The organism is Paracoccus sp. (in: a-proteobacteria) (assembly GCF_030538655.1).
In the GTDB taxonomy this organism is placed as follows: Bacteria; Pseudomonadota; Alphaproteobacteria; order Rhodobacterales; family Rhodobacteraceae; genus Paracoccus.
The window spans coordinates 1-43,689 of the sequence record NZ_JAUNTO010000020.1 but is presented as its reverse complement, the minus strand read 5'-3'; the positions used below and the strand labels follow the sequence as shown (position 1 = coordinate 43,689).

45 protein-coding genes and 1 pseudogene are annotated in these 43,689 nt (G+C 62.4%); 8 read left to right on the top strand and 38 right to left on the bottom strand.

The window, feature by feature from the left end; genetic code table 11:
* From Q4G22_RS12780 to ctaA, 3 genes and pseudogenes are all read right to left on the bottom strand, one after another.
* Window positions 1–681 (bottom strand): annotated as a pseudogene (locus tag Q4G22_RS12780) (IS5 family transposase); the annotation flags it as partial.
* Between the two features lie 194 nt (window positions 682–875).
* Complete coding sequence (locus tag Q4G22_RS12775; RefSeq protein WP_303386280.1) at window positions 876–2,348, bottom strand: carboxypeptidase M32; 1,473 nt, start codon at window positions 2,346–2,348, stop codon at window positions 876–878.
* Complete coding sequence (gene ctaA / locus Q4G22_RS12770) at window positions 2,345–3,484, bottom strand: heme A synthase (RefSeq protein ID WP_303386279.1); 1,140 nt, start codon at window positions 3,482–3,484, stop codon at window positions 2,345–2,347. Before ctaA ends, Q4G22_RS12775 begins: the two co-directional genes overlap by 4 nt.
* A 235-nt stretch (window positions 3,485–3,719) precedes the next feature.
* On the opposite strand from ctaA, the gene Q4G22_RS12765 reads away from it, so the two are divergent.
* Entirely contained in the window at window positions 3,720–4,034 is a 315-nt protein-coding gene (locus Q4G22_RS12765; RefSeq protein WP_303386278.1) for a multidrug efflux SMR transporter, read from the top strand.
* Window positions 4,035–4,041: 7 nt separating this feature from the next.
* On the opposite strand, the gene Q4G22_RS12760 is transcribed toward Q4G22_RS12765, so the two are convergent.
* A complete protein-coding gene (locus tag Q4G22_RS12760) occupies window positions 4,042–4,767 on the bottom strand; it encodes an RNA methyltransferase (protein ID WP_303386277.1) in 726 nt (241 codons plus the stop codon).
* A 27-nt stretch (window positions 4,768–4,794) separates the two neighbouring features.
* Entirely contained in the window at window positions 4,795–5,568 is a 774-nt protein-coding gene (locus Q4G22_RS12755) for an SPFH domain-containing protein (protein WP_303386276.1), read from the bottom strand.
* 288 nt (window positions 5,569–5,856) lie between these two features.
* Here Q4G22_RS12755 and Q4G22_RS12750 point away from each other — a divergent pair, with 288 nt between their 5' ends.
* A complete protein-coding gene (locus tag Q4G22_RS12750; protein ID WP_303386275.1) occupies window positions 5,857–6,465 on the top strand; it encodes a thiamine phosphate synthase in 609 nt (202 codons plus the stop codon).
* 127 nt (window positions 6,466–6,592) lie between these two features.
* Here Q4G22_RS12750 and Q4G22_RS12745 read toward each other — a convergent pair whose 3' ends face one another.
* From Q4G22_RS12745 to ftsY, 4 genes are read right to left on the bottom strand one after another with little or no spacing between them, the layout of a single operon-like run.
* Window positions 6,593–7,249 carry a DUF1345 domain-containing protein gene (locus tag Q4G22_RS12745; protein WP_303386274.1) on the bottom strand — a complete coding sequence of 219 codons (657 nt, stop codon included), beginning with the start codon at window positions 7,247–7,249 and terminating at the stop codon, window positions 6,593–6,595.
* Window position 7,250: 1 nt separating this feature from the next.
* Window positions 7,251–7,586 (bottom strand): nuclear transport factor 2 family protein, encoded by a 336-nt coding sequence (locus Q4G22_RS12740; protein WP_303386273.1) that lies wholly within the window; start codon window positions 7,584–7,586, stop codon window positions 7,251–7,253.
* Window positions 7,583–8,602 (bottom strand): TraB/GumN family protein, encoded by a 1,020-nt coding sequence (locus Q4G22_RS12735; protein WP_303386272.1) that lies wholly within the window; start codon window positions 8,600–8,602, stop codon window positions 7,583–7,585. The genes Q4G22_RS12740 and Q4G22_RS12735 overlap by 4 nt, the downstream gene beginning before the upstream one ends.
* On the bottom strand, window positions 8,602–9,624 hold the full coding sequence (gene ftsY / locus Q4G22_RS12730; protein WP_303386271.1) for a signal recognition particle-docking protein FtsY: 1,023 nt from the start codon (window positions 9,622–9,624) through the stop codon (window positions 8,602–8,604). The genes Q4G22_RS12735 and ftsY overlap by 1 nt, the downstream gene beginning before the upstream one ends.
* Window positions 9,625–9,759: 135 nt before the next feature.
* Here ftsY and Q4G22_RS12725 point away from each other — a divergent pair, with 135 nt between their 5' ends.
* Window positions 9,760–10,770, top strand: a complete 1,011-nt coding sequence (locus Q4G22_RS12725; RefSeq protein WP_303386270.1) for an alkane 1-monooxygenase — start codon at window positions 9,760–9,762, stop codon at window positions 10,768–10,770.
* Window positions 10,771–10,843: 73 nt separating this feature from the next.
* On the opposite strand, the gene pgi is transcribed toward Q4G22_RS12725, so the two are convergent.
* The 7 genes from pgi to trxB form a co-directional block, all read right to left on the bottom strand.
* Window positions 10,844–12,442 (bottom strand): glucose-6-phosphate isomerase, encoded by a 1,599-nt coding sequence (pgi, locus tag Q4G22_RS12720; protein WP_303386269.1) that lies wholly within the window; start codon window positions 12,440–12,442, stop codon window positions 10,844–10,846.
* The gene (gene pgl, locus Q4G22_RS12715) at window positions 12,442–13,113 is read right to left on the bottom strand and encodes a 6-phosphogluconolactonase (protein WP_303386268.1); all 672 of its coding nucleotides are present in this window, start codon (window positions 13,111–13,113) and stop codon (window positions 12,442–12,444) included. Before pgl ends, pgi begins: the two co-directional genes overlap by 1 nt.
* Window positions 13,114–13,117: 4 nt before the next feature.
* On the bottom strand, window positions 13,118–14,566 hold the full coding sequence (gene zwf, locus Q4G22_RS12710) for a glucose-6-phosphate dehydrogenase (RefSeq protein ID WP_303386267.1): 1,449 nt from the start codon (window positions 14,564–14,566) through the stop codon (window positions 13,118–13,120).
* Between the two features lie 60 nt (window positions 14,567–14,626).
* Window positions 14,627–15,148: an RSP_2648 family PIN domain-containing protein gene (locus Q4G22_RS12705; protein ID WP_303386266.1), complete on the bottom strand. Its 522-nt coding sequence runs from the start codon at window positions 15,146–15,148 to the stop codon at window positions 14,627–14,629.
* Complete coding sequence (locus tag Q4G22_RS12700) at window positions 15,145–16,341, bottom strand: RSP_2647 family RNA methyltransferase (protein WP_303386265.1); 1,197 nt, start codon at window positions 16,339–16,341, stop codon at window positions 15,145–15,147. The genes Q4G22_RS12705 and Q4G22_RS12700 overlap by 4 nt, the downstream gene beginning before the upstream one ends.
* Before the next feature lie 90 nt (window positions 16,342–16,431).
* Window positions 16,432–19,866 carry a pyruvate carboxylase gene (locus tag Q4G22_RS12695; protein WP_303386264.1) on the bottom strand — a complete coding sequence of 1,145 codons (3,435 nt, stop codon included), beginning with the start codon at window positions 19,864–19,866 and terminating at the stop codon, window positions 16,432–16,434.
* A gap of 102 nt (window positions 19,867–19,968) precedes the next feature.
* The gene (gene trxB / locus Q4G22_RS12690; RefSeq protein WP_303386263.1) at window positions 19,969–20,919 is read right to left on the bottom strand and encodes a thioredoxin-disulfide reductase; all 951 of its coding nucleotides are present in this window, start codon (window positions 20,917–20,919) and stop codon (window positions 19,969–19,971) included.
* Between the two features lie 137 nt (window positions 20,920–21,056).
* Here trxB and Q4G22_RS12685 point away from each other — a divergent pair, with 137 nt between their 5' ends.
* A complete protein-coding gene (locus Q4G22_RS12685; RefSeq protein WP_303386281.1) occupies window positions 21,057–21,557 on the top strand; it encodes an Lrp/AsnC family transcriptional regulator in 501 nt (166 codons plus the stop codon).
* A gap of 20 nt (window positions 21,558–21,577) precedes the next feature.
* Entirely contained in the window at window positions 21,578–21,763 is a 186-nt protein-coding gene (locus Q4G22_RS12680) for a hypothetical protein (RefSeq protein WP_303386262.1), read from the top strand.
* A gap of 10 nt (window positions 21,764–21,773) precedes the next feature.
* Here Q4G22_RS12680 and Q4G22_RS12675 read toward each other — a convergent pair whose 3' ends face one another.
* From Q4G22_RS12675 to Q4G22_RS12660, 4 genes are all read right to left on the bottom strand, one after another.
* On the bottom strand, window positions 21,774–22,295 hold the full coding sequence (locus Q4G22_RS12675) for a hypothetical protein (protein WP_303386261.1): 522 nt from the start codon (window positions 22,293–22,295) through the stop codon (window positions 21,774–21,776).
* Between the two features lie 67 nt (window positions 22,296–22,362).
* The gene (locus tag Q4G22_RS12670; RefSeq protein WP_303386260.1) at window positions 22,363–22,590 is read right to left on the bottom strand and encodes a hypothetical protein; all 228 of its coding nucleotides are present in this window, start codon (window positions 22,588–22,590) and stop codon (window positions 22,363–22,365) included.
* 17 nt (window positions 22,591–22,607) lie between these two features.
* Entirely contained in the window at window positions 22,608–24,407 is a 1,800-nt protein-coding gene (lepA, locus tag Q4G22_RS12665) for a translation elongation factor 4 (protein WP_303386259.1), read from the bottom strand.
* Window positions 24,408–24,449: 42 nt separating this feature from the next.
* Window positions 24,450–25,322: a DMT family transporter gene (locus Q4G22_RS12660; RefSeq protein WP_303386258.1), complete on the bottom strand. Its 873-nt coding sequence runs from the start codon at window positions 25,320–25,322 to the stop codon at window positions 24,450–24,452.
* Window positions 25,323–25,411: 89 nt separating this feature from the next.
* Here Q4G22_RS12660 and Q4G22_RS12655 point away from each other — a divergent pair, with 89 nt between their 5' ends.
* The 3 genes from Q4G22_RS12655 to Q4G22_RS12645 all read left to right on the top strand — a co-directional run bounded on the left by Q4G22_RS12655 (window position 25,412) and on the right by Q4G22_RS12645 (window position 26,757).
* On the top strand, window positions 25,412–25,597 hold the full coding sequence (locus Q4G22_RS12655) for a heavy-metal-associated domain-containing protein (protein ID WP_303386257.1): 186 nt from the start codon (window positions 25,412–25,414) through the stop codon (window positions 25,595–25,597).
* A gap of 171 nt (window positions 25,598–25,768) precedes the next feature.
* A complete protein-coding gene (locus Q4G22_RS12650; RefSeq protein WP_303386256.1) occupies window positions 25,769–26,074 on the top strand; it encodes a hypothetical protein in 306 nt (101 codons plus the stop codon).
* 5 nt (window positions 26,075–26,079) lie between these two features.
* Window positions 26,080–26,757, top strand: coding sequence for an NAD-dependent deacylase (locus tag Q4G22_RS12645; protein ID WP_303386255.1), 678 nt, complete (start codon window positions 26,080–26,082; stop codon window positions 26,755–26,757).
* 66 nt (window positions 26,758–26,823) lie between these two features.
* Here Q4G22_RS12645 and Q4G22_RS12640 read toward each other — a convergent pair whose 3' ends face one another.
* From Q4G22_RS12640 to nuoF, 18 genes are all read right to left on the bottom strand, one after another.
* Window positions 26,824–27,537 carry a tRNA (guanosine(46)-N(7))-methyltransferase TrmB gene (locus Q4G22_RS12640; protein WP_303386254.1) on the bottom strand — a complete coding sequence of 238 codons (714 nt, stop codon included), beginning with the start codon at window positions 27,535–27,537 and terminating at the stop codon, window positions 26,824–26,826.
* Window positions 27,538–27,618: 81 nt separating this feature from the next.
* On the bottom strand, window positions 27,619–29,295 hold the full coding sequence (locus tag Q4G22_RS12635; RefSeq protein ID WP_303386253.1) for a ribonuclease J: 1,677 nt from the start codon (window positions 29,293–29,295) through the stop codon (window positions 27,619–27,621).
* The gene (locus tag Q4G22_RS12630) at window positions 29,288–30,067 is read right to left on the bottom strand and encodes a type III pantothenate kinase (protein WP_303386252.1); all 780 of its coding nucleotides are present in this window, start codon (window positions 30,065–30,067) and stop codon (window positions 29,288–29,290) included. The genes Q4G22_RS12635 and Q4G22_RS12630 overlap by 8 nt, the downstream gene beginning before the upstream one ends.
* 3 nt (window positions 30,068–30,070) lie before the next feature.
* A complete protein-coding gene (locus Q4G22_RS12625) occupies window positions 30,071–30,850 on the bottom strand; it encodes a biotin--[acetyl-CoA-carboxylase] ligase (protein ID WP_303386251.1) in 780 nt (259 codons plus the stop codon).
* On the bottom strand, window positions 30,847–32,361 hold the full coding sequence (nuoN, locus tag Q4G22_RS12620) for an NADH-quinone oxidoreductase subunit NuoN (protein ID WP_303386250.1): 1,515 nt from the start codon (window positions 32,359–32,361) through the stop codon (window positions 30,847–30,849). The genes Q4G22_RS12625 and nuoN overlap by 4 nt, the downstream gene beginning before the upstream one ends.
* Window positions 32,362–32,371: 10 nt before the next feature.
* Entirely contained in the window at window positions 32,372–33,928 is a 1,557-nt protein-coding gene (locus Q4G22_RS12615) for an NADH-quinone oxidoreductase subunit M (protein WP_303386249.1), read from the bottom strand.
* Window position 33,929: 1 nt separating this feature from the next.
* Window positions 33,930–36,053 carry an NADH-quinone oxidoreductase subunit L gene (gene nuoL, locus Q4G22_RS12610; protein ID WP_303386248.1) on the bottom strand — a complete coding sequence of 708 codons (2,124 nt, stop codon included), beginning with the start codon at window positions 36,051–36,053 and terminating at the stop codon, window positions 33,930–33,932.
* 4 nt (window positions 36,054–36,057) lie between these two features.
* On the bottom strand, window positions 36,058–36,363 hold the full coding sequence (nuoK, locus tag Q4G22_RS12605; RefSeq protein ID WP_303386247.1) for an NADH-quinone oxidoreductase subunit NuoK: 306 nt from the start codon (window positions 36,361–36,363) through the stop codon (window positions 36,058–36,060).
* A 183-nt stretch (window positions 36,364–36,546) separates the two neighbouring features.
* Window positions 36,547–37,149, bottom strand: coding sequence for an NADH-quinone oxidoreductase subunit J (locus Q4G22_RS12600; RefSeq protein ID WP_303386246.1), 603 nt, complete (start codon window positions 37,147–37,149; stop codon window positions 36,547–36,549).
* Complete coding sequence (locus tag Q4G22_RS12595) at window positions 37,146–37,559, bottom strand: carboxymuconolactone decarboxylase family protein (protein ID WP_303386245.1); 414 nt, start codon at window positions 37,557–37,559, stop codon at window positions 37,146–37,148. Before Q4G22_RS12595 ends, Q4G22_RS12600 begins: the two co-directional genes overlap by 4 nt.
* Window positions 37,556–38,047 carry an NADH-quinone oxidoreductase subunit NuoI gene (nuoI, locus tag Q4G22_RS12590; protein WP_303361241.1) on the bottom strand — a complete coding sequence of 164 codons (492 nt, stop codon included), beginning with the start codon at window positions 38,045–38,047 and terminating at the stop codon, window positions 37,556–37,558. Before nuoI ends, Q4G22_RS12595 begins: the two co-directional genes overlap by 4 nt.
* Window positions 38,047–38,232, bottom strand: coding sequence for a hypothetical protein (locus Q4G22_RS12585; protein WP_303386244.1), 186 nt, complete (start codon window positions 38,230–38,232; stop codon window positions 38,047–38,049). The genes nuoI and Q4G22_RS12585 overlap by 1 nt, the downstream gene beginning before the upstream one ends.
* Window positions 38,233–38,234: 2 nt before the next feature.
* A complete protein-coding gene (nuoH, locus tag Q4G22_RS12580) occupies window positions 38,235–39,266 on the bottom strand; it encodes an NADH-quinone oxidoreductase subunit NuoH (RefSeq protein WP_303386243.1) in 1,032 nt (343 codons plus the stop codon).
* An 18-nt stretch (window positions 39,267–39,284) separates the two neighbouring features.
* Window positions 39,285–40,010: a hypothetical protein gene (locus tag Q4G22_RS12575; RefSeq protein WP_303386242.1), complete on the bottom strand. Its 726-nt coding sequence runs from the start codon at window positions 40,008–40,010 to the stop codon at window positions 39,285–39,287.
* Between the two features lie 52 nt (window positions 40,011–40,062).
* The gene (gene nuoG, locus Q4G22_RS12570) at window positions 40,063–42,084 is read right to left on the bottom strand and encodes an NADH-quinone oxidoreductase subunit NuoG (RefSeq protein ID WP_303386241.1); all 2,022 of its coding nucleotides are present in this window, start codon (window positions 42,082–42,084) and stop codon (window positions 40,063–40,065) included.
* 10 nt (window positions 42,085–42,094) lie between these two features.
* The gene (locus Q4G22_RS12565; protein ID WP_303386240.1) at window positions 42,095–42,250 is read right to left on the bottom strand and encodes a hypothetical protein; all 156 of its coding nucleotides are present in this window, start codon (window positions 42,248–42,250) and stop codon (window positions 42,095–42,097) included.
* A gap of 8 nt (window positions 42,251–42,258) precedes the next feature.
* Window positions 42,259–42,663, bottom strand: a complete 405-nt coding sequence (locus tag Q4G22_RS12560) for a DUF5333 domain-containing protein (protein WP_303386239.1) — start codon at window positions 42,661–42,663, stop codon at window positions 42,259–42,261.
* Between the two features lie 223 nt (window positions 42,664–42,886).
* A partial coding sequence (nuoF, locus tag Q4G22_RS12555; RefSeq protein WP_303386238.1) for an NADH-quinone oxidoreductase subunit NuoF occupies window positions 42,887–43,689 on the bottom strand: 803 nt, incomplete at its 5' end.

Below are 43,689 nucleotides of genomic sequence, written 5' to 3'. Positions count from 1 at the left end.
TGTGGATACGGCGCCAGTCCTTCAGTCGGCCGAACATGTTTTCGATCTTGTTACGCTCGCGGTAGAGTGCGCGATCATGGGGTATCTGGATTTTTCTGTTTGATTTCGATGGGATGCAGGATTCGATCTTGCGATCTGCAAGGGCGTCTCGCAGCCAGTCCGCGTCATAGCCCTTGTCGGCTAGCAGCACTTTGGCAGCGGGCATGGTCCCCAACAATGCGACGGCACCGGTGTAGTCGCTGACCTGGCCCGCTGTCAGGAACAGGGCTCTCGGACGTCCCTCGCTGTCGCAAACCGCATGAAGTTTTGAGTTCAACCCGCCCTTGGTGCGTCGGATATACCGGGGAAGAGCCCCTTTTTGAGCAGGCTGGCCGCAGTCCGGTGTGCCTTGAGGTGGGTCGCGTCGATCATCATCTCGGCGGTCTCGCCACCGCCTTGTGCCAGTTCCAGAAAAATGCGCCCGAACACGCCCAACTCGCTCCAGCGGATGAAACGATTGTAGATTGTCTTGTGTGGTCCATAGCTTGGCGGAACATCGCGCCACCGCAACCCATTGCGGATGACAAAGATGATACCGCTGATCACCCGCCGGTCATCCACCCGGGGGATGCCCTGCGACAAAGGAAAGAACGGCGATATCCGCGCCATCTGGTTGTCGGACAACAGGAACATATCGGTCATGGCAGCACCCCTTTGGTGCCATCAGTGAACCAATGAATTGCCGCTCCCGCAAGCAATTTAATGGGTCCAGACCCTAGTTCTCCGTTTCCCCGACTTCAGCCCGCCATGTCCCTGAACACCAACCGCCTTCCGCGCCGAATCGGCCCAAACTCCCTTGCCCTGACAATCAGGGCAAGGGACGCGCGGTCAGATCGTTACAGCCGGTAAATCTCGCCGAATTTGGCTTCCAGATAATCCAGCAGCGGGGCGGGGCTGATGGGGGCAGCAATCGCGTTCTCGATCAGCGCGCGCGGTGACAGCAGACCGCCGTGGCGCTGGACGTTTTCGCGCAGCCATTCGACGCCCGGCCCGGCCTCGCCCCGCGCCAGCGCCGCGTCCAGATCGGGGACGGCGGCGCGCATCGCGGCATTCAGGCAACCGGCATAGACATTCCCCAGCGCATAGGTCGGGAAATAGCCGAACAACCCGACCGACCAGTGAACATCCTGCAAAACGCCATTCGCGGGCCGGTCCACCGCTACGCCAAAGTCGTGCAGAAAGCGGGTGTTCCATGCCTCGGGCAGATCCTCGACATCCAGCCGCCCGGCGATCAGATCGCGTTCCAGATCAAAGCGCAGCATGATGTGCAGATTATACTGAACCTCGTCGGACTCGGTGCGGATATAGCCGGGAGTCACGCGATTCACCGTGGCATAAAAAGCATCGGCATCCGGCACGTTCAGCCCGCCAAAGGCATCGCTCATCCGCTGATACAGCCAGCCGGTAAAGGCACGACTGCGGCCCATCTGGTTTTCATAGATGCGGCTCTGGCTTTCGTGAACGCCCATCGACACGCCCCGGCCAAGCGGGGTGAAGGCATAATCATCGTCGATACCCAGTTCATAGGTCGAATGGCCGACCTCGTGAATGGTCGAATACAGGCAGTTGAACGGCTCGGCCTCGACCACGCGGGTGGTGATCCGGCTGTCCTGCCAGCCGCCAGAGCTGAACGGATGCACGGCAATATCCAGCCGCCCGCGCGACCAGTCATAGCCAAAGGCACTGGCGCAGGTGCGGGCCAGACGAATCTGCGTGTCATGCGCGAAATGGCCGGTCAGCGTGGCGGGCTGCGCATCGGCGCCCAACACATCTTCGCGCAGAGCGACAAGGCGGGGGCGCATGGCGTCGAACAGCGTGGCAATATCGTCGCCGCGCGCGCCGGGTTCGTAATCGTCCAGCAGCGCGTCATACAGATCGCCACCATCAGCCAGATGCGCGGCCTTTTCGCGCGTCAGCATCAGGATATTATCCAGCGTCGGCAGAAAATCGGCGGGCGCGTCATTGGCCCGCGCCTCGGCCCAGATACCCTGCGCCAGCGAGGTCTGCCGCGCCAGCTCCGCCGCCAGACGCGCCGGAACCCGTGCGTTGCGCTGGAAATCACGGGTGATCAGGTCAGCGATGCGGGTTTCCACCTCGGTCTGGGGCTGTGCTGCCTCCAGCCATTCACCGATGCGCGGGTCGGTGCGGCGTTCGTGCAGGACCGATTCCATCGCCGCCATTTCCTCGGCCCGCTGCTGGGTCGCGCCGCGCGGCATGACGGTTTCCTGATCCCAGCCAAGCCGCCCGGCGACGGATGCCAAAGCCTCGGTCTGGCGCTGAAAGGCCAGAAGATCGTCAAATGCGCTCATCGGATGGTTCCCCGGACAGAGGTTTCAAAAGGATAGCGGGCGTGGTGCCGCGCGCGGATAATCAGCACAAACAGCGCCACCGCCCCGATCTGATGGATCAGCGCCAGGCCCAAAGGCGAGGCGTGGATGACGTTCAGAATGCCCAACCCGATCTGCACCACGACCATCGCCAGCATCACGGTAAAGGCCCCGCGCGTCACCGGATGCGGCGATCTGCGTGCGCGCATCCAGACGACAACCGCCATGATCGCCAGCAAATAACCGACGATACGGTGGATGAACTGCACCGTGGCGGGGTTCTCGAACAGGTTACGCCAGCCCAGCGCGCTGTCCCAGATCGCCGCTGGAATCCACTCGCCCCCCATGGTCGGCCAGCCGGTATAGGTGCGGCCCGCATCAATCCCGGCGACCAGCGCGCCGATCAGGATTTGCACAAAGGTCAGGTGCATCAGCCCGGTTGCTGCGCCGAACAGTCTGCGGTCCCCGGCGCGGCGGGCGCGCATCAGGTCCGCTTCGCTGCGCGACAGGTCCAGCACATACCACGCGATCAGGCCAAGAATGGCAAAGGCCAGCCCCAGATGCACCGCAAGGCGATAAGAGGCGACGCGCACCATCCCCTCACCCAGACCGGAAGACACCATCCACCAGCCGATGACGCCTTGCAGCCCGCCCAGAACGCCAAGCCCCAGCAGGCGCGGCGTCCAGCCGGTCGGCACCTGCCGACGCACCAGAAACAGCGCAAAGCCCGCCGCCCAGATCAGCCCGACCAGCCGCCCAAGCTGGCGATGCGCCCATTCCCACCAGTAAATCTGCTTGAACCCGGCAAGGTCCATGTCGGGGTTAACCTGATGGAACTGGTCGATCTGCTGATAACGGTCAAACTCGGCCTGCCAGGCGGCGGCATCCATCGGCGGGATCGCCCCCGTCACCGGCCGCCATTCGGTGATCGACAGGCCCGAGCCGGTCAGCCGCGTCGCGCCGCCAAGCGCGATCATCGCCGCGACCAAGGCGAACAGCACGATCAGCCAGACCCGGATCGCCCGCCGCGCGCCCTTGGGGGCGGCGTCGATCATGCCGGTGGTGGCGGTCGGGCGGGGCGCCTGACTCACTTCCTGAAAAACGGGGCGCTTGGCCATGGCAGGCTCCTTTCGGTCGGGACGGAATTTGACCGCGCGGGGCGGCGATGGCAAGGGGGAACGCCCCCTTGACCCGATGCGCGCCTTGCATCACCTGTTTAGCACAGGATCATCCCGCTTGCTGTTTGGCCAAATAAGCTTGGGGCGACACCTTGCGCAAACGGGGCAACGTCCTCGCCCGATCACGGGATCATGTCCGGGACGGCCCGGCGGCATAAAATCATAGGGACACGTTATGGCGTGGATTTATCTGTTCTTTGCCGGTCTGCTGGAAATCGGCTGGGCGTTTTCAATGAAACGATCCGAGGGGTTCAGCCTTCCTGGCCCGACCATCCTGACCTTTGTGCTGATGGTCGGCAGCTTTGGCCTGCTGTCGCTGGCGATGCGCAGCCTGCCACTGGGCACGGCCTACACCATCTGGACCGGAATTGGCGCGGTCGGGGCCTTTGCGGTCGGCATCCTGATCCTGGGCGAATCCGCCAGCCCGATGCGCCTGATGGCGGCGGGGCTGATCGTGGCCGGGCTGGTGCTGATGAAAACCGCCAGTTAATCGCGGCCTATTCTTTGCGGCGCACCAATTGCCGCAAAGCCCCATGCAGGGCGCGCACATCGCCCTGCGTCAGCGGCATCCGCGACCACAGGTTCCGCATGGTCAGCTTCATCGTAGGCGCTTTTTCAGGTGGAAAGAAAAAGCCCGCGTGATCCAGCCGTTCCTCGAAATGATCGGCAAGGCGTTCAATCTCCAGCCGGTCGGCCGGGGCCTCGCCAGTCGGGCGGCGACCCGGCGGGGCGGGCTGGTCGGGCAGCAGGCCGCGCGAATATTCATAGCCCGTCAACAGCACCGCCTGCGCCAGATTGAGCGAGGCAAAGCCAGGGTTGACCGGCACGGTGATAATGGCATTAGCCCGTGCGATGTCATCGTTTTCCAAACCGGCGCGTTCGGGACCAAAGATCACCGCCGCCTGCCCCGCATACGTTCGCACCTGCGCCATGGCGGTTTCGGGGGTATGAACGGGCTTGGTCAGTTCACGCCCGCGGGCCGTGGTGGCAAAGGCCAGATCGACGCCCTCCATCGCCTCAGCCAGCGTGGGATAGACGCGCGCCCGGTCCAGCACCTGCCCCGCCGCACCCGAGGCCATGGCGACGGCGCGCGGGTTCGGCCAGCCGTCGCGGGGGGCGACCAGCCGCATCTCGGTCAGGCCAAAATTCAGCATGGCGCGCGCGGCGGCACCGATGTTTTCGCCCATCTGCGGGCGCACGAGGATGATGATGGGGGCGGTCATGCACGCGGCCCTAGCGCGAGGTAGCGCTCAGGACAAGGGGTCGCCTGCATCCGGCCCCGTTCCCGGCGCGTGCAGAACAAAGGTCTTGGCCCCGCGCGCACCTTCGGCCGCCTGAATCATCCGCAACTGCGCCAGGGCCGGGTTCGATTGCAGCGCCCGTGCCGCGTTGGCCAGCGCGCGCAAAGACGCCTGTTCGGCCCGTGCGCGTTCCAGCGCGGCCAAACCTTCACGCCGGGCTCGTTCAACCTCGGTGAACATGCGGCGGACTTCGGGGGGTGTCGTGATCTCCAGCAGCATCAGACCCGTCAGTTCCAGCCCCGGCACGGGCTGGCCCATGGCATCTGCGATCTGATCGGCCAGTGTATCGCGTCCGGCCAGTGCGGCGTCCAGCGTCATGCCCGCGATCACCCGGCTGGCGGCGGCGCGCAGATGCGGGATCAACAGCGCGGTCAGATGATGGCTGACCACCTCGTCGCGCAGATCATGCGTTTGGGTCAGTTCAGCGGCATCAGTCACACGGAGCTGTGCGGCCAGCGTCAGTCGAAACGTGAACTGATCCTGCGCGATCACATCCACTGTCTGCCCATAGTCCGCAACCGGCCCGGCCCAGACCCGGCGCAGATCAACCGTGCCCGTGAAAGGAATGCGGTGCCGCCCCGGCGGCAGCTGGCCCCGGAAAACACCGTTGTGATACAGCACCCCTTGCCAGCCCGGCCCGATCACCACATGCGCGTGGCGGTTCAGCCAGACAGCCCCGGCGGTCAGACCGGCCAGAACGACCAGTGTCAGGATCAGTGCCATCCGGCCCCCTTTGCTGAACCCGCCGCCGGCACCACAACCCTCTGGCGGAGGCCCGAAGCCTGCATGGCCAAAAGGTGGTTGCCCCAAAGGGCCAGCACCGGCAGCGGGGTTTGTGCGACCACAACCAAGACGGACAGAGTTTTCTGCGGCGCTGTCGCGCACACCCCGTCCGCCCATTCGGGGAATCGAACCCGGTGACAGGTTAGCGCGCCCTGTGCCACGGTCAATGTGAACGCAACACTTTTATGCAAGCCGCCGCTGCGCTATGGCGGGCGCAACATGAAAGGAATGGCCATGGACCAACAGCCGCAGCTTTACCTGATCTTGCCGCCTGCGGCCTCTGCCTCCGGACTGCCCGAGCGGCTGGCCGCCGTGCTGGACATCGCGCCGGTCGCCTGCATCCGCATCCCCGCCGCGGGGGACGAAGCCGAACTGGGCCGCATCGCCGATCTGGTGCGCGAGATCGCCCATGCCCGCGACATTGCGGTGGTGATCGAGGATCACATCCTGCTGGCGCAGCGGCACGGGCTGGACGGGGTGCATCTGACCGATGGCGCGCGCGGCGTGCGGACAGCGCGCAAAGAGTTGGGCGCGGATGCCATCGTCGGTGCCTTTTGCGCCGCCTCGCGACATGACGGCATCGCTGCGGGCGAGGCAGGGGCGGATTACATCTCGTTCGGGCCAGTGGGGGACACGGCGCTTGGTCGCGGCACCCCTGCCCCGCGCGATCTGTTCGAATGGTGGTCGGAAATGATCGAACTGCCCGTGGTGGCCGAAGGTGCGCTGAGCCGCGATCTGATCGCCGACCTGTCGCCGGTCTGCGATTTTCTGGCGGTTGGCACCGAGATCTGGTCGGCGGATGATCCGGCCAAGGCACTGGCGGCGCTTTGGGGCTGAGGGCATCACCGGGGGTTTTCCACCCCCCAGCCCGGCCAAGGGCCGGGCGTTCGTTGGGAAAAAGGTCCAGTGGACCTTTTTCTACCCCTCCTCACCCCCGAGGATATTTCTGGACAGAAGATGCCACTCAGCCGCCAAGCGTAACAGCGGCGTTTACCGTCAGGGCCAGAATGACGGTATTATAGAAAAACGACAGTGCGCCATGCAGGGTGACGGTGCGGCGTATCTCGCTGCGGCAGATGGCGACATCGGCGGTCTGTGCGGTCATACCAATGGTGAAGCTGAAATAGATGAAATCGCGCACACCGGGCCGGGTCGAGTCATTGGCACTAGCCGCGCTTTCCTCGGCGATGCCGGGAAAATCGAGACCCGGCGCGCGACCCTGCTGGTAATACATCCGGGCATAGTGAAACGCCATAACCGTGTGAATCGTCGCCCAGCCCAGCGGCACCGAGGCAACGGCCAGCGCGGCGCGCACCGGGCCAACCCCGCCATGCGGCACGTTCAGCAGGCTGACCACCGACCACAGCCCCACCCCGACCCCGATCACCGCAAGCGTCAGAATAAAGGTGATCCCCTCGTCCTCGGTCTGGCCATGGCGGCGCAGGTCGTCTGGGGTCAGATGGCGCCCTTTGAGCGCCATCAGGATCAGATAGCAGCCGAAGAACAGGTCGGCACCGATCAGCAGCCGGTCACCTTGAGACAGTGGCAACAGCGCAGCGGCCGCCAGCCCGATGGCGAAGGCCGCCAGAAACCGTCCATGTCGTTGCCAGAAGTTGTGCAATTCAGACCGCCGTTTGCTGATGGGCCAGCAGGCACCAGCCTTCACCTTGCCTGACCCATATGCTGGAACAAAGGGCGCGATAGGACTGCCCCTCGCGGCGGGCATCTGCCCGATAGGCAAGAACGACAGTATTACCCGCCTCGACCGTTGTCTGGTTCGTCATGCTGACAGATTGCCAGCGCGGGGCATCGCGCAGCCCTTTGGCGATGGCGGGGCGATCAAGGATACCGGCATCGGCAAAGATCATAACCGCCGCCGCATCTACGTGGGCGAGGGCCTGTTCAGCATCATCGGTCCAGAACGCCTGTTCCACGGCCCAAAGATCGCGGAGGCTCATCCATCCAGTCTTTCGATGGTCCAGCCGTCCTTGGCCAGCAGGTTCAGCACGCCCTGTTCCCCCGGCAAATGAAGGGCACCGAAACCCGCGACAATGCCTTTGCCATCGGCAGCAGCAGCTTGGGCGGCCTCGGTCAGCGGGGCGATCCAGTTCTGGTTGCGGCGGTTCATTAGCAGGTCTTCGGCAAGGGCGAATTGTTCCTCGACCTCGGCCTGCGACAAGCCGGGCTGATTTTCGGCATCCAGCCGCCCGAATTCCCACAATTGCCAGACATCGCCCGAGAAATAGGCGTTAGACAGCGTGACCGCGTAATCATCGGCATATTCCGCCTGCGGCAGCATCATGCGCAGCATTCCGATTTCCTGATCGGGCGTCAGGCCACTGAACAGAGTGAACACGGTGTCCCATGGTTCCAGCGCGCGGATGGGAATATCGTGGGACGCCGCCCCCTCGATCAGCAGATCGTCCAGCGAGCCTTTGGCCCCGGTTTCGGCAATGGTGGCCATCATGCAGGGCGATATTCCCAGCATCAGCGACACATACCACGGCCGCAGCTTGGCCGTCATGATGGCGGGCATACCGCGTTCAGCCATGGCACTGCTGAGAATGTCCCATTCATCGTCAGACAGACGCTCTGGCAATGTCGGGCCATCGGTGTTGACCATCAACGACGGGTCCGAGGCAAGAACGCTGGTCAGGCGCGCCTGTTCATCGGGTCCGGCCTCGACCATCACAAGGGCCGCGTCGCTCAACGCCGGGGCGATGGCCTGCATCGTCGCCTGATGGCGGGGGTCGGCAAAGTGATAGGTGCCGACGATGGTGATCTGGGCGTTATCGCGGCTGGCCTGCCACAGCAGCCCTTGATGATAGGGCACCTGCGCCACCGCCGCCGCGATCCGGTCGCGGTCGGCCTGCGGCAGATCAGCAATCAGATCACGCCCGACACAGCCCGTCGCGGCATGGACGCTGGTCGCGGTGATGGTCAACGCAAGGGCGGCAAGGGTCTGTTTCAGCATCATTCCAGCCCCACCAAGGCACGGGCGAAATCGCCTGCATCAAAGGCATCCAGATCGTCGATCTGTTCGCCCACTCCGATGGCATGGATCGGCAGGCCGAACTTGTCGGCCAGCGCCACCAGCACGCCGCCGCGCGCCGTGCCGTCAAGTTTGGTCATCACCAGCCCCGACACATCGGCCAGTTTCTGAAAAGTCTCGACCTGTGAAATGGCGTTCTGCCCGGTGGTCGCGTCCAGCACCAGCAGGGTGTTATGCGGTGCCTCGGGATCGCGCTTGCGGATGACGCGGACAATCTTGGCCAGTTCCTCCATCAGATCGGCACGGTTCTGCAAGCGGCCAGCGGTGTCGATCATCAGCAGATCGGCCCCCTCGGCCTCGGCCCGTGCAAGGGCGTCATAGGCCAGGCTGGCCGGGTCGCTGCCTTCGGGGGCCGTCATCACCGGCACCCCGGCCCGCTGCCCCCAGACTTGAAGCTGCTCGACCGCTGCGGCGCGAAAGGTATCGCCGGCGGCAATCACCACATTCTTGCCCGCGGCGCGGAACTGGCTGGCTAGTTTGCCAATCGTCGTCGTCTTGCCCGAGCCGTTGACGCCGACCACCAGCACCACCTGCGGTTTTTTCGGAAACAGCGGCAGCGGGCGGGCGACCGGAGTCATGATCCGCTCGATTTCCGCCGCCAGCAGTTGTTTCAGTTCCGTGGCAGAGATACGGCGCCCCATACGGCCTTCGGCGATATTGGCGGTCACCCGCAGCGCGGTATCAACACCGATGTCGGACTGGATCAGCATATCCTCCAGATCCTCCAGCATGGCATCGTCAAGGGCACGGCGCGGCTCATCTGGCGTGGCGGCACCAAACAGCCGCCCGATCAAGCCGGACTGCTGCGGCGCGGCTTCGGGTGTTGGCGCGGTGGCGGGCGGGCTGTGCGCCGGGGCATCCTCGGCCACCAGATCATCCAGTCCCTGCCCGATCTTGGTGGATGAGCGGGTCAGCCGCTCGCGCAGCTTCGAAAAAAACGACATGCAGCGATCCTTTTGTTCGCGCAGAGGGTAACGGTTGCGCAGTCAAAGGAAAAGAGCGGCGTCCGGCCCAAAGATGCGTATTCGGGCAAACAGGAAGCGGCTGACGGTCTGGATCAGCTGCGATAGGATAGCGGCATGAAACAGATACGCTATGTCCCGCCGGTTGCGGCCTTTGTTGCTGTGGGTGCCCTGCCTGCCGTGCTGATCTTGTCGGGCTGGGTCTGGGCAGCGCTGATCCTGCTGGCGGTGGCCGGGCCTGCGGCGGATACGCTGCTGGCGCGCGGCTTTGGTCAAGACGAGGACGCGCGCGGGGCCGATGCAGGGCTGGTGGTTCTGGCACTGTGCCATCTGGCGGTGATGGCGGTGGCCGTGCTGCGGCTGTCGGGCGACGATCTGGGCTGGCCGCAGCGGATGGCGCTGTTTCTGGCCGCAGGGATGTATGCCGGGCAGGTCGGCCACGCCGTTGGGCACGAACTGATCCATCGCGGCGCGCGCGGGCTGTTCCGGCTGGGGGCCGCGGTCTATGTCAGTATGTTGTTCGGACATCATGTCTCGGCACACCGATTGGTGCATCATGTGCATGTGGCGACCGAAAATGATCCAAATTCAGCACGGGCGGGGCAAGGCTTCTGGCGCTTTGCTCTGCGCGCATGGGCCGGGTCGTTCCGCACCGGGCTGACCGCCGAACGGGCACTGTCGGCGCGGCGCACGCGCCGGATGAACCCCTATGTCTGGTGGGTCGGCGGCGGGCTGGCCTGCATGCTGGTTGTGGCGGTGCTGACCGGGCCGCGCGGGCTGGCCGATTATCTGGGGCTGAGCCTTTACGCACAGATACAGATCCTGCTGTCGGATTACGTCCAGCATTACGGGCTGCGCCGCCGCACCCTGCCGGATGGCCGCACCGAACCTGTCGGCCCGCGCCATGCGTGGGACAGCCCGCATCCCATATCCTCGCTGATGCTGGTGAACGCGCCGCGCCACGCGGATCACCACATGAACCCGGCTCGCCCCTACCCGGCGCTGCGCCTGCCTGACAACCGCCCGCTGCTGCCTTATCCGATCGCCATCATGGCCGCCATCGCGCTGATCCCGCCCTTGTGGCGCAGGGTCATGGATCGCCGCGTTGATCGAATGCAGCCGCCATAACTGTCTTTCGTTTACAAATATCCTCGGGGGTCTGGGGGTGGAAAACCCCCAGCCTTTGGGGGCGACCGCGCCCCTACACGCCCCGGATCAGATCAATCAGATGCCGGGTCGAAGGGTCGGTCTGCCCCGGTTTACCCTCAAGCAGCGGCTCAAGCTGCTTGGCCAGTTCCTTGCCCAACTCGACCCCCCACTGATCAAAGCTGTTGATCCCCAGAATCACCCCCTCGACGAACACGCGGTGTTCATACAGCGCGATAATCTGGCCTAGCGTGAACGGGTCAAGCTGCCCGATCAGCAGCAGGGTTGAGGGGCGGTTGCCCGGAAAAACGCGATGGCGGGCCTGGCGTTCCAGCTCGGCCCCCGACAGCCCGGCCTTTTCCATCATTGCGCGGGCCTGATCCAGCGTGCGCCCGGTCATCAGTGCCGCCGCCTGCGCCAGACAGTTCGCCATCAGCAGGCGGTGATGATGGGTCAGGTGCCCCTCATGCCCGCGCGCGGCGAGGATGAATTCACAGGGAACCACCTGCGTGCCCTGATGGATCAGTTGATAGAACGCGTGCTGGCCATTGGTCCCCGGCTCGCCCCAGACGACCGGGCCAGAGACACGCGGCAGGTCCGATCCGTCCATCGCCACCCGCTTGCCATTCGATTCCATCTCAAGCTGTTGCAGATAGGCCGGCAGGCGCGCCAGCCGCTGGTCATAGGGCAGCACCGCGCGGGTGGGCCAGCCACAGATCTGGTTGTGCCAGATGCCGACCAGCGCCAGCATGACCGGCATGTTCTGGGTCAAGGGCGCGCGGCGGAAATGCGCGTCCATTGCCGCCCCGCCGGCCAGAAAACGGTCGAAATTATCCGGCCCGACACCGATCATCAGCGACAGCCCGATGGGCGACCAGACGGAATAGCGCCCGCCGACCCAATCTTCAAAACCGAACACACGATCCGCCGGAATGCCGAACGCCCCGGTTTTATCCAGCGCGGTAGAGACGGCGGCGAATTGCGATGCAGGGTCAGCGACCACACCCGCCATCCAGTCGCGGGCGGTTGCGGCATTGGTCATCGTCTCAATCGTGGTAAAGGTTTTCGAGGCGACGATCACCAACGTGCGGGCCGGGTCCAGCCCGGCCAGCGTGTCGGCGATGTCGGCGCCATCGACATTCGAAACAAAATGCAGACGCGGCCCGTCCAGATAGGGTGACAGCGCCCGCGCCGCCATCGCCGGGCCAAGATCAGACCCGCCGATGCCGATATTCACCACATCGGTATAGGCGCCGCCCTGCCCCGCCATAACGCCGCTGCGCACGGCATCGGCAAAGGCGCGCATCCGGGCCAGCGTGTCGCGGATGCCTGCCGATACGTCCACGCCATCGACCTGCACCGGGGTGTCAGGATTGCGCATGGCGGTATGCAGAACCGCACGCCCCTCGGTCTCGTTGATGCGGGCACCTGTGAACATCGCCTCGCGCCGCGCGGCCAGCCCGGTGGCTTCGGCCAGCGCAACCAGCAGATCACGCGCGCCCGCATCAATCAGCGTTTTGGAATAATCAAAGGCCAGCCCCTCGGCCTGAATGCAGAACTCATCGGCGCGGGCGGGGTCATCGAACAGCGCGTCAATGCGCAGATCGCCCTGCGCGGTGCGGTAATCGGCGAGACGGTTCCAAAGCTCGGTCATCATTCGGCCCAATGCACGGTTGCGTTGTCAAGAAAGGCGCGGATCGGCGCCTGTTCGGGGGGCAGGCTGGCGGCCTTGTCCAGCACCTCGCGCTTTTCAGGGCCAAGGATCATCAGATGGATCGCCAAGGCTCCGCGCAGAACCGGAGCGGTCAGGGTAATGCGCGGCTCGCCCGCGCTGTCAGCGCGGATCGCCATCACCGGCGGCGCATCCGAGGCCAGTGCCCGCGCCAGCATCGGCGCATCGGGAAACAGGCTGGCCGTGTGCATGTCGTGGCCCATCCCCAGCAAGGCCACGGTCAGCGGCAGATGCGGCGCGATCTGCGCCGCCACCATATCCGCCGCTGTTTCAGGGTCGGCATCGCCGGTATACAGCGGAATGTGGTTCGCCACCGCGGCCTTGTCCCTTAACAAGTGACGGCGCAGCAGCCGGGCATTGGACCGGGGATGTTCACCGTCAACCCAGCGTTCATCCCCCAGAATAACGCTGACACGGCCCCAATCCAGATCGGTGCCGGACAGCGTGTCAAATACCGGCGCAGGCGTCGTGCCACCCGGCACACTTAACGATGCGCGTTCAGCCGTGCGCAGATGCTGGGCCAACTGCCCGGCAATCGTCTGTGCCAGTGACAGGGCCAGAAAATCACGGTCAGGATATTCGATCAGTTGCATTGTCTTACGCCCTTATTTCACGCCAACGGCGGTTATCGCGATGCAACAGCCGCAGCGCCTCCTCCGGGCCGGATGATCCGGCGTCATAAGGCTCGGGCCGGGCTTTGCCGTTTTCCCACGCCTGAATGATCGGGTCGGTCCAGGCCCAGGCGGCCTCTACCTCGTCGCCACGCATGAACAGCGTCTGGTTGCCGCGGATCACATCCATGATAAGCCGTTCGTAAGCGTCCGGCACGTCTGCCCCATCCGCGCCAAGCGCCTCGGCAAAGGTCATGTCCAGCGGCACCTGAACCAGACGCATTCCGCCCGGCCCCGGCTCTTTAATCATTACCTTCAGATTCATACCCTCGTTCGGTTGCAGGCGGATGACAAGCTGGTCCGCCTTGGGCACCCCTTCGTCAAAGATCGAGTGCGGCGGCTCTTTGAAGGTGATGGCAATCTCGCTGGTGCGGGCACGCAGCTTTTTGCCGGTGCGCAGATAAAATGGCGTGCCCTGCCAGCGCCAGTTGGCGATGCGCACCTTCATCGCGACATAGCTTTCGGTGCGGGAATCCGGGTTTTCGGCATCCTCGATATAAGACGTGCCGTCCCCATTGGCCTGATACTGGCCGCGCACAATATCATCCGGGCCAACAGGTTCCAGCGCCCGGATCACCTTCAGCTTTTCATCGCGCACGGCGTTGGGGTCGAAATGATAGGGCGGCTCCATCGCGATCAGGCACAGCAGCTGCATCATGTGGTTCTGCACCATGTCGCGGATCGCGCCGGATTTGTCATAATAGCTGCCGCGCCCGGCCACACCCACGGTTTCGGCTACGGTGATCTGAACATGATCGACATATTCGGCCTTCCACAGCGGTTCGAACAGAATATTGGCGAACCGGACGGCCATCAGGTTCTGCACGGTTTCCTTGCCCAGATAGTGGTCAATGCGGTAAATCTGTTCCTCGGTGAAATGCTGCGCCAACGTGGCGTTCAGCGCACGGGCGGATTCCAGATCGCGGCCGAACGGCTTTTCCACCACAATCCGGCTGTTTGCATCGGCAATGCCATGCCCGGCCAGACGCTGCGCAATATCGCCAAACAGCGACGGCGCGACCGAGAAATAGAACGCGTGAACCGCACCGGGGCGCACCCGCGATTTCAGTTCCGACCAGCCGCCTTCGCCGGTGGCATCAATCGGCACATATCCGATCAGCGACAGAAACGCATCCAGTTGCGGTTCATCCGCCGCGACGCCACCAAATTCAGCCACCGCCGCGCGCACCTGTTCGCGGAATGTGGCATCGTCCTGGCGGGTGCGTGCCGCCCCGATGATCTGCGCGGTTTCGGGAATCTGACCGGCGATAAAGCGACGATAGAGGCCCGGCAAAATCTTGCGATGCGCCAGATCGCCGGTGGCGCCGAAAATGACCAGATCGAAATCTTCGACCGGAATGACACGCGAAACCATGGCAGACTCCTTTTTCCGCCTTATTCGCTTAACGATGGTTAGCGATAACGGCAACCACCATCAAGCGAGCACCTTAGCCAGACGCGGCAACCCCGACCGTTTCAGCAAGGTGCGCAACGGCAGATCGCCGCCCATTCGCACGGCACGTGCATGCACCGCTGCCACAGCCTGCGCCACGCCCCCCGGATGATCGCGGTGCAGATCCAGCAGAAAGGCATCGGGGTGCAGCGCGCGGATACCAAGCGGTGCCAGCACCCGTTGCGGAAAATCGCGCAAATTCAGCGTGACGATCAGCGGCGCATCGGCGTCAATCGCCGCAGCCAGCACATGCAGATCAGCGGCATCCGGCAGATCCACCGCCGGAATGGCGCGGGCATCCGCTGCGGGCGCGATACGCTCAGCCAGCAACGCGGCCTCGGCCCCGGCGACGTCGCGGATACCGTGCCGGGCCGCAGCGTTCAGCCATTCATCCCGCAGGCGCGGTGTCCAGACCGGCGCATAATGCGCCACCAGCGCCGGGTCGGTCAGAATTTCCCGCAGCACTGTCGGGTAAAGGACGCAGGCATCCAGAACCGCTTTCATCCGTCCAGCCGAAAAAACAGTGATTTCAGATAACCCGATTCGGCCAGTTGCGGCAAAACCGGATGATCCGGCCCGGCCTGCCCGCTGTGGATCAACTGCGCCCGCCGCCCGGCCCGTCCGATCCCGCGCGCGCTGACATTGCGGAACGCGGCCAGATCGGCGGCATGGCTGCACGAACACAATCCCAGATAACCGCCCGGCGCGACCAACGGCGCAGCCAGAAAGGCCACCCGCTCATAGGCGCGCAATCCAGTCTCAAGCGCCGGCTTGGCCGGGGCAAAGGCGGGCGGATCGCAGATAACAACGTCGAACTGCTGATCCGCTTCGCGCAGAGCGATCAGCGCGGCAAAGGCATCACTGCGCTGCGTGGTCAGCCGATCCGCCACCCCCATCGCCCGCGCCCCGCCCTGCGCCAGATCCAGCGCGGCGGCACTGCCATCGACACAGGTCGCCTGCGCGGCCCCGGCAGCCAGCGCCGCCAGACCAAAGCCGCCGACATGAGAAAACACATCCAGCACCCGCGCGCCCGCAACCAAACGCTGCGCAAAGGCGTGGTTGGGCCGTTGGTCATAAAACAGCCCGGTCTTTTGTCCGCCCACCAGATCAGCCAGGTAGACCGCCCCATTCATCGGCACCTGAACCGGCGCATCGGGGGCCACGCCAAACAGAACCTCGGTCCGTTCATCCAGCCCCTCCAACCCGCGCGCGCGCCCCTGCCCGTTCAGGATCACCGTAGCCACACCTGTCACCCCGGCCAGCGCAGCGGCAATATCCCCGGCCATCCGGTCAGCCCAGGCGGCATTGGGTTGCATCACGGCAACATCGCCGAAACGGTCGATCACCAGACCGGGCAAGCCATCCGCCTCGGCATGAACCAGCCGGTAAAACGGCGCATCATACAACCGTTCCCGCATCGCCAAGGCCCGCGCCAGCCGCGCCCGCAGCCACGCGTCATCAATCACGACCGCCGGATCGGCATCCATCACCCGCGCCACAATCCTGGACGCCGGATTCACCGTCACCAAGGCCAGCGGCACCCGCTCGGCATCCTCCAGCACCGCAAAAGATCCCGGCTCAATCGCGCGGGACCGGCGATCCAATACCAGTTCATCAGCATAAACCCAGGGAAACCCGTGCCGGATCGCCTGAGGTTTCGATTTCGGGCGCAAACGCACCACCGGCAGATCAGTCATCCGTCACCATACCAGGGCAACCCGCCCCGTCTTTCGTTTCCAAATATCCCGCGGGGGGTCCGGGGGGCGCGAAGCCCCCCGGTGACTCGCTCACTCAATTTCCACCAACAGATCCTTGGCGTCGATTTGCTGCCCCGCAGTCACATGGACGACCTTTATCACACCAGCGCAATCAGCGTGAATGCCGGTTTCCATCTTCATCGCCTCGATGGTCAGCAGCAGATCGCCCTGCGCGACCTTGGCCCCCGCTGTCGCCGCGACCGAGGCGACAACACCCGGCATCGGCGCACCGATATGGCCGGGGTTCGACGCATCCGCCTTGGGCCGCGCCGCCGCCGCGCCGGTGGCCGAACGGTCTGGCACGCGCACCACGCGCGGCTGGCCGTTCAGTTCAAAGAACACCTTGACCTCGCCGTTCTCATCCGTCTCGCCAATGGTTTGCAGGCGGATTTCCAGCGTCTTTCCGGGGTCGATCTCGGCGCTGATCTCATCGCCCGGCTGCATCCCATAGAAAAAGGTCCGCGTCGGCAGGGTGCGCACCGGACCGTAAAGGCGATGGCGGCCCATGTAATCCAAGAAAACCTTGGGGTACATCAGATAGCCGTTCAGATCCTCGTCATCGACGGCGCGGCCCTCCATCTCGGCGCTGACCTTGGCGCGGGTTTCCTCAAGATCGACGGGCGGCAGATGCGCGCCGGGGCGGCCCTTGATCGGGGTTTCGCCCTTCAACACCTTGCGCTGCAAGGCCTCGGGCCAGCCGCCGGGGGGCTGGCCCAGATTGCCGCGCATCATATCGACCACGCTGTCGGGGAAGGACACCTCGCGGCCCTCGTCCAGCACATCATCGGGAGTCAGCCCCTGCGCCACCATCATCAGCGCCATATCGCCCACGACCTTGGACGAGGGCGTGACCTTCACAATATCGCCGAACATCCGGTTCACATCGGCATAGGTCTGCGCGACCTCATGCCAGCGTTCTTCCAGCCCCATGCTGCGCGCCTGCGCCTTGAGGTTGGTAAACTGACCGCCCGGCATCTCGTGCAGATAAACCTCTGACGCGGGGGCCTGAAGGCCGGATTCAAAGGCGGCATAGCCCTCGCGCACCCGCTCCCAATAGTTGGACATCGCCCGGATCGCGCCGATGTTCAGCCCGGTGTCGCGGTCGGTGCGGGCCAGCGCCTCGACCACGGACCCCAGCGTCGGCTGACTGGTGTTGCCCGACAGTGCATCCATGGCGCAATCAACCGCATCAACGCCCGCATCTGCGGCAGCGAGGATCGAAGCGCCGCCCATGCCGCTGGTGTCATGGGTGTGAAAATGGATCGGCAGCCCGACTTCATCCTTCAGCGCGCGGATCAACGCCCCCGCAGCCGAGGGTTTCAGCAGCCCGGCCATATCTTTCAGGCCCAGAATATGCGCCCCGGCATCGCGCAATTCGCGCCCCATGGCGACGTAATATTTCAGATCATATTTCGCCCGGTCGGGGTCCAGAATATCGCCGGTATAACAGATCGCTGCCTCGCAGATCTTTCCGCTGTCAACCACCGCATCCATGGCGACCCGCATATTTTCCACCCAGTTGAGACTATCAAACACCCGGAACACGTCGATCCCGGTCTCTGCCGCCTGTTTGACAAAGGATTGGACGATATTATCGGGGTAGTTCGTATAACCAACGCCATTGCTGGCGCGCAGCAACATCTGGGTCATCAGATTGGGCATGGCCGCCCGAATATCGCGCAGCCGCTGCCACGGACATTCCTGCAAGAACCGATAAGCCACGTCAAACGTCGCCCCGCCCCAGCATTCGACGCTGAACAGCCCCGGCAGATTGGCGGCATAGCTGGGCGCAACCCGGATCATGTCAATTGACCGCATCCGCGTCGCCAGCAGCGACTGATGCCCATCGCGCATGGTGGTGTCGGTGATCAGCAGCCGCTTTTGCGCCGCCATCCAGTCGGCCACCGCCTGCGCGCCTTTTTCTTCCAAAAGTTGCCGGGTGCCGGGTGCAGGCTCAACCAAGGGCACGGGCGGCACGGGCGGGCGCACCTCGGCGGGCGGCGCGGCGCGGCCTGCGGTTTCGGGGTGCCCGTTCACTGAAATATCGGCGATATAGGTCAGGATCTTCGTGGCCCTGTCGCGCCGCTTCCGAAAGGTGAACAAATCGGGCGTCGTATCAATGAACTTTGTGGTATATTCATCGGCCAGAAACACCGGATGTTTCAGCAGATTAATCACAAAGTCGATATTGGTCGAAACCCCACGAACCCGAAATTCGCGCAAAGCCCGGTCCATCCGCTTGATCGCCTGATCCGGTGTTTGCGCCCAAGCTGTGACCTTGACCAGCAAGCTGTCGTAAAATCGCGTGATAACCCCGCCCGCATAAGCCGTGCCGCCGTCCAGACGAATACCCATGCCGGTCGCCGTGCGATAGGCCGTGATCCGACCATAATCGGGAATAAAGTTATTCTGCGGATCTTCGGTCGTTACCCGGCATTGCAGCGCGTGGCCTGACAGGGTGATCGTATCCTGCGTGGGCATTCCTGTCGCCTCGGCCAGCGTTTCACCTTCGGCAATCTTGATCTGCGCCTGAACAATATCAATTCCGGTGACTTCCTCGGTAACGGTATGCTCCACCTGAACGCGCGGGTTCACCTCGATAAAATAAAACGCGCCCGAATCCATATCCATCAGGAATTCGACCGTGCCCGCGTTCTGATACCCCACCGCGCGGCCGATCTTCAGCGCCAGTTCGCACACCTCGGTCCGCTGCGCGTCATTCAAATAAGGCGCAGGGGCACGCTCGACCACCTTTTGATTGCGGCGCTGAACGGTGCAATCACGCTCATAAAGGTGGTAAAGGCCGCCATGCGTATCGCCCAAAAGTTGCACTTCGACATGCCGGGCGCGCTGGATCATCTTTTCCAGATAACCCTCGCCATTGCCGAAAGCTGCCTCGGCCTCACGCCGCCCCTCGCGGACCTTGGTTTCCAATTCATCCGAGCCAAGAACCGGACGCATCCCGCGACCGCCGCCGCCCCAGGACGCCTTCAACATCAACGGATAGCCGATCTCGCCCGCCTCGGCCCGGATCGCGTCCCAGTCATCGCCCAGAACCCCGGTTGCAGGGATGACCGGCACGCCGGCGTCAATCGCCACCCGCCGCGCCGATGCCTTGTCGCCAAGCGCCCGCATCGTATCTGCGGCAGGCCCGATGAAGGCGATGCCCGCCGCCGCACAAGCATCGACAAAATCAGGGTTTTCCGACAAGAGGCCATAGCCGGGATGGATCGCATCCGCCCCGGATTCGCGCGCCACCCGGATGATCTCGGGGATCGACAGATAGGCCGCAACCGGGCCAAGCCCCTCGCCGATGCGATACGCCTCATCCGCCTTGAAACGGTGCAGCGACAGCTTGTCTTCTTCGGCATAGACAGCGACCGTCCGCTTGCCCAACTCATTCGCTGCCCGCATCACGCGGATCGCAATTTCGCCACGGTTGGCAATCAAGATCTTATGGAACATGCGCGCCTCCTGCCCAGTCGGTGACGCGATCCTAGCGATGCGGCAGCGCAGCGCAAGCAAGCGGATGGTCGGGGGCCGGTGACACGCGCCCCCTCACATGTCTCAGCCCACCACCGCTGCCTGTTCGGCCAGCCAGTGTTCGGCGTCCAGCGCCGCCATGCAGCCCATCCCCGCACTGGTCACGGCCTGCCGATAGACGTGATCGGTCAGATCGCCTGCCGCGAACACGCCCGGAATCGAGGTCCGCGTGCTGCCCGGCTCGACCTTGACGTAACCACCATTGTGCAGCTCCAGCTGATCCTTGACCAACTCGCTGGCGGGCGCATGGCCGATGGCAATGAACACCCCTGCCACCGCCACATCCTGCACCGAACCGTCCTTGACCGAGCGCAGCCGCGCACTGGTGACACCCAGAGGGGTATCATCGCCCAGCACTTCGTCCAATTCGTGATCCCAGATCACCTGCACCTTGGGGTTATTCAACAGCCGCTGTTGCAAAATCTTTTCCGCCCGCAGGCTGTCGCGGCGATGAACCAGGGTCACCTTGCTGGCGAATTTGGTCAGGAACAGCGCCTCCTCGACCGCGGTATTACCACCGCCGACCACCAGAACCTCGCGCCCACGATAGAAGAATCCGTCGCAGGTGGCGCAGGCGCTGACGCCGAAGCCCTTGAACTTCTCCTCGGATGGCAGACCCAGCCAGCGCGCCTGTGCTCCGGTCGCCAGAATCACCGCATCCGCCGTCACCACCGCGCCGGAATCACATGTCGCACGGAACGGACGCACCGACAGGTCCAGCGACGTCACCAGATCAGTGACGATCTCGGCCCCCATGGCGCGGGCGTGCGCCTCCATCTTGACCATCAGATCGGGGCCTTGAACCTCCACTTCGCCGGGCCAGTTTTCAACTTCTGTGGTGATGGTCAGCTGTCCGCCGGGCTGTATCCCCTGGATCAACAGCGGGTTCAGCATTGCCCGTGCACCATAGACCGCCGCCGTATAGCCCGCCGGTCCCGAACCGATAATCAAAAGTTGCGTGTGTTTGCTGGACATGATCGCCTCATCTGGTTTCGCCCTAGGTAGTGGGCGCCGCCCGGTTCTGCAATGCAGCACAATTCCGCGAAATAATATTGCGCAAGATCGCCCTACAGGATAGTTTCCGTCTGAATTTCGGGCAAGGGCAGGAAGAAATGGCAGGCACACGGCTGGACGAAATCGACCGCAGAATTCTGGCCGAGTTACAGGCCGATGGCCGTATGACCAACGTCGAACTGGCCCGCCGGGTTGGTATTTCCGCGCCGCCCTGCCTGCGCCGCGTCCGCGCGCTTGAGGAAAGTGGCCATATCCGCGGCTATCACGCCGACATCGACCCGCGCGAACTGGGGTTCGAAGTGCAGGTGTTCGCCATGGTCCGGCTGGCCAGCCAGCACGAACGCGACCTGTCCGCCTTCGAAGCACTGGCCCGCAGTTGGCCGCTGGTGCGCGAATGCCACATGCTGAACGGCGAGATCGACTTTATCCTGAAATGCACCTCGCCCGATTTACCTAGTTTTCAACGGTTCCTGACCGAACACCTGACCGCCGCCCCCAACGTCGCCAGCGTCAAGACATCGCTGGTGATCCGCTGCGCCAAGGATGAACCGGGCGTCCCGTTCGAAGTGGTCGAAGAACGCGTCCGCGAGGCGGGATAAAATCAACGAAAGGCCGGAAAATGAAAAACCCGTGGATGAGCCTGTGGCTGTCTGCCGCCAACCAGATGACCGCCGCGGCACGTGGCCAGATGATGGCCGAAATGCGTAAGACGCAGAACGCGATGATGCGGGAGTGGCAGAAAGCTTGGGTTGAGGCGTGGATGAAGGCGTGGGGGATGGGGGCGCAGAATAAGAAGCGAAAATAATGTCGCACCGTTAGTTTTGATCTAGATTTTTACTGGCGTTTGAACAGCGCGGAAAGCTGAGGTCGGCCTTTGGCTGATGCTCGATCTTATCTATAACCGCCAAGGGGCGATAGATAAGGTTGCATGCACCATCCGCAAACAGGATGAAATCACCTGATGAAAAAAACAGCCGCATAGGTCGGGCGGATGCGTCAGCCGTTGAAACCTGAACAACCGGATTATGGTCCAGCATGAATGTTGCACGGGCCAAGCCCGACCCTATTGCAACAGTGACAATTACCACAGCCACCATAGCGATCGCTAATTCAGGTTGATCTCGCCCTTTTCGTGGCTTTTCGCGCATTCTCCAGATAGCAGGAACGAGCCGGGAAATAGCAAAAAGCACACCGATAACGGGGAGCGCTATCAGCAGCGGAATACCAATTCCCTGCCAGATAAAGCCGAACAGGCCACCGACAGACGAAAGCCCCATATAAAGAATCGCCGCAACAAAAATATAAATAAACCAGACCAGAATATTTATGGCCAGCATCGCCCGTGAAGATATGTCACGATATCGGAAATCAGCAGTCAGAGCGACAACCGCAACAAAAGGAAATTTAGCCAAAATACTTATCGCGCCCGCACCAGCCAGAGCAAAAAAATTGCACAGCCAAAGCGAAACTAATTTGGCCACCGATCAATATCTTAACCGAGGATGCCAATCCCTGCATCACCGCAAAGACATGCAAGGTAACAGCCAGCAGCGCCGCCAAAAAAATGCGCAGCCAGCCAAACTGTCCAGTGACACGCGAAAGCCATCCAATGTCCGTCAAACGCCCGGTCATTTTATGACCTCCTCGCTTCAGCTATCCATCTTCAAGGCCTGAATAAACGCCGTCTGCGGGATTTCCACCTTGCCAAACTGGCGCATCTTCTTTTTCCCGGCCTTCTGCTTTTCCAGCAGCTTTTTCTTGCGGGTCGCGTCGCCGCCATAGCATTTCGCCGTCACATCCTTGCGCATCGCGGACAGGGTTTCACGGGCGATGACACGGCCACCGATGGCGGCCTGAATCGGGATCTTGAACATATGGCGGGGGATCAGCTCTTTCAACTTTTCCACCATAACCCGTCCGCGGGATTCAGCGCGGTCGCGGTGCACCATGATGGCCAGTGCGTCAACGGGTTCGTCATTCACAAGGATCGACATCTTGACCAGAAAATCTTCACGATATTCGCTGATCTGATAATCGAACGACGCATAGCCCTTGGTCACGGATTTCAGGCGGTCGTAAAAATCGAAAACAACCTCGGCCAGCGGCAGGTCGTAAACCACCATCGCGCGGGAACCGGCATAGGTCAGGTCCATCTGAATACCGCGCCGGTCCTGGCACAGCTTCAGCACGTCGCCCAGATACTCATCCGGCACCATAATGGTGGCCTTGATGCGCGGCTCCTCGATATGATCGACATAAGTCAGATCGGGCATGTCGGCGGGGTTATGCAGATCCCGCACCTCGCCGTCTTTCATATGCAGCTTGAACACAACCGAAGGTGCGGTGGTAATCAGATCAAGATCATATTCCCGTTCCAGCCGGTCGCGGATCACCTCAAGATGCAGCAGGCCAAGAAAACCACAACGGAAACCGAAACCCAGTGCCGCCGAGGTTTCCATCTCAAAGCTGAAACTGGCGTCATTCAGCGCCAGTTTCTCAATCGCGTCACGCAGCGCCTCGAAATCATTGGCATCAACGGGGAACAGACCGCAGAAAACCACCGGTTGCGCGGGTTTAAAGCCCGGCAGCGGCGTATCGGCGCCCTTGCGCTCATGCGTGATGGTGTCGCCCACACGGGTATCGCGCACCTGCTTGATCGAGGCGGTGAGCACGCCGATTTCCCCCGGCCCCAGTTCCGCGATGTCCTGCATCTGCGGGCGCAGCACGGCCAGCTTGTCGATGCCGTAGATCGCGCCGGTCTGCATCATCTTGATGCGGTCGCCCTTGCGGATCACGCCGTCCATCACCCGGATCATCACCACGACCCCCAGATAAGGGTCATACCACGAATCAACCAGCATCGCTTTCAGCGGCGCATCGCGGTCGCCCTTTGGCGCGGGCAGACGCGTGACAATGGCCTCCAACACGTCGGGGATACCAAGGCCGGTCTTGGCGGAAATCGGAATCGCGTCGGAAGCATCGATGCCGATCACATCCTCGATCTGGGCCTTCACGCGGTCAGGTTCGGCTGCGGGCAGGTCGATCTTGTTCAGCACCGGCACGATGTCGTGGTCAGCATCAATCGCCTGATAGACGTTGGCCAGCGTCTGCGCCTCGACCCCTTGCGTCGCGTCCACCACCAGCAGGCTGCCTTCGACGGCGCGCATCGAGCGGCTGACCTCATAGGCGAAATCGACGTGGCCGGGGGTGTCGATCAGGTTCAGCACATAGGTGCGCCCATCCTTCGCCGGATATTCGATACGCACGGTGTTCGCCTTGATGGTGATGCCGCGTTCGCGTTCAATATCCATGCTGTCCAGCAACTGGGCCTTCATGTCGCGTTCGGCGACAGTCCCCGTCATCTGGATCAGCCGGTCGGCCAAGGTGGATTTGCCGTGGTCGATATGGGCCACGATGGAAAAATTGCGGATGAGATCAAGGTCGGTCATGGCCCGGCTATACAAGGGCGCGCGGGGTGCGAAAAGGGGGATTTACCGTCCTCGTCGCGCCAGCCGCGCCTCGCGCCACATGGCAGCCATGCCCGCCAGCGCGATGATCGCCGCGCCCGTCAGAGTGGCGGCGTCGGGCCGTTCGCCGAACACCAAAACCGCTAGGATCAGCGCGAACAGCAGCCGGGTATAGCGGAACGGCGCGATCACCGCGATTTCCCCCAGGCGCATGGCTGCAACCATCAGCATATAGGCGCACAGGCCAAAGGCCACCGCGCACAGCAATTGCAGGGTTTCGGTCAGGTCAGGCGTCAGAACCGGCCCCGATTGCAGCGCCATCCATACCAGCCCCGACGGCACCAGCGACGCAAAAGCCGAAGCGGTCAGCGTCTTGGACGAAATCCCCGGAGGCACCCGGCGCGTGGCCAGATCGCGCATCGTCAGCATCAGAACGCCACCAACAGCCAGCGCGGATGCAGGCTGAAACGCCGCCGTCCCCGGCCGCACCACGATCAGCACACCGATCATGCCAACCACAATCGACAGCCACCGCCGCCAGCCGACCCTTTCGCGCAAAAACACCACCGCACCCAGCGTCAGCATCAGCGGCAGCGCCTGAAGAATGGCGCTGACCGTCGCCAGATCGCCCAGCACCAGCGCCGACAAAAACAGCACGCAGGCCAGCCCCTCGCCCAGATTGCGCAGCATCACCATCGGGTGCAGCAACTCGCGCGTCCACAGCCGCCCGCCCTGAAGCGCGATCAGCGCCCAGAACACCGCCGTCGCCAGCGTGCCCGTCATCACCAGCACCTGCCCCACCGACAGCCGTTCGGCCAGCAATTTCAGGAACATGTCCTCGACTGCGAACAGCGCCATCGCGCCGATCATCGACAGGGCCGCCCGCAGATTATGCATGGCGGGCTTGACGAAGCGAAGGACAGCGGGCGAAGCTCATGCCCGAGCTTTGGCCCGCCGCGTGACGGGCGTCAATCGGGGAAAACAGAATGCTGTTCAAAGTCGAGGATATGACCTGCGGCCATTGCAAGGCCGCCATCGAAAAGGCCGTGACTGCGGCGGGCGGTGATGCCGTTGTCGATCTGGATATGAAAACCGTCGATGTGCAGGGGCTGGACAGCCAAGCCGCCGAAGCAGTGATTCGCGATGCAGGCTATACGCCCCAACTGGTCTGATAACGCGGCAACACAAGATATAGGCCACAACCACCACCGCGTCGCTACCCAGGCCAAACTTTCCGTTATTGGATCATGTTTGGAATTTTGGCTATATTTTGTGGATAAGCTGACCAATCAGAGGCGGAATCACCGCCCGCCCCCCAGGCCGGAACCCGAGGAGACAGAACCATGCTCAACCGCTTTATCATCGCGGCCGCCGCCGTCGTGCTGACCACCCCGCTGGCGATGGCCGGGCCAATCGACAGCGCCTGCGTCCGCTCTGACCGCGCGCGCGGGAATGCGCCGCTGTGTGGCTGCATCCAGCAGGTCGCCAACCAAACGCTGTCGCGCGCCGATCAGCGCCGTGCCGCGCAATTCTTCCGCGAGCCGCATAAGGCACAAGAGGTGCGGATGTCGAAACGCGACGCCGACAACGCCTTCTGGGCGCGTTATCGCGCCTTTGCCTCGACCGCCGAGACATACTGCCGTCGCTGATCCGAATGCGCATCGTCGTTCTGACCGGCGCCGGAATCTCTGCCGAAAGCGGGCTTGCCACCTTTCGCGGCCCCGATGGTCTGTGGGAAGGCCACCGGGTCGAGGATGTCGCCACACCCGAAGCGTTCGAGCGTGACCCGGCACTGGTCCACGAGTTCTATAACCAGCGTCGGGCCAGGGCGGCAGAGGCCGAACCCAACGCCGCTCATCTGGCGCTGGCACAACTGGCGCGGAGCCACGACCTGACACTGGTCACACAAAACGTGGATGACCTGCACGAACGCGCAGGCAGCCGCCATGTTATTCACATGCACGGCGCATTGAATCGCGCGACCTGCACCGTCTGCCGGTGGGATTGGCAAGCGCCAACAGTGATGCACATCAGCGATCACTGCCCGCATTGCGGATCTCAGACAACACGCCCCGACATCGTCTGGTTCGGCGAAATTCCGAAACACATGCGCGAAATCTGGAACGCATTGGACGAAGCCGACCTGTTCGCCGCCATCGGCACCTCGGGCCAGGTCTATCCCGCCGCCGGCTTTGCCCAACACGCCGCCCGCGCCGGGCTGCGCTGCGTGGAACTGAACCTTGCCGACAGCGCGAACGGGCACGACTTCACACAACGCATCATTGGCCCGGCCAGCCAGACCGTGCCCGAATGGGTCGCCTCTCTGGGCTGAAGCCCCCCTGTCTTTCGTTTGCAAATATCCCGGGGGTGCGGGGGCTGGCCCCCGCGGGCTGATGCGCTAACCCTGACGCCGGAAAGTCAGGTAATGCGGCACACGACCTTCGCGCAGGGCCTTTTGCTCATAGCGCGTGGACAGCCAGTCATCCCATGGTTGATCCGTATCGGCAATCAGATCAAACCCGGCGGGCGGCACCTGCTCGCGCGATTGGCGCATATAATCCGGGATGTCACTGGCAATACGAAAGATGGCGCCGGGGCGCATGACACGGGCCAGCGGGATCAGATGTTCCGGCGTGACAAAGCGCCGCCGATGATGGCGTGCTTTGGGCCAAGGGTCTGGATACAGTAGAAAGGCCCGATCCAGCACCGCATCTGGCAGCACATCCATCAGATCACGCGCATCACCGGGATGAACGCTAAGATTCGTCACACCCGCCGCGCGAATCTTGCCCAGCAGCATAGCCACGCCATTGATGAACGGCTCGCACCCGATAATGCCGACCTGCGGATAGCAGGCGGCCATATGGACCAGATGCTCTCCTCCGCCAAAGCCAACCTCCAGCCAGACGGGACGATCATCGCCAAAGATCGCCGCCGGATTGATCGGGGTACGGTCGGGATTTTCGTCCACGGTGATCCCGCGCGGGCGCAGATCGCCCAGATCCTCGGCCAGGTAGCCCTTTTGGCTTTGCCGCAGAGTCTTGCCGTGGCGGCGGCCATAGAAGTTGCGGCGCGGCGGGTTGGGATCAAAGGTTTCGGGTTCGTCGGTCATGATCTGTTGCAGCCTTGCCCCCAAAGCCGGGGGCGCTTCGCCCCCCGGACCCCCAGAGGATATTTTCAAACGAAAGACGGGTCAGTCGGCCATCAGGCGGCTGATGATAACGGTGACTTCGGGTTTCTTGCCGATTTCCTCCATCGCGGCTTGACGCGTGGCGCGGCGGATCGCCTCGTCCATTTTTGCATCGTCGCGCACGATCCGGTCATCGGCCCTTTCCAGAAACGCGGCCAGTTCGGTTTCGATATGGCGGGCCAGTGACTGGCCATTGCGGGTGATGTCGGGCAGGCCCATCAGTTCAACCCATGCATCAGGCAGAACATTATCGTCCTCATCCACGATCACCGAGACCAGCGCGTGACCATTCAGCGCCATGCGGATACGGTCGCGCACGATGCCATCCATCGCTCCGATCAGCACCGTGCCATCCAGATACTGCCGCCCGGTTTCCACCTGATCGACGATTTTTGGCGTCGGGCCAGTCAGGTCCAGCATGGTGCCGTTGACCGCAATTTCCGAAGCAATACCTTTGGCGCGCGCCATTTTCGCATGTTCGCGCAGGTGCATATGTTCGCCGTGCATCGGAATCAGGATGTCGGGCTTTATCAGATCGTGCACCGCCTGTAGATCCGGGCGGTTGGCATGGCCCGAGACGTGGAAGGTGCCGTCATCGGCATCGAACACATCGACACCCAGTTCCGACAGAGCGTTCATGATACGGATCACACCGCGTTCGTTGCCCGGAATCGTGCGCGAGCTGAACAGGAAGCTGTCGCCCTCTTTCAGTTGCAGCCCCAGATAGCGCCCGCGCGACAGCTGCGCCGAGGCCGCCCGCCGTTCGCCCTGACTGCCGGTGACGATCAGCAGCACCTTGTTGCGCGGCAATTCGGATGCCTGTTCCGGGCCGATGGTATCCGGGAAATCGGTCAGGATTCCGGTATCCAGCGCCGTCTGCACCATCTTGCGCATCGCGCGGCCCAGCAGGCAGACTTGGCGCCCCGACGCGACCCCGGCTTCGGCCAGCGTCTTTAGCCGGGCAATGTTGCTGGCAAAGGTGGTGGCAACGACCATGTTCGGCTGTGCCATAATGAAATCCAGCAACGGGTTGGCCAAAATCGCCTCGGACCGGCCGGGTTGCGGACTGAAAACGTTGGTGGAATCGCAGGCCAGCACCTTGATGCCCTGCCCTTCACCGGCGATCTGATGCCACATGATCGGCTCGAAGGCTTCGCCCACGACCGGGGTGCCGTCCAGCTTGAAATCGCCCGAGTGCATGATCCGGCCTGCGGGGGTGTCGATTAGCAGCGCCGCGCTTTCGGGGATCGAGTGGCTGATCGGCACGAATTGCACGGTGAACGGGCCAGCTTGCACCACCTCGGGGCGGGGGCCGGTGATCTGCACCGCATCCGGAGCGATACCCGCTTCTTCCAGCTTCATGCGGGCCAGCGCGCCGGTAAAGGGACGGCAATAGACCGGCTTTTTCAGCTTGTTCCACAACAGACCAAGAGCGCCGACATGATCCTCATGACCATGCGTGATAAAGATCGCCTCAAGCCGATGCTTGTTTTGTTCCAGCCAACGCATGTCGGCCATAATCAGGTCGATCCCCGGCGCGCTGTCCATGTCGCCAAAGGTCACGCCCAGATCGACAAGGATCAGCCGCTCCTTGCCTGCCGGGCCATAGCCATAAACATAGGCGTTCATCCCGATTTCGCCCGCGCCGCCCAGCGGCAGATAGATCAGACGATCAGACATTGCCCGCCTCCTTGTTGTGGTCATAAATCAGTCGCAATCCGTGGACGGTCAGATCGTCCTCGATCGCGTCAAACAAATCGAAGCCCTGATCGAACAGCGCCGCAAGGCCGCCGGTTGCGATCACCTTCATTGGTCTGGCCCGTTCCTGACGGATTTTCTGTACGATACCTTGCACCAGACCAATATAGCCCCAGAAGATGCCGGACTGAATACAGGCCACAGTATTTCGCCCGATCACCTGTGCCGGCATCGTCACATCGACATGCGGCAGCGAGGCCGCGCCCATGTGCAGCGCCTCAAGGCTCAGATTAACGCCCGGCGCAATCACGCCCCCGATATAGGCACCATCGGTATCGGCCACGTCAAAGGTGGTGGCGGTGCCGAAATCGACCACAACCAGATCACCGCCGTGGCGTACATGCGCGGCCCAGGTGTTCACAATCCGGTCGGGACCAACCGCCGACCCCGGCTCGACCCGTGGAGCCATGGGCAACAGGCAGTCAGGTTTTCCCACCACCAGCGGGCGTGTATTAAAGTAACGGTTGCACAGCACCCGCAGGTTAAACACCACGCGCGGCACCGTAGAACTGATGATACAGGAATCAATATCCAGATCGAAGTGCGTCAGCGAGATCATGGTTTGCAGCCAGACGAAATATTCGTCCGCCGTGCGCCGATGATCGGTGCTGATGCGCCAGTGCGACACGAATTGTTCGCCATCCCAAAGGGAAAACACGCTGTTGGTGTTACCCGTATCAATACACAGCAGCATGGATCAGCTTTCGGCAAAGTATATATCGGCCGCCGGAATCGCCTGCCGCCCCTGCGTGGTCGTCAGGATCAACGCGCCATTGTCGTCGATGGTTTCAAACGTGCCGGTCAGTTCCGCCTTGCCCGTGCGGGCAGTTAAGGTGCCACCCAGATGCGCGGCGCGCGCCAGCCAAGCGGTGCGGATCGGCGCAAAGCCATAAGCGGTCATCTGCCGCAGCCAACGATCAAAGGCCGGGGCCAGCAGATCCAGAAAGTCTTCGGGCGTGACGGTCAGGCCGGTTTCCCCCGCGACGCTGACAGCAGGCATGGCACCGGGTTCCAGCGCCTCGGGCAAAGGGGCAGCGATCAAATTCACGCCGATGCCCACAGCCAGCGCATCCAGCCGCGCGCCACTGCCGCCACTTTCCAGCAGGATGCCCGCCACCTTGCCGCCGTTCAGCAGCACATCGTTAGGCCATTTGATCGACAGTCGCGCCGCAGGGCCAGCCACATCGCGCAATGCGTCATGCAAGGCCAATGCCGCGACAAAGGACAGCCGGGCGGCATCCGCAGGCCCGCCAGTGGGTCGCATCAGCAGGGTTGCGGCAAAATTTCCGGCCTGCATCGACCAGCCGCGCCCACGACGCCCGCGCCCTGATGTCTGTTCGCGCGCCATGATCCACGCTGCACCAGACAGACCGGGGGCCAGCCGCAAAGCCTCGGCATTGGTGGAATCGCAGCGCGGCAGGATATGCCGCGCTATGCCATCAGGCCAGTCATTACGGGGCGCGACGGGTTGGCTCACCCGTCGCCGCCGGGCGTGACGGCCGCACCCTGTCCCGCGACCGGCGCATCTACCGGCGCAAGGGCGGAAGCACCGACCAGCGTTTCAGCAGCCGTTGCCGCCGCGCGATCCACGCCGAACATCGTTGCCGCGCCAATCAACAGCACCGCTGCCGGAACCAGTAAGGCCACGGTCTGCACCAGCCCCATACGGCTGCTGACACCTTCGGATTCAGCGCCGAAGAACATGTAGTAAACGATGCGCAGGTAATAGAACGCACCGATGACCGAGGCGACCACACCAGCAATCGCCAGCCACGCCATATCCGCATCAACCGCAGCCGACAGCACACCCAGCTTGGCGAAAAAGCCCAGAAAAGGCGGCACACCGGCAAGGCTGAACATCAGGAACAGCACCGCCCATGCCTTCAGGGGCTCAGCACTGGCAAAGCTGTTCAGGCTGGCCAGATCCGTGACCGGGCGACCATCACGTTCCAGCGACAGGATAAAGGAGAATGCACCGACGTTCATGACCGCATAGATGGTCATATACATCAGCATCGCCTGCACACCATAAGCCGTGCCCGCCGCCAGACCGACCAGCGCAAAGCCCATATGCGCGATCGAGGAATAGGCCATCAGACGCTTGATGTCGCGCTGCCCGATCCCGGCAATCGCGCCAAGGAACATCGACATCACGGCCAGCGCGGCGATGATCTGCGTCCAGTCGGTCGTGGCCTGACCAAAGGCCCCGAACATCACCCGCGCGATCAGGGCCATCGCAGCCACCTTGGGCGCGGTGGCAAAGAATGCCGTCACCGGCGTGGGCGAGCCTTCGTAAACGTCCGGCGTCCACATATGGAAGGGCACCGCAGACACCTTGAAGGCCAGACCGACCAGCAGGAATACCAGGCCAAACAGCAGCCCGACCGACAGATGTTCGCCCCCCGACACCGCCGCCATCACGCCGACGAAATTCGTAGTGCCGGCGAAACCGTAAACCAGCGACATTCCATACAGCAGCAGCCCCGAAGACAGCGCGCCCAGAACGAAATACTTCAGCCCCGCTTCGGACGAACGGGCGCTGTCGCGGCGCATCGCGGCCACGACATACAGCGACAGCGACTGCAATTCGAGGCCCATATACAGCGTCAGCAGGTCGTTCGACGACACCATCATGCACATGCCAAGCGCGGCCAGCACGATCAGGATCGGAAACTCGAACCGCAGCAAATTACGGCGCTGCATATAGTCGGCGCTCATCGCCAGAACAGCGGCAGCCGAAATCAGCACGACCACCTTGGCAAAGCGCGCAAAGGCATCGTCGATGAACATGCCAAAGAATGCCGTCTGGTCAGCACGCCCGCCAAAGCCGATCAACAGTGCCACCAGCAGCAGCACCGCCACCGTCACCCACAGGATCGGGCGCGCGATGGCATCCTTGCCCAGATAAGCCCCCGCCAGCAGCGCAGCCATCGCATAGACGGCCAGCAGAAACTCGGGCAGGACGATTGAGAAATCCAGCGCGGTCATGTCGGCCCCCTTAATGCCCGGTCTCGGCGGCGGCCTCGGCCACCGGCTCGGCCGGGATGGATGCGTGGTAATTGGTCAGCAGGTTGGAAACCGCCGGTCCGGTGATGTCGGTCACAAGGCGCGGATAGACGCCAAGGATCAGGGTCATGGCAATCAGCGGCGCAAAGATCCACTTTTCGCGGCTGGTCATGTCGGTGATGGTTTTCAGGCTTTCCTTGATCAGCGCACCCAAGGTGACGCGGCGATAGAGCCACAGCGCATAGGCCGCCGACAGGATCACGCCCGAGGTAGCAACGAGGCCGACCCAAGTGTTTTCGCGGAAGACGCCGAGCAGGGTCAGGAACTCACCCACAAAGCCCGAGGTGCCGGGCAGGCCGACGTTCGCCATGGTGAAGAACATGAACACCAGCGCATAGACCGGCATCCGGTTCACCAACCCGCCATAGGCGTCTATTTCCCGCGTATGCATCCGGTCATAGATCACGCCGACGCACAGAAACAGCGCGCCCGAGATAAAGCCGTGGCTCAGCATCTGGAAGATAGCGCCATCAACGCCGACCTGATTGGCGGTGAAAATCCCCATCGTCACATAGCCCATATGGGCAACCGACGAATAAGCGATCAGCTTTTTCATGTCCGACTGCGCCAGCGCCACCAGCGAGGTATAGACGATGGCAATCGCCGACATCCAGAACACCAGCGGCTGGAAGATGTCAGAGGCGACCGGGAACATCGGCAGGCTGAACCGCAAAAAGCCATAGCCGCCCATCTTCAGCAGCACGGCGGCCAGCACGACTGAACCGGCGGTCGGGGCCTGAACGTGCGCGTCGGGCAGCCAAGTATGCACCGGCCACATCGGCATCTTGACCGCAAAGCTGGCAAAAAAGGCCAGGAACAGCAGCGTCTGCACACCGCCGATCACGCTAATCCCCAGAATGCGCATGGTTTCCGACGGAAACGCCGTGCGCGCCGGGTCCAGCAGCGCGGCGATGTCAGTGGTGCCCGACATGCGATACATCGACACCATCGCCACCAGCATCAGAACCGAGCCGAGGAAGGTATAAAGAAAGAACTTGAACGCGGCATAAATCCGGTTCTGACCGCCCCAGATCCCGATAATCAGGAACATCGGGATCAGCCCTGCCTCGAAGAACAGATAGAACAGCACCAGATCCAGCGCCACGAACACGCCGATCATCAGACCTTCCAGCAGCAGGAAGGCGATCATGTATTCCTTGACGCGCTTGCTGACATCCCAGGTGGACAGGATCGTCAGCGGCATCAGGAAGGTGGTCAGCATCACGAACAGAACCGAGATGCCGTCCACGCCCAGCTTATAGCGCAGCCCCATGATCCATTCGCGGTCTTCCACAAACTGAAAGCCGGTGTTCGAACGGTCAAACCCGAACAGCACGAACAGCGAGATCAGGAAGGTGGCGCTGGTCGCGATCAGCGCCAGCCACTTGGCGTTGCGCTGTGCGGCGGCATCATCGCCGCGCAAGAACAGCGCCAGAATACCCGCAGCAACGATGGGCAGAAAGGTGATGATGGAAAGAAGGCTCGTCATATCAGTGCGCGCTCCGCAGCATCACCCAGATCAGCAAGGCCACAATTCCAAGGACCATCGCAAAGGCATAGTGGAACAGATAGCCGGATTGAACACGGCCAGCGAAACGGGTCAGACGCGGGATCAGCCCCATGGCAAGGCCATTGATCGCACCGTCAATCATGCGGCCATCACCCTGCTGCCACAAGAACCGGCCCAGCCATTTTGTGGGACGAACAAAGATCACATCATACAGTTCGTCGAAATACCATTTGTTCAGCAGGAACCGATACAAATAGGGCTGCGACGCAGCCAGACGCGCGGGCGTATCCGGCGCGCGGATGTAGAACACCCAAGCCAGGAAAAGCCCGATCAGCATCGCGACAAACGGCGACAGTTTGACCCATGTGGGCACATAATGTGCGTCATGCAGCACGTGGTTATCGGGATGCATATAGATCGCGCCCGGCGTCACGGTCACAACGCTGACCTCGGACGGATCGCTGGCCGCACCGGCGGCAGCGTGCAGCGCCTCGCCCTGCGGTTCGGCGTGCGGCGCCTCGGCCACGGCACCATCCAGCGGCGCCTCGTGCCCGGCATCAACCTGATGGCTTTCGGCGACCGGCAGGCCAAAGTAACCGCGCACCCGGTCTTCCGATCCAAAGAAGCTGCTATACCAGACCATCCCGGCAAAGATCGCGCCAACGGCCAGCACACCCAGCGGAATGGTCATCACCGGCGGGCTTTCGTGCGCGTGGTCATGCGCATGATGATCTCCGCGCGGCTTGCCCCAGAAGGTCATGAACATCAGCCGCCAGCTGTAGAAACTGGTCATCAGCGCCGCGATCACCAGCATCCAGAAGGCATAGCCCACGCCCGAGGCATAGGCGCTTTCGATCACCGCATCCTTGGACAGATAGCCCGCAAAGCCGATATGGGTCAGCGGAATGCCGACGCCGGTGATGGCCAGCGTGCCGATCAGCATCGCATAGAAGGTCAGCGGGATTTTCTTGCGCAACCCGCCATAGTTCCGCAGATCCTGCTCGTGGTGCATCGCGTGGATCACCGAACCGGCGCCAAGGAACAGCATCGCCTTAAAAAAGGCGTGGGTGAACAGGTGGAACATGGCGACCGAATAGACGCCAACACCCGCCGCCACGAACATATAGCCAAGCTGCGAACAGGTCGAATAGGCGATCACGCGCTTGATGTCGTTCTGCACCAGACCCACGGTCGCAGCAAAGAAGGCCGTGGTTGCGCCGATGATGACGACGAACATCTTGGCATCCGGCGCAAATTCAAACAGCGGCGACATGCGGCAGACAAGGAACACCCCCGCCGTGACCATGGTCGCGGCATGGATCAGTGCGGACACCGGGGTGGGGCCTTCCATCGCGTCGGGCAACCAGGTGTGCAGGAAAAGCTGCGCTGATTTCCCCATTGCGCCGATAAACAGCAGGAAGGCCAGCAGATCGGCGGCGGGCCAATCGCGCCACAGGAAGTGGAACTGGCTGGCGGCAATCTCCGGCACTTGCGCAAAGATTGCATCGAACTGGATCGAGCCGGTCATCCAGTAGATGCCAAATATCCCCAGCAGAAAGCCAAAGTCACCGACCCGGTTCACCACAAACGCCTTGATTGCGGCGGCGTTGGCCGACGGCTTGCGGTAGTAGAAGCCGATCAGCAGATAGGACGCGACGCCCACGCCTTCCCAGCCAAAGAACATTTGCAGCAGGTTATCCGCCGTCACCAGCATCAGCATGGTAAAGGTAAAGAACGACAGATAGGCAAAGAACCGGGCCTTATAGTGTTCGTGATGATCCCAGTTTTCGTCATGGGCCATGTAACCCATTGAATACATATGAACCAAGGCGGACACCGAGGTCACGACGATCAGCATGATCGCGGTCAGCCGATCCAGCCGGATCGCCCATTGCGCCACAAAATCGCCGGTCACGATCCAGTCCAGCACCGGGATGTGTTGCGTCACACCGTCAAAGGTCAAAAACACGATCCACGACAGCGCGGCGCACAGGAACAGGATGCCGGTGGTCAGATATTGCGCGGCCTGTTCACCGATCAGGCGCCAGCCAAAACCGGCAATGATCGCACCGAGCAGGGGGCCAAAAAGAATGATCGTCGTCATGGCCTTACCCCTTCATCACGTTGACATCTTCCACCGCGATCGAGCCACGGTTGCGGAAGAATACGACAAGGATCGCAAGGCCGATGGCTGCCTCGGCCGCGGCGACGGTCAGGATGAACATGGTAAACACCTGCCCCGCCAGATCGCCCAGATGCGCGGAAAAAGCGACAAAGTTGATGTTCACCGCCAGCAGCATCAACTCAATCGACATCAGAATGACGATGACGTTCTTGCGGTTCACGAAAATGCCAAAGATGCCGGTGACGAACAAAATCGCCCCCACCACCAGATAATGCGTCAATCCGATCATCGTTTCTGTCCCTCCGGGCTGTTGCCGGTTCTCTCGGTCCCGGCGCATCCCCGCCGGATGGGTGTTTAGTTCACGCCGTTCGGATAGAACAGCTTGCAGATGCCGTTCAGCCGAAAATTCCGCGTCCAAAGACCAAGAGGACCACGACAACGACGACCACAACGATAACTGTTCTGCTCATCCTTACAGCCCCTGCCCCGGCTTGATGTCTTTCAGTTCCATCCGCTCGGCCGGATCGGCATACATCTGTTTCAGCACGTCCTGACGCTTGATGTCCTTGCGATGTCGCATGGTCAGCGTGATCGCCCCGATCATCGCCACCAGCAGGATCATCCCGGCCAGCTGGAACGGCAGCAGATAGCGGTCATAGACGATCAGACCAATGCCGCGTGTGTTGTGAACCTCAGACAAGATTGGTGCCACACGCTGCGCCGAGGCGATCTCGGCGGTTTGCCAACTGCCGTAGACGATGGCAAGCTGCGCCAGCATCACCAGCGAAATCAGCAGCGCCAGCGGCAGATAGCGGGCAAATTCGCCCTTAAGCTGGGCAAAATCCACGTCCAGCATCATCACCACGAACAGGAACAGCACCGCAACCGCGCCGACATAGACGATAATCAGCAGCATCGCCACGAATTCCGCGCCTTGCAGCACGAACAGCCCCGATGCGGCGCAAAAGGCCAGGATCAGCCACAGCACCGAATGGACCGGGTTGCGGGCCATCACCACCATGAAGCCTGATACGCAAACGCAGATCGCGAACAGGTAGAATGCGAAGGTCATCATGGCTGGTCGTCCTCTTGTTCCTCGGCGAACACGTCCTGCGCCAAAGACAGCGCCTTCTGCATGGCGGGAAGCCCCCCGAACATGCCCATCTGGTAAATCACTTCCGCGATTTCGCGCGGCGTCGCCCCTGCCTCGCGCGCGTGGCGGATCGACAGGCGCAATTGCGGTTCCGCCAGCGCGCCTTGCACCGTCAGCGCGGCAATCGTCACCAGAAACCGCGTCCGCGCATCCAGCCCGTCGCGGTTGAACGTCTTGCCAAACCACAATTCCAGCATATCCGCCGGCATCGTCGGGATCAGCTTTTCGAACGCCCTGGCGTCGAACTTTTCCAGTGCCGGATTAAAGACGCGCGCCATCTCTTGCCCGGACTGGAGCATCTGCGAGAACAGCTTTTGAAAAGCGTCGGTCATCGGTAGGGTGCATCCAAAGCGATGTTACGGGCGATTTCGGCTTCCCAGCGGGCACCGTTATCCAGCAGCTTGGCCTTGTCGTAGAACAGTTCCTCGCGCGTTTCCGTCGCGTATTCGAAATTCGGGCCTTCGACGATGGCATCCACCGGGCAGGCTTCCTGACAGAAGCCGCAATAGATGCACTTGGTCATGTCGATGTCATAACGCGTCGTGCGGCGCGAACCATCTGCGCGCGGTTCAGCGTCGATGGTGATCGCCTGTGCGGGGCAGATCGCCTCGCACAATTTGCAGGCGATACAACGCTCTTCGCCGTTAGGATAACGGCGCAGCGCGTGTTCACCCCGAAAACGCGGCGACAGATGCCCCTTTTCGTGGGGGTAGTTCAGCGTCGCTTTGGGCGCAAAGAAATACCGCACCCCGATGCCGAAGCCTTTTATGAAATCGACCATCAGAAAGTATTTGGTCGCCTTGGCCAGATCGAATGCCATCAGAAATGCTCCCCCCGTTTGGGCGCGGCAAACCTGTCAAAGGCCGCGACGAACTCACGCACCCGCGCGCTGTCATGGGCGCATTCTTCGGCATCCAGATTATTGGCCAGAAAATGCGCGAATTCCACCTTATCGGTCTCATTCGCCTGTGCCAGCATTTCAGCGATCTTGTTGGAATAGGCCATGATTATACCCCCGCCCAACGGGCCCAGAACGTCCCGAACACCTGGAATTTCGCAAGGAATGCGATGATGACCACCCAGCCCAGCGACAGCGGCAGGAACACTTTCCACCCGATCCGCATCAGCTGATCATAGCGATAACGCGGCACGATGGCCTTCACCATGGCGAACATCCAGAACCAGAACACCATCTTGAGGAACATCCAGATCGCGCCATCCGGCAGGCCCGGAATCGGCGACAGCCAGCCGCCAAAGAACAGCAGCGAGATCAGCGCGCACATCAGCCAGATGGCGATATATTCGCCCGCCATGAACAAGAGGTAAGGCGTCGAGGAATATTCGACCATGTGACCCGCGACCAGTTCCGATTCCGCCTCGGGCAGATCGAAGGGCGGGCGGTTGGTTTCGGCCAGCGCGGACACAAAGAACAGCACCAGCATCGGCAGATGCGGCAGCCAATACCACGACAGCAGCCCCAGCCCGCGCTGCGCCTCGACAATGGCGGTCAGGTTCATTGAGCCGGTCGAGATAATGATGCCGATGATAATCAGGCCCATCGACACTTCGTAAGAAACCATCTGCGCCGCCGACCGCAGCGAGGCGAGGAACGGGTATTTCGAGTTCGAGGCCCAGCCGCCCATGATGACGCCGTAAACCTCGAGGCTGGAGACGGCAAAGATGAACAGGATACCCACATTGATGTCGGCCATCACCCAGCCGGGCGCGAAGGGAATAGCGACCCAGGCCAGCAGCGCCAGCATCATCGACAGGAACGGCGCAAGAAAGAACACAAACTTGTCGGACCCGGCGGGCACGACAATTTCCTTCAGCACATATTTCAGCGCGTCGGCAAAGGTTTGCAGCAAGCCCCAGGGGCCGACCACGTTCGGGCCGCGCCGCATCTGGACCGCCGCCCAGATCTTGCGGTCGCCATAGACCAGAAAGATCAGCGAGATCATGACGAAAGCGATCACACCCAGCCCTTGGGCCAGCATAATGATCGCGAAGCCAAGCGGCGATGACCAGAACTCTGCCATGATCGCCCGTCCCTTTCCTTATGCCGCGGGTATTCCGCGTGCCCTGCATTCACGCAGGGTCTCGTTGGTTTCCATCACCCGCAGGCCCATGGGCCGCGTCTTCGACAACGTAAAAGCCGCCCCGACCAGAAGCTTGCCGTCACGCTGTTGTTGCAACGTGCGAATGTGGCGCGCATAACCCGCGCCGTTCGATTTCGCCCAACCGGCCAATGCGCAGGTGGCATACGAAAACGCAATATCCGCGTCCACCCCTTGCCGCAGGTTTACCGTGACTTCGACCAGATCGCTACGGCTTTCGGGCGACAGACCGGAAATCATGCTGCCCAGAAATACCGAGGGATCAATCTCGGTCCCGGCGCGCCATTCCGGCAAGGCAGGCCGCGTCCGCTGCGCGAACTCATCCAGCGCCACCTGCTGCGCGGTCGGGCCACGGTGGCTGGCCCGCATCACGGCAGGGGCGGCCATGATAGCCTCGGCACCAACGCGGCTGACCGCCGCCAGGTCGGCCTGCGTCACCGCAAAGGCATCGCGCCCGCCCGGCGAATCAAGCCGCATTGTCGTGACCGAGCCATCGGGTTCCAAAATCAGAATCTCGCCCGATTTGGTCGAAACCTGCGCACGGGTCAAAGGCCCTTGCCCCTTGGCCGCGCCGGGATTGGCCAGCTGCGCTGTCAGCACCTCGGGCTTGGCGGCCGGGCGCGTCGCCAGGCCATCGCCCGCATCCGAACCACAACCGGCAAGCATCAGGCTTGCGGCAAGCAGGGTCAAAGCGGGGGGGCGGGTCAGACGCATCGTGTTACTCGGCCGCCATCGCTGTGGCGTGACGCGCCGCCGCCATGGCCGACAGTTCCCCCATCAGCGGCGAACAGCGCGTAATCGCGTTGGTCAGGTAGAAATCCTTGATCGCATAGCGGAACCCGGCCTTCCCCAGATCAAAGCGGGTCAGCGGCTGCCACGCGTTTTCCGGCACATGGTCGATCTGCGCCAGATGCGGCACCGCCTTAATCAGTGCGCGGCGCAGCGCGGCAAGGCTGTCCCATGGCAGAGTCGCGTCCAGTTCAGCGGACAAAGCGCGCAGAATCGCCCAGTTTTCCTTGGCCTGACCGGGTGGGAAGTTGGCCCGCATCGCCAGTTGCGGCCGCCCCTCGGTGTTGACGAACAGACCGTTTTCCTCGGTATAGCAGGCAGCGGGCAGGATGATGTCGGCGCGATGTGCGCCCCGATCACCGTGGCTGCCCTGATAGATCACAAAGGCACCCGCGTCGATGTCCACCTCGTCCGCGCCAAGGTTAAAGATCACCTCGGCCCCGTCGATGGCGGCGTCCATCCCGCCCTCGGTCACGGCACCCACATCCATCGCCCCGACACGGGCCGCGGCAGTGTGCAGCACCAGCAGCTTGGAGTTGCTGTTCTCGGCCAAGCGCATCGCATGAGCCAGAACCGCCTCGCCATCGGCTTCGCGGATGGCACCCTGCCCGACGATCACGATGCTGGGCTTGGCGCGCGTTTCCTCACTGATCTGCTGCGAGGACAGTTTGTCCAGCGCCGCGCGATCCGTGCCGACATGGGCATAGTCATAGGTCAGATCGACCGCCTCGCCCAGCAGCCCGATCTGAGCGCCCTTCGCCCACGCCTTGCGGATACGCGCGTTCAGAACCGGCGCTTCGACGCGCGGGTTGGTGCCGATCAACTGGATCATCTGGGCGTTGTCGATGTCCTCGATCCGCGCCGAGCCCACATAGGCCGAGCGGTTCCCGGCAGGCAGTCGCGCACTATCCGTGCGGCATTCCACATGCCCACCCAGCCCTTCGATCAGGGTTTTCAGACTGAAGGCCGCCTCGACCGGGGTCAGATCGCCGATCAGACCGGCAACCTTTTTCCCTTTCATCGCCGCAGCCGCAGCCGACAAAGCCTCGGGCCAGGTTGCCGGGCGCAGCTTGCCGCCCTCGCGGATATAGGGCTGATCCAGACGCTGACGCCGCAAGCCGTCCCAGACAAAGCGGGTCTTGTCGGAAATCCACTCCTCGTTCACGCCGTCATGGTTGCGCGGCATGATCCGCATCACCTCGCGCCCCTTGGTATCGACGCGGATGTTCGAGCCAAGCGCGTCCATCACGTCGATAGATTCGGTCTTGGTCAGCTCCCACGGGCGGGCGGTAAAGGCATAGGGTTTCGACACCAGCGCACCGACCGGGCACAGGTCGATGATATTGCCCTGCATGTTCGAATCCAGCGTCATGTTCAGATAGCTGGTGATCTCGCTGTCCTCGCCCCGGCCGGTCTGGCCCATCTGGGTGATGCCCGCGACCTCGGTGGTAAAGCGCACGCAGCGGGTGCAGGAAATGCAGCGCGTCATATGCGTTTCGACCAGCGGGCCAAGGTTCAGATCCTCGGACGCGCGCTTGGGTTCGCGATAGCGGCTGAAATCAATGCCATAGGCCATGGCCTGATCCTGCAAGTCACACTCGCCGCCCTGATCGCAGATCGGGCAGTCCAGCGGGTGGTTAATCAGCAGGAATTCCATCACGCCCTCGCGGGCCTTTTTCACCATCGGGCTGTTGGTGCGGATTTCCGACGGCTGCCCCTCGGGTCCGGGGCGCAAGTCCTTGACCTGCATGGCGCAGCTTGCGGCGGGCTTGGGCGGGCCGCCCACCACCTCGACCAGACACATGCGGCAGTTGCCGGCAATGGACAGCCGCTCGTGATAGCAGAAACGCGGAACCTCGACCCCGGCCTGTTCGCACGCCTGAATCAGCGTCAGGTTCGGATCGACCTCGATTTCCTTGCCGTCGATGATGAGTTTCCGCAGGTCCGCCATCATTCCATCCTTACTTGGCAGTCAGGGGCCGCATGACCCCCGCCGCGTGTTCCGCGTGGCCCGCCACGGCCACAGATTGTTCCGGCGCGGGGGCCGCCAGCACGATGTCGGCCAGAACCATGGTCAACACCGCCAAAGCCAGCAACGTCGCTGCAATCCACCGCATCGCCCGCTTCATTTCGCGATCAACAGCGATCCGGTCACGCTGCGCCTTCCGATTTCTTCGCGGCCAAGGCGGCAAAGCCCGGCCTCATCCGTTGCATTGTTCTGCCGCAAATAGGTGTTGGCAGTCGCATAGATGCGATCCTTGTCCGCGCGGGAATCAAGGAACGCGTCGATTTCCGCCGCTGAATAGCCCTTGCGTTCGGCATAGCGTTTCAGCGCGCGCGCCTGCGTATAGGCATAGACCAAGCGCCCGTCGATGGTCGGGCAACCGCGCCGGATCAGGTCGGCGACCCGTGCCGCCACCAGCCGGTCGTTGATGTATTTTTCCTGGCTCAGCGGCTCCAGCGCCGCCGCCGGTGTGGTCAGCATGGCCCCGGCCAGCGCAGCCGCCGTCAGTTTCCAAAGGGTTTTCATCGTGTTTGCCTTTCGTTTGACATACACGATGACATAATGCGCCAAGCCCGCTGGTGCATGACACGGCTGCGTCAGGTGGGCGTGAGCATATACCGACGCCGCCCTCATTTCAGCACCAGTGCTTCAGCAGGCGGATACAAAACCCAGCCCGGCGCTTCCCCAGCGGGCGCGCAGGCGGTCACCGCCAGAAGGGCCAGACCGGCCAGATATGTCCGGCCAGCAATCATTCCGCCGCCATCGCCCCCATGCGTCCGGTGCGTTTCGCCTTGATCCGGTCCTCGATCTCTTCGCGGAAGTTGCGGATCAGGCCCTGAATCGGCCAAGCCGCCGCGTCGCCCAGGGCGCAGATGGTGTGGCCCTCGACCTGCTTGGTCACGTCCAGCAGCATGTCGATTTCCTCGACCTCGGCTTCGCCCTTCACCAGACGTTCCATGACCCGCATCATCCAGCCGGTGCCTTCGCGGCAGGGGGTGCATTGACCACAGCTTTCATGCTTGAAAAAGGCCGACAGCCGCCAGATCGCCTTGATGATGTCGGTGTCCTGATCCATCACGATCATGCAGGCCGTCCCGAACGAGGACCGCAACTCCCGCATCCCGTCGTAATCCATGATCGCGGTTTCGCACTGCTCCGCCGTCAGCACCGGGCAAGAGGCGCCGCCGGGGATCACCGCTTTCAGGTTCTTCCAGCCGCCGCGCACACCGCCGCCATGTTTCTCGATCAGTTCCTTCATCGGGATCGACATGGCCTCCTCAACAACGCAGGGCGTGTTGACGTGGCCAGTCAGACCGAACAGCTTGACGCCCGCGTTATTCGGGCGGCCAAAGCCCGCGAACCATTCCGGCCCGCGCCGCAGGATCGTCGGCACGACGGCGATGGATTCGACGTTGTTCACCGTGGTCGGGCAACCATACAGCCCCGCGCCAGCCGGGAACGGCGGCTTCATCCGGGGCATCCCCTTTTTGCCCTCAAGGCTTTCCAGCAGCGCCGTTTCCTCGCCGCAGATATAGGCGCCCGCGCCGTGGT

Coding starts and splice junctions, on each gene's coding strand:
- Q4G22_RS12775 (WP_303386280.1), bottom strand. CDS start 2,348: ATGAGCGCATTTGACGATCTTCTGGCCTTTCAGCGCCAGACCGAGGCT.
- ctaA (WP_303386279.1), bottom strand. CDS start 3,484: ATGGCCAAGCGCCCCGTTTTTCAGGAAGTGAGTCAGGCGCCCCGCCCG.
- Q4G22_RS12765 (WP_303386278.1), top strand. CDS start 3,720: ATGGCGTGGATTTATCTGTTCTTTGCCGGTCTGCTGGAAATCGGCTGG.
- Q4G22_RS12760 (WP_303386277.1), bottom strand. CDS start 4,767: ATGACCGCCCCCATCATCATCCTCGTGCGCCCGCAGATGGGCGAAAAC.
- Q4G22_RS12755 (WP_303386276.1), bottom strand. CDS start 5,568: ATGGCACTGATCCTGACACTGGTCGTTCTGGCCGGTCTGACCGCCGGG.
- Q4G22_RS12750 (WP_303386275.1), top strand. CDS start 5,857: ATGGCCATGGACCAACAGCCGCAGCTTTACCTGATCTTGCCGCCTGCG.
- Q4G22_RS12740 (WP_303386273.1), bottom strand. CDS start 7,586: ATGAGCCTCCGCGATCTTTGGGCCGTGGAACAGGCGTTCTGGACCGAT.
- Q4G22_RS12735 (WP_303386272.1), bottom strand. CDS start 8,602: ATGCTGAAACAGACCCTTGCCGCCCTTGCGTTGACCATCACCGCGACC.
- ftsY (WP_303386271.1), bottom strand. CDS start 9,624: ATGTCGTTTTTTTCGAAGCTGCGCGAGCGGCTGACCCGCTCATCCACC.
- Q4G22_RS12725 (WP_303386270.1), top strand. CDS start 9,760: ATGAAACAGATACGCTATGTCCCGCCGGTTGCGGCCTTTGTTGCTGTG.
- pgi (WP_303386269.1), bottom strand. CDS start 12,442: ATGACCGAGCTTTGGAACCGTCTCGCCGATTACCGCACCGCGCAGGGC.
- pgl (WP_303386268.1), bottom strand. CDS start 13,113: ATGCAACTGATCGAATATCCTGACCGTGATTTTCTGGCCCTGTCACTG.
- zwf (WP_303386267.1), bottom strand. CDS start 14,566: ATGGTTTCGCGTGTCATTCCGGTCGAAGATTTCGATCTGGTCATTTTC.
- Q4G22_RS12705 (WP_303386266.1), bottom strand. CDS start 15,148: ATGAAAGCGGTTCTGGATGCCTGCGTCCTTTACCCGACAGTGCTGCGG.
- Q4G22_RS12700 (WP_303386265.1), bottom strand. CDS start 16,341: ATGACTGATCTGCCGGTGGTGCGTTTGCGCCCGAAATCGAAACCTCAG.
- Q4G22_RS12695 (WP_303386264.1), bottom strand. CDS start 19,866: ATGTTCCATAAGATCTTGATTGCCAACCGTGGCGAAATTGCGATCCGC.
- trxB (WP_303386263.1), bottom strand. CDS start 20,919: ATGTCCAGCAAACACACGCAACTTTTGATTATCGGTTCGGGACCGGCG.
- Q4G22_RS12685 (WP_303386281.1), top strand. CDS start 21,057: ATGGCAGGCACACGGCTGGACGAAATCGACCGCAGAATTCTGGCCGAG.
- Q4G22_RS12680 (WP_303386262.1), top strand. CDS start 21,578: ATGAAAAACCCGTGGATGAGCCTGTGGCTGTCTGCCGCCAACCAGATG.
- Q4G22_RS12675 (WP_303386261.1), bottom strand. CDS start 22,295: ATGCTGGCCATAAATATTCTGGTCTGGTTTATTTATATTTTTGTTGCG.
- Q4G22_RS12670 (WP_303386260.1), bottom strand. CDS start 22,590: ATGACCGGGCGTTTGACGGACATTGGATGGCTTTCGCGTGTCACTGGA.
- lepA (WP_303386259.1), bottom strand. CDS start 24,407: ATGACCGACCTTGATCTCATCCGCAATTTTTCCATCGTGGCCCATATC.
- Q4G22_RS12660 (WP_303386258.1), bottom strand. CDS start 25,322: ATGCATAATCTGCGGGCGGCCCTGTCGATGATCGGCGCGATGGCGCTG.
- Q4G22_RS12655 (WP_303386257.1), top strand. CDS start 25,412: ATGCTGTTCAAAGTCGAGGATATGACCTGCGGCCATTGCAAGGCCGCC.
- Q4G22_RS12650 (WP_303386256.1), top strand. CDS start 25,769: ATGCTCAACCGCTTTATCATCGCGGCCGCCGCCGTCGTGCTGACCACC.
- Q4G22_RS12645 (WP_303386255.1), top strand. CDS start 26,080: ATGCGCATCGTCGTTCTGACCGGCGCCGGAATCTCTGCCGAAAGCGGG.
- Q4G22_RS12640 (WP_303386254.1), bottom strand. CDS start 27,537: ATGACCGACGAACCCGAAACCTTTGATCCCAACCCGCCGCGCCGCAAC.
- Q4G22_RS12635 (WP_303386253.1), bottom strand. CDS start 29,295: ATGTCTGATCGTCTGATCTATCTGCCGCTGGGCGGCGCGGGCGAAATC.
- Q4G22_RS12630 (WP_303386252.1), bottom strand. CDS start 30,067: ATGCTGCTGTGTATTGATACGGGTAACACCAACAGCGTGTTTTCCCTT.
- nuoN (WP_303386250.1), bottom strand. CDS start 32,361: ATGACCGCGCTGGATTTCTCAATCGTCCTGCCCGAGTTTCTGCTGGCC.
- Q4G22_RS12615 (WP_303386249.1), bottom strand. CDS start 33,928: ATGACGAGCCTTCTTTCCATCATCACCTTTCTGCCCATCGTTGCTGCG.
- nuoL (WP_303386248.1), bottom strand. CDS start 36,053: ATGACGACGATCATTCTTTTTGGCCCCCTGCTCGGTGCGATCATTGCC.
- nuoK (WP_303386247.1), bottom strand. CDS start 36,363: ATGATCGGATTGACGCATTATCTGGTGGTGGGGGCGATTTTGTTCGTC.
- Q4G22_RS12600 (WP_303386246.1), bottom strand. CDS start 37,149: ATGATGACCTTCGCATTCTACCTGTTCGCGATCTGCGTTTGCGTATCA.
- Q4G22_RS12595 (WP_303386245.1), bottom strand. CDS start 37,559: ATGACCGACGCTTTTCAAAAGCTGTTCTCGCAGATGCTCCAGTCCGGG.
- nuoI (WP_303361241.1), bottom strand. CDS start 38,047: ATGGCATTCGATCTGGCCAAGGCGACCAAATACTTTCTGATGGTCGAT.
- Q4G22_RS12585 (WP_303386244.1), bottom strand. CDS start 38,232: ATGGCCTATTCCAACAAGATCGCTGAAATGCTGGCACAGGCGAATGAG.
- nuoH (WP_303386243.1), bottom strand. CDS start 39,266: ATGGCAGAGTTCTGGTCATCGCCGCTTGGCTTCGCGATCATTATGCTG.
- Q4G22_RS12575 (WP_303386242.1), bottom strand. CDS start 40,010: ATGCTTGCCGGTTGTGGTTCGGATGCGGGCGATGGCCTGGCGACGCGC.
- nuoG (WP_303386241.1), bottom strand. CDS start 42,084: ATGGCGGACCTGCGGAAACTCATCATCGACGGCAAGGAAATCGAGGTC.
- Q4G22_RS12565 (WP_303386240.1), bottom strand. CDS start 42,250: ATGCGGTGGATTGCAGCGACGTTGCTGGCTTTGGCGGTGTTGACCATG.
- Q4G22_RS12560 (WP_303386239.1), bottom strand. CDS start 42,663: ATGAAAACCCTTTGGAAACTGACGGCGGCTGCGCTGGCCGGGGCCATG.